Source organism: Streptomyces sp. NPDC031132 (genome assembly GCF_055570595.1).
The window spans coordinates 106,930-152,075 of sequence record NZ_JBVIGX010000016.1; the positions used below are offsets into that span (position 1 = coordinate 106,930).

General features: G+C 70.4%; 30 protein-coding genes and 1 pseudogene. 18 read left to right on the plus strand and 13 right to left on the minus strand.

All coding sequences use genetic code 11. The features are described 5' to 3' along the window. Window positions 1-112: 112 nt before the first annotated feature. A pseudogene (locus ACZ49B_RS23795) lies at window positions 113-1,453 on the plus strand (FAD-dependent oxidoreductase); the annotation flags it as partial. A gap of 140 nt (window positions 1,454-1,593) precedes the next feature. Here the strand turns inward: ACZ49B_RS23795 and hemE are convergent. Further along, the gene (hemE, locus tag ACZ49B_RS23800; protein WP_468309195.1) at window positions 1,594-2,658 is read right to left on the minus strand and encodes a uroporphyrinogen decarboxylase; all 1,065 of its coding nucleotides are present in this window, start codon (window positions 2,656-2,658) and stop codon (window positions 1,594-1,596) included. 91 nt (window positions 2,659-2,749) lie between these two features. Here hemE and ACZ49B_RS23805 point away from each other — a divergent pair, with 91 nt between their 5' ends. The 12 genes from ACZ49B_RS23805 to ACZ49B_RS23860 all read left to right on the plus strand — a co-directional run bounded on the left by ACZ49B_RS23805 (window position 2,750) and on the right by ACZ49B_RS23860 (window position 18,317). After that, window positions 2,750-3,406: a DUF3000 domain-containing protein gene (locus ACZ49B_RS23805; RefSeq protein ID WP_468309197.1), complete on the plus strand. Its 657-nt coding sequence runs from the start codon at window positions 2,750-2,752 to the stop codon at window positions 3,404-3,406. 305 nt (window positions 3,407-3,711) lie between these two features. Beyond that, window positions 3,712-4,374, plus strand: coding sequence for a helix-turn-helix transcriptional regulator (locus ACZ49B_RS23810; protein ID WP_007267191.1), 663 nt, complete (start codon window positions 3,712-3,714; stop codon window positions 4,372-4,374). A 126-nt stretch (window positions 4,375-4,500) separates the two neighbouring features. After that, entirely contained in the window at window positions 4,501-5,772 is a 1,272-nt protein-coding gene (locus tag ACZ49B_RS23815; RefSeq protein ID WP_468309200.1) for an HRDC domain-containing protein, read from the plus strand. A gap of 118 nt (window positions 5,773-5,890) precedes the next feature. Next, window positions 5,891-6,646 (plus strand): ferritin-like domain-containing protein, encoded by a 756-nt coding sequence (locus ACZ49B_RS23820; protein ID WP_468309203.1) that lies wholly within the window; start codon window positions 5,891-5,893, stop codon window positions 6,644-6,646. A gap of 135 nt (window positions 6,647-6,781) precedes the next feature. After that, window positions 6,782-8,008: a thiolase family protein gene (locus tag ACZ49B_RS23825; RefSeq protein ID WP_215011981.1), complete on the plus strand. Its 1,227-nt coding sequence runs from the start codon at window positions 6,782-6,784 to the stop codon at window positions 8,006-8,008. Continuing rightward, on the plus strand, window positions 8,005-10,134 hold the full coding sequence (locus tag ACZ49B_RS23830; RefSeq protein ID WP_468309207.1) for a 3-hydroxyacyl-CoA dehydrogenase NAD-binding domain-containing protein: 2,130 nt from the start codon (window positions 8,005-8,007) through the stop codon (window positions 10,132-10,134). Before ACZ49B_RS23825 ends, ACZ49B_RS23830 begins: the two co-directional genes overlap by 4 nt. Window positions 10,135-10,275: 141 nt before the next feature. Then, window positions 10,276-11,319 carry a phage baseplate protein gene (locus ACZ49B_RS23835; protein ID WP_468309210.1) on the plus strand — a complete coding sequence of 348 codons (1,044 nt, stop codon included), beginning with the start codon at window positions 10,276-10,278 and terminating at the stop codon, window positions 11,317-11,319. A gap of 171 nt (window positions 11,320-11,490) precedes the next feature. Further along, the gene (locus ACZ49B_RS23840; protein WP_468309212.1) at window positions 11,491-13,485 is read left to right on the plus strand and encodes a hypothetical protein; all 1,995 of its coding nucleotides are present in this window, start codon (window positions 11,491-11,493) and stop codon (window positions 13,483-13,485) included. A gap of 93 nt (window positions 13,486-13,578) precedes the next feature. After that, complete coding sequence (locus tag ACZ49B_RS23845; protein ID WP_468309215.1) at window positions 13,579-15,084, plus strand: SDR family NAD(P)-dependent oxidoreductase; 1,506 nt, start codon at window positions 13,579-13,581, stop codon at window positions 15,082-15,084. 2 nt (window positions 15,085-15,086) lie between these two features. Further along, entirely contained in the window at window positions 15,087-15,905 is an 819-nt protein-coding gene (locus ACZ49B_RS23850) for a rhamnogalacturonan acetylesterase (RefSeq protein WP_468309217.1), read from the plus strand. Continuing rightward, window positions 15,902-16,702: an Ig-like domain-containing protein gene (locus ACZ49B_RS23855; protein ID WP_468309220.1), complete on the plus strand. Its 801-nt coding sequence runs from the start codon at window positions 15,902-15,904 to the stop codon at window positions 16,700-16,702. The genes ACZ49B_RS23850 and ACZ49B_RS23855 overlap by 4 nt, the downstream gene beginning before the upstream one ends. A 16-nt stretch (window positions 16,703-16,718) precedes the next feature. Continuing rightward, window positions 16,719-18,317: a glycosyltransferase family 2 protein gene (locus ACZ49B_RS23860; protein ID WP_468309223.1), complete on the plus strand. Its 1,599-nt coding sequence runs from the start codon at window positions 16,719-16,721 to the stop codon at window positions 18,315-18,317. An 84-nt stretch (window positions 18,318-18,401) separates the two neighbouring features. On the opposite strand, the gene ACZ49B_RS23865 is transcribed toward ACZ49B_RS23860, so the two are convergent. Continuing rightward, window positions 18,402-19,454, minus strand: a complete 1,053-nt coding sequence (locus tag ACZ49B_RS23865; protein WP_468309226.1) for a PLL family lectin — start codon at window positions 19,452-19,454, stop codon at window positions 18,402-18,404. A 221-nt stretch (window positions 19,455-19,675) separates the two neighbouring features. On the opposite strand from ACZ49B_RS23865, the gene ACZ49B_RS23870 reads away from it, so the two are divergent. Continuing rightward, complete coding sequence (locus ACZ49B_RS23870) at window positions 19,676-20,743, plus strand: LCP family protein (RefSeq protein WP_468309228.1); 1,068 nt, start codon at window positions 19,676-19,678, stop codon at window positions 20,741-20,743. A gap of 64 nt (window positions 20,744-20,807) precedes the next feature. On the opposite strand, the gene ACZ49B_RS23875 is transcribed toward ACZ49B_RS23870, so the two are convergent. From ACZ49B_RS23875 to ACZ49B_RS23900, 6 genes are all read right to left on the minus strand, one after another. After that, a complete protein-coding gene (locus ACZ49B_RS23875; RefSeq protein WP_468309280.1) occupies window positions 20,808-22,292 on the minus strand; it encodes an amino acid permease in 1,485 nt (494 codons plus the stop codon). A gap of 132 nt (window positions 22,293-22,424) precedes the next feature. Next, window positions 22,425-24,341, minus strand: coding sequence for a 1-deoxy-D-xylulose-5-phosphate synthase (dxs, locus tag ACZ49B_RS23880; protein WP_468309231.1), 1,917 nt, complete (start codon window positions 24,339-24,341; stop codon window positions 22,425-22,427). 265 nt (window positions 24,342-24,606) lie between these two features. Next, window positions 24,607-25,866 carry a sugar ABC transporter permease gene (locus ACZ49B_RS23885; RefSeq protein WP_468309283.1) on the minus strand — a complete coding sequence of 420 codons (1,260 nt, stop codon included), beginning with the start codon at window positions 25,864-25,866 and terminating at the stop codon, window positions 24,607-24,609. Between the two features lie 29 nt (window positions 25,867-25,895). After that, window positions 25,896-26,684: an ATP-binding cassette domain-containing protein gene (locus tag ACZ49B_RS23890; protein ID WP_266662634.1), complete on the minus strand. Its 789-nt coding sequence runs from the start codon at window positions 26,682-26,684 to the stop codon at window positions 25,896-25,898. 280 nt (window positions 26,685-26,964) lie between these two features. Further along, a complete protein-coding gene (locus tag ACZ49B_RS23895) occupies window positions 26,965-28,080 on the minus strand; it encodes an ABC transporter substrate-binding protein (RefSeq protein ID WP_468309234.1) in 1,116 nt (371 codons plus the stop codon). A 117-nt stretch (window positions 28,081-28,197) separates the two neighbouring features. Then, window positions 28,198-29,400: an ROK family transcriptional regulator gene (locus ACZ49B_RS23900; RefSeq protein ID WP_365954130.1), complete on the minus strand. Its 1,203-nt coding sequence runs from the start codon at window positions 29,398-29,400 to the stop codon at window positions 28,198-28,200. Between the two features lie 606 nt (window positions 29,401-30,006). On the opposite strand from ACZ49B_RS23900, the gene mgtA reads away from it, so the two are divergent. Further along, window positions 30,007-32,754: a magnesium-translocating P-type ATPase gene (mgtA, locus tag ACZ49B_RS23905; protein WP_468309237.1), complete on the plus strand. Its 2,748-nt coding sequence runs from the start codon at window positions 30,007-30,009 to the stop codon at window positions 32,752-32,754. A gap of 78 nt (window positions 32,755-32,832) precedes the next feature. Here the strand turns inward: mgtA and ACZ49B_RS23910 are convergent, their stop codons facing one another. From ACZ49B_RS23910 to ACZ49B_RS23930, 5 genes are all read right to left on the minus strand, one after another. After that, window positions 32,833-33,771, minus strand: a complete 939-nt coding sequence (locus tag ACZ49B_RS23910) for a carbohydrate ABC transporter permease (RefSeq protein WP_468309240.1) — start codon at window positions 33,769-33,771, stop codon at window positions 32,833-32,835. Between the two features lie 13 nt (window positions 33,772-33,784). Continuing rightward, window positions 33,785-34,729 carry a carbohydrate ABC transporter permease gene (locus tag ACZ49B_RS23915; RefSeq protein ID WP_468309243.1) on the minus strand — a complete coding sequence of 315 codons (945 nt, stop codon included), beginning with the start codon at window positions 34,727-34,729 and terminating at the stop codon, window positions 33,785-33,787. Between the two features lie 22 nt (window positions 34,730-34,751). Beyond that, window positions 34,752-36,179 carry an N-acetylglucosamine/diacetylchitobiose ABC transporter substrate-binding protein gene (ngcE, locus tag ACZ49B_RS23920; RefSeq protein ID WP_468309246.1) on the minus strand — a complete coding sequence of 476 codons (1,428 nt, stop codon included), beginning with the start codon at window positions 36,177-36,179 and terminating at the stop codon, window positions 34,752-34,754. A gap of 304 nt (window positions 36,180-36,483) precedes the next feature. Next, entirely contained in the window at window positions 36,484-39,198 is a 2,715-nt protein-coding gene (gene acnA / locus ACZ49B_RS23925) for an aconitate hydratase AcnA (RefSeq protein WP_468309249.1), read from the minus strand. 199 nt (window positions 39,199-39,397) lie between these two features. Further along, on the minus strand, window positions 39,398-40,426 hold the full coding sequence (locus tag ACZ49B_RS23930) for a LacI family DNA-binding transcriptional regulator (protein WP_468309251.1): 1,029 nt from the start codon (window positions 40,424-40,426) through the stop codon (window positions 39,398-39,400). A 104-nt stretch (window positions 40,427-40,530) separates the two neighbouring features. Between ACZ49B_RS23930 and ACZ49B_RS23935 the strand changes: the two genes are divergently transcribed. The 3 genes from ACZ49B_RS23935 to ACZ49B_RS23945 all read left to right on the plus strand — a co-directional run bounded on the left by ACZ49B_RS23935 (window position 40,531) and on the right by ACZ49B_RS23945 (window position 45,021). Further along, entirely contained in the window at window positions 40,531-42,453 is a 1,923-nt protein-coding gene (locus ACZ49B_RS23935; RefSeq protein WP_468309253.1) for an amidohydrolase, read from the plus strand. A gap of 153 nt (window positions 42,454-42,606) precedes the next feature. Further along, entirely contained in the window at window positions 42,607-44,136 is a 1,530-nt protein-coding gene (locus ACZ49B_RS23940; RefSeq protein ID WP_468309255.1) for a helix-turn-helix domain-containing protein, read from the plus strand. Window positions 44,137-44,343: 207 nt separating this feature from the next. Continuing rightward, a complete protein-coding gene (locus ACZ49B_RS23945; RefSeq protein ID WP_468309258.1) occupies window positions 44,344-45,021 on the plus strand; it encodes a hypothetical protein in 678 nt (225 codons plus the stop codon). Window positions 45,022-45,146: the final 125 nt, after the last annotated feature.

Sequence of the window (45,146 nt, forward strand, 5' to 3'; positions counted from 1 at the left end):
CGTGCAGGGCGATGGGAGGCACAGGCGAGTAGAGGGACTACGACCCCCCCCCCCCCCCCCCACCCCCCCCGCCCCCCCCCCCCCCCCCCCCCCCCCCCCCCCCCCCCCCCCCCAGGCCCGGCGGCTCAAGGGCCCGGCGGAGTTGGAGATCGTGGCCTTCGAGCGCGGGCACTTCACTTCGTACTCGGCGTGCGGGATCCCGTACTGGATCGGCGGCCAGGTCGCCGGACCGGACGAGCTGATCGCCCGTACGCCCGAGGAACACCGGGCCCGGGACATCGACCTGCGCATGCGCACGGAGGTGGTGGAGCTCGACCTGGCCGGGAGCCGGGTCCGTGCCCGGGATCTGGACTCCGGATCCGAATCCTGGACGGGCTACGACAAGCTCGTCCTGGCCACGGGGGCCCGGCCGATCCGGCCCCGGCTGCCCGGGATCGGCGCGCACGGCGTGCACGGCGTCCAGACCCTGGACGACGGCCGGCGCCTGATGGCTTCTCTGGAATTCACCGAAGGGCCGGAGCGTACGGAGGGCCGCAGGGCGGTCGTCGTCGGCGCGGGCTACATCGGCGTGGAGATGGCGGAGGCGCTGGTCGCGCGGGGGTACGAGGTCACGGTCCTGCACCGCGGGCAGCAGCCGATGGCGACCCTGGACCCGGACATGGGCGCTCTGGTGCACGCCGCGATGAACCGGATGGGGATCCGTACGGTCTCCGGGGCCGAGGTGACGAAGATCCTCACGGACGACCAGGGCGCGGTCCGCGCGGTGGCCACGGCGGCGGGGGACGAGTATCCGGCGGACGTGGTCGTCCTCGGCATCGGCGTGGAGCCCCGTACGGCGTTGGCCCGCGCGGCGGGGCTGCCGCTGGGCGAGTCCGGCGGCGTCCTGACGGACCTGTCGATGCGGGTCCGGGGCCACGAGAACATCTGGTCGGGCGGCGACTGCGTGGAGGTCCTGGACCTGGTGGCGGGCCGGATGCGGCACATCCCGCTGGGCACGCACGCCAACAAGCACGGCCAGGTGATCGGTTCGGGCGTGGGCGGCGGCTACGCCACGTTCCCGGGGGTGGTGGGCACGGCGGTGAGCAAGGTCTGCGACCTGGAGATCGCCCGTACGGGCCTGCGCGAGAAGGACGCCCTGGCGGCGGGCCTGCGGTTCGTCACGGCGACGATCAGCTCGACGACGACGGCGGGCTACTACCCGACGGCCGCGGACATGACGGTGAAGATGCTGGCGGAACGCCGCACGGGCCGGCTGCTCGGCGTCCAGATCGTCGGCGGCGCGGGCTCGGCGAAGCGGGTGGACATCGCGGCGGTGGCCTTGACGGCCGGCATGACGGTGGAACAGGTCGTGTCCCTGGACCTGGGCTACGCCCCGCCGTTCTCCCCGGTCTGGGACCCGGTCCTGGTGGCCGCCCGCAAGGCGGTGGGCGCAGTCCGCGCAGCCACCGGCTGACCGGGCCCTGCGGGGTCTGTCCCCGGCCCGCCCCTCCACCGTCATCCGGGGCTCCGCGCCGGACCCTGCGCCTCGAACGCCGGCGGGGCTGGATCTTCCGGCCCGCCCGGCGCTCGAGGACGGGGTCCGGAAGAGACGGCCTAGCGCTGGGTGCGGGTGTGGACGTAGTCCACCAGGCGGGTCAGGGCGTCGGGAGGCGTGGTGGGGAGGACGCCGTGGCCCAGGTTGAAGACGTGGCCCTCCAGGCCCGACGCCGCCGCGAGGACCTCGTCCGTCTTCGCCCGCACGGCCTCCTCGGTGGAGAAGAGCACCGCCGGGTCCAGGTTGCCCTGGAGCGCCTTGCCGGGGCCCACGCGGCGGGCCGCCTCGTCGAGCGCGACCCGGTAGTCGACGCCCACGACGTCCGCACCGGCCTCGCCCATCAGGCCGAGCAGCTCGCCCGTGCCCACGCCGAAGTGGATGCGCGGGACCCCGTAGGAGGCGACGGACTCCAGGACCTTGGCCGACGCCGGCATCACCGAGCGGCGGTAGTCCGCCGGGGCGAGCGCGCCGACCCAGGAGTCGAAGAGCTGGACCGCGGAGGCGCCGGCCTCGATCTGGACCTTGAGGAAGGCCGAGGTGATGTCCGCGAGGCGGTCCAGCAGGTCGGCCCAGAGCTCCGGGTCGCCGTACATCAGCGCCTTGGTGTGCTCGTGGTTCTTCGACGGGCCGCCCTCGACCAGGTAGCTCGCGAGGGTGAAAGGCGCACCGGCGAAACCGATCAACGGCGTGGCGCCGAGTTCACCCGTGAGCATGCCGATCGCCTCGGTGACGTACGAGACGTCCTCCGGGGTGAGGTCGCGCAGCTGTGCGAGGTCCTCGCGGCGGCGGATCGGCTGGGCGACGACCGGGCCGACGCCCGGCTTGATGTCCAGGTCGACGCCGATGGCCTTGAGCGGGACCACGATGTCGGAGAAGAAGATCGCCGCGTCGACGTTGTGGCGGCGGACCGGCTGGAGCGTGATCTCCGTGACCAGGTCGGGCCGCATGCACGACTCCAGCATCTGGGTCCCCTCGCGCACCTTGCGGTACTCGGGGAGCGAGCGCCCGGCCTGCCGCATGAACCACACCGGGGTGTGCGGCACCGGCTCCCGCCGGCACGCCTTCAGGAAGGCGGAATCGTACGTCTGACTCGGCTGGCCCTTGGGGCGGTCGTTGGCGCTCACGCGCCAAATCTTCGCACGTATGAAGAAGTGCCCGGCCCGGTGCGGGTGTCCCTGCGCCGCACGGACGCTCGTTCCGCCTAGTCTTCCCCGCATGGCTGCGGCTCAGGGACGATTTTCAGATGGCGCTGACGGTGTGGACAGCGCGAAGGAGAGCTCCGTCCCGCTCCCGTTCCGACGCGCGGTCGAGGGCTTGAAGAAGGCGCGCCTGCGTCCGGGGATCGAGATCGACCCCACCAGACCGCCCCAGCGCCTGGCCCCGCACGCCTATGCCCTGGAGGCCGCGGTCGTGGACGGCGAGGACGACCTGGCCGACGGCCGGCTCATCCTGCTCCACGATCCGTCCGGGCACGACGCCTGGCACGGGACCTTCCGGCTGGTGACGCTCGTACGCGCCGAGCTCGAGCCCGAGATGGCCGCCGACCCCCTCCTGCCCGAGGTGTGCTGGTCCTGGCTGACGGGGGCGCTGGAGGCGCGCGGCCTGGCGTACGGGGAGGCGAGCGGGACCGTCACCATGGCGAGCTCGCACTACTTCGGCGGGCTCGCGGAGCGGCGGCCGGCCACGCAGATCGAGATCAGAGCCTCGTGGACCCCGCGCGAGGGCGTGGGCGGGGTGCCGGACACCTCGGCGCACCTGTCGGCGTGGTGCGAGCTGCTGTGCCAGATCGCGGGGCTCCCGCCGGTCGGGCCGACGGACTCGGGGACGGGTGTGGTCTCCCTGCCACAGCGACGCGGTCCGCACCACCCGTAGCCGCACGGCCGTACGGCGGCACCCGGGCGGCCCAACGGTCCGCACGTCGTCCGAATGCACCGCGCCCCGTAGAACGGCCGATCGAGCGTCGGCGGCGGGGTGTCGGAACCGGGCGCCCGTTGTGGGCTTCTGATCACCCGATGATCGATCGTGCGTCCGAATTGCCCGAATTGTTACTCACCAAATCGTGATCATTTCCTAAAGCCGGGCGGGTGACGTGCCGAAGGAGTCAGTGACCATCCGCACGGTTCGCACCGGCTTCCTTCCCCGAGCCGGCCGTCCCGCCACTCCCCCAGGAGGCCTAGGTGTCCGTTCTTCTCGAGCAGCCCGCAAGCCTGGTCGCCTACCGCCCGAACAAGCCGACGGCCATGGTCGTCGTGGCCGACCCGCGCGTGCGTTCCACCGTGACCCGCCATCTGTGGGCCCTCGGAGTCCGTGACGTGATCGAGGCGTCGTCCATCGCGGAGGCCCGCCCCCGCGTCGGCAGCCCGCGCGACATCTGCGTGGCCGACGTACACCTGCCCGACGGTTCCGGTCTCACCCTGCTCTCCGAGACGCGGGCCGCCGGCTGGCCGAACGGCCTGGCCCTGTCCGCCGCCGACGACATCGGCGCCGTACGCAACGCCCTCGCGGGCGGAGTGAAGGGCTACGTCGTCACCGGCACGCGGACCAACATCGGGCTTCCCACCCGGCCCGGCGCCGCCCCCATCGGCGCTGCCGCCGCCCGTATGCACCGCCGCCCCCCGGGTGCCCCGAGCCACCCGGGCGGCTACCGCGAGCTCTCCGGCCGCGAGGTCGAGGTCCTGCGCCTCGTCGCGGAGGGCCAGTCCAACAAGGCCATCGGCGTCTCGATGGGCCTGTCCGCCCTGACCGTCAAGTCCCACCTCGCACGGATCGCCCGCAAGCTGGGCACCGGCGACCGGGCCGGGATGGTCGCCGTCGCCCTGCGGACCGGGATCATCCACTGACACCGGCCCGGCGACTCCCGGGGAAACTCCCGGGGGAAGCCGGGGAAACACCCGAGCCTCCACCTCGCGCCCGTCGACGGAACGTTCCGGCGACGGGCGCGCCGCATCCGCGGATACCCTTGAGCGGTGACCGACGCCCAAGAGACCGCAGCAGACCTGCGCACCACCACCGGGGGCGGCCCCCCGGACGACGTCGAAAAGGCGCCGATTCCGTTGCTCGAGCCCCGTGAGGGGATCCCTCCGGTGGTCGCCGACGAGGACGCACTCGCCCGGGTGGTCGCGGCCTTCGCCGCGGGCACCGGGCCCGTGGCCGTCGACGCCGAGCGCGCCTCCGGATACCGCTACGGCCAGCGCGCCTATCTGGTGCAGCTGCGCCGCGAGGGCGCAGGATCCGCGCTGATCGACCCGGTCGGCTGCCCCGACCTGTCCGCACTGGGCGAGGCCCTGTCCGGCACCGAGTGGATCCTGCACGCCGCCACCCAGGACCTGCCGTGCCTGCGCGAAATAGGCATGGTTCCCACCTCCCTTTTCGACACCGAGCTCGCCGGCCGCCTCGCCGGCTTCCCGCGGGTCGGGCTGGGCGCGATGGTCGAGAGCGTGCTCGGCTACGCGCTGGAGAAGGGCCACTCCGCCGTCGACTGGTCCACCCGCCCGCTCCCGGAGCCGTGGCTGCGCTACGCCGCGCTCGACGTGGAGCTGCTGGTGGACCTGCGGGACGCGCTGGAGAAGGAACTGGACCGGCAGGGCAAGCTGGAATGGGCCCGGCAGGAGTTCGACGCCATCGCCGCCGCCCCGCCCGCGCCGCCGCGCAAGGATCCGTGGCGCCGTACGTCCGGCATGCACAAGGTGCGCCGCCGCCGGCAGATGGCCGTCGTACGGGAGCTGTGGGAGTCCCGGGACCGGATCGCGCAGCGGCGTGACGTGTCGCCCGGCAAGGTGCTGGGGGATGGCGCGATCGTCGAGGCCGCGCTCGCGCTGCCGGCGAACGTGCAGGCGCTGTCGGCCCTGCCCGGGTACGGGCAGCGGATGGGCCGGCGCCAGCTGGAGCAGTGGATGGCCGCCGTGGACCGGGCGAAGGCCCTGCCCGAGAACGCGCTGCCGCAGCCGGGGGCGACCCCGGCGGGTCCGCCGCCGCCGCGTTCGTGGGCGGACAAGGATCCGGCGGCCGCGGCGCGGCTGGCGGCGGCACGGACCGCCGTCTCGGCGCTCGCGGAGGGGCTGAACCTGCCCCAGGAGAACCTGATCACCCCGGACACGGTCCGCCGGCTGTGCTGGGAGCCGCCGCAGCGGCTGGAGCCGGAGGCGGTGGCGCAGACCCTCGCGGGCTACGGCGCCCGCCCGTGGCAGATCGAGCAGGTGACGCCGGCGCTGGTCACGGCCCTGGCCGCGACCGCCTGACGCGGCACCACATCACGGAGAGCCCCCGGCCGTTGGCCGGGGGCTCTTTCCGTCCCGGTTACGCAACAGGGTCGCCCGATCGCTTTTGAACATGCTCAAACACGGCTAGCTTTTGAACATGCTCAACAGGGGATACGACACATGGGTACGCGACTTCGAGGCCGAGCGGGAGCGCCGCGCGGCGATCGGGGATCCGGGGTGGGAGCGGGGAGCCACCCTCGATCCGGCGCTCGTAGGGAGCCTGCAGCGGTTCCAGGTGGGTGAGGACGGGGACGGCTCGGCCCTCATCGGCAAGGCGGACCGGGCCGGGGACCCGGTCTACGCGCGGGCCGTGAGGCTCTTCGTGGCGGAGGAGCAGAACCACGCGCGGATGCTGGCGCTGCTCCTGGCGGCGGGCGGGGCCGGGACCCTGGCCGGGCACTGGAGCGACGCGGTGTTCGTACGGCTGCGGCGGCTGCTGGGGCTGCGGGTGGAACTGCTGGTGCTGATGGTGGCGGAGGCGGTGGCCCTGCAGTACTACCGGGCGGTGCGGGACGGAGCCCCGGATCCGCTGGTCGCGGAGGTGGCGGGGCGGATCCTGGCGGACGAGGAACGCCACGTCCCCTTCCACTGCCGGCGCCTGCGGGAGGCCCTGGCACCCCTGCCGGCACCGGCCCGCCGGGCGGCGACGCTGGCCTGGCAGGGGCTGCTCGCGGGGGCGGGCGCGGTCGTCGCGGTGGACCACGGCCCGGCGCTGCGCCACCTCGGCGTCGGGCGCCGCCGTTTCACGGCGGACGTGCTCCGCTCCTCCGGCCCCCTGGCCAGGGCCATGCACGCCGAACCCGCCGCGGCCGCCACCCCCGCACCTGCACCCGCCGGCCCCGCCGGAGTGTGACGTTCGCCGCTCCTCCCGGAGGGGGTGTCCACGCCGGTTACCGGCAAGTAGCATGACCGGGTGAGCGGGCGCTCAGCCACCGGCCGACCGCGCCCCCGCGCAGCAGTGCACACCCGCACCTGGAGGAGAGCCAACGTGCCTCGTACCGTCAGGGACGTCGTCTTCGTCGACGGCGTCCGCACCCCGTTCGGCAAGGCGGGCCCGAAGGGCATCTACCACGAGACCCGCGCCGACGACCTCGTCGTGAAGGCGATCCGGGAGCTGCTGCGCCGCAACCCGGACCTGGACCCCAAGAAGATCGACGAGGTCGCCATCGCCGCGACCACGCAGATCGGTGACCAGGGCCTGACGCTGGGCCGTACCGCCGGCATCCTCGCGGGCCTCCCGCAGTCCGTCCCGGGCTACTCCATCGACCGCATGTGCGCCGGCGCGCTGACCGCCGTCACCGCCGTCGCGGGCGGCGTGGCCTTCGGTGCGTACGACGTCGCCCTCGCCGGCGGTGTCGAGCACATGGGCCGCCACCCCATGGGCGAGGGCGTCGACCCGAACCCGCGCTTCGTCTCCGAGAAGCTGGTCGACGAGTCCGCCCTGTTCATGGGCATGACCGCCGAGAACCTGCACGACCGGTACCCGACGATCACCAAGCTCCGCGCCGACGAGTACGCCGTGCGCTCGCAGGAGAAGGCCGCCAAGGCGTACGCCGACGGCAAGATCCAGCAGGACCTGGTCCCGATCTCGGTGCGCAACACCAACGAGGCGGCCGGTGAGACGGGCTGGGGCCTGGTCACCACCGACGAGCCGATGCGCCCGGGCACCACGCTGGAGAACCTGGCCGGCCTGAAGACCCCGTTCCGTACGCACGGCCGGGTCACCGCGGGCAACGCCGCCGGTCTCAACGACGGTGCCACCGCCGCGATCATCGCATCCGAGGACTTCGCCCGGGAGAACAACCTCCCGGTCAAGATGCGCCTCGTCTCGTACTCCTTCGCGGGTGTCGAGCCGGAGGTCATGGGCTACGGCCCGATCCCGGCCACCGAGAAGGCCCTCGCCCAGGCCGGCCTGTCCATCGAGGACATAGGCCTGTTCGAGGTCAACGAGGCCTTCGCGGTCCAGGTCCTCGCGTTCCTGGAGCACTACGGCATCGCCGACGACGACGCCCGCGTGAACCAGTACGGCGGCGCCATCGCGTTCGGCCACCCGCTGGCCTCCTCCGGCGTCCGCCTGATGACGCAGCTGGCCCGCCAGTTCGAGGAGCAGCCGCACGTCCGCTACGGCCTGACCACCATGTGCGTCGGCTTCGGCATGGGCGCCACGGTCATCTGGGAGAACCCGAACTTCAACGCCGAGGGAGACTCCAAGTGAGCACCACCGCTGAGCTCCTGAAGGGCGCGGCCGAGCTGTTCCCGGACGAGGTCGTCACGTCCGCGCACGTCCGCCACCTGGACCTGCCGTTCGGCGCCGGGCGCTTCGCGCTCATCACGCTGGACAACGGCTTCGACCACACCAAGCCGACCACCTTCGGCCCGCAGTCCCTCGCCAACCTGAACGCGGCGATCGACCAGGTCGAGCAGGAGGCCCTCGCGGGCTCCATCGTCGGCGCGGGCATCACCGGCAAGCCGTTCATCTTCGCGGTCGGCGCCGACCTCAAGGGCGTCGAGCTGCTGAAGCAGCACGACGAGGCGCTCGCCATCGGCAAGGGCGGCCACGACGTCTTCAAGCGTCTGTCCGCGCTGGCCGTCCCGACCTTCGCGTACTACAACGGCGCGGCGATGGGCGGCGGTGTCGAGGTCGGTCTGCACTGCACCTACCGCACCGTCTCGAAGGCCATCCCGGCCTTCTCGCTGCCCGAGGTCTTCCTCGGCCTGGTTCCCGGCTGGGGCGGCTGCGCCATCCTGCCGAACCTGATCGGCGCCGAGCGCGCGGTCTCGGTGATCATCGAGAACTCGCTCAACCAGAACAAGCAGCTGCGCGGCAAGCAGGTCTTCGACCTGGGCATCGCGGACGCACTGTTCGAGGGCGCGGACTTCCTGGAGCAGTCGCTCCTGTGGACCGCGAACGTCCTGAACGGCACCACCGAGGTCGTCCGCGACGAGATCGACCGCGGCGAGGCCTGGGACGCGGCCGTCGCCAAGGGCCGCTTCATCGCGGACTCCAAGGTGCACGGCGCCGCTCCCGCCGCCTACCGCGCGCTGGACATCATCGCCGCCGCCAAGTCGGGCGACCTGCAGGCCGGCTTCGACGCCGAGGACACGGCCCTGGCCGACCTCATCATGGGCGGCGAGCTGCGCTCGGGCATCTACGCCTTCAACCTGGTCCAGAAGCGCGCCAAGCGCCCGGCCGGTGCCCCGGACAAGTCCCTGGCCCGTCCGGTCACCAAGGTCGGCGTCGTCGGCGCGGGCCTGATGGCCTCGCAGCTGGCGCTGCTCTTCCTGCGCCGCCTCGAGGTGCCGGTGGTCCTCACCGACATCGACCAGGAGCGCGTGGACAAGGGTGTGGGCTACGTCCACGCCGAGATCCAGAAGCTGCTCGGCAAGGGCCGCATCAACCAGGACAAGGCCAACCGCCTGACCGCCCTGGTGACCGGCGTCCTGGACAAGGCCGAGGGCTTCGCGGACGCGGACTTCATCATCGAGGCCGTGTTCGAGGAGATGTCCGTCAAGCAGAAGGTGTTCGCGGAGGTCGAGGCGGTCGCCCCGGCGCACGCGATCCTCGCCACCAACACCTCCTCCCTGTCGGTGTCGGAGATGGCCTCCAAGCTCCGGCACCCGGAGCGCGTGGTCGGCTTCCACTTCTTCAACCCGGTCGCGATCCTCCCGCTGCTGGAGATCGTCCGCGGTGAGCAGACCGACGACGCCTCGCTGGCCACGGCCTTCGGTGTCGCCAAGAAGCTGAAGAAGACCGCGGTCCTCACCAAGGACGCCCCGGCGTTCGTCGTGAACCGCATCCTGACCCGCTTCATGGGCGAGATCCAGAACGTCATCGACGAGGGCACCCCGGTCGTCACGGCGGAGAAGGCCATCGAGCCGCTCGGCCTGCCGATGTCCCCGCTGGTGCTGCTGGAGCTCGTCGGACCGGCGATCGGTCTGCACGTCTCCGAGACCCTGAACCGCGCCTTCCCGGAGCGCTTCACCGTCTCGCCGAACCTCGCGGCGGTCGTCAAGGCCGGCAAGCGCGGCTTCTACGTCTACGATTCCGGCAAGCCGGAGCTGGACCCCGAGGTCGCCGCCCTCCTGGTGCAGGGCGACTCCGTCCTGACGGAGGAGCAGGTCCGCGACCGCGTCCTGGACGCGGTGGCGCAGGAGATCGGCCTGATGCTGGAGGAGGGTGTCGTGGCCGAGGCCCAGGACATCGACCTCTGCCTCATCACGGGCGCCGGCTGGCCCTTCCACCTGGGCGGCATCACGCCGTACCTGGACCGCGAGGGTGTCTCGGAGCGCGTGAACGGCAAGAAGTTCCTCGCCCCGGGTCTGGCGAGCATCCCGGCCTGAGGCCCGTACGCCCGTACGCCGGGCGGTGCGTGAGCAGCGCGGACGCCCGTCCCCCTCGTGGGGGCGGGCGTCCGCCGTCATGTGGGGGCCGGGCGGGGCCCGGCGCGGAACGCGCCCGTCCGAGCTGGCAGAATACGGTCCATGGCGGATGGCAAGACACCTTTCAGCCGCCGGACCCTGCTGTTCGCGGGCGGCGCGGTGGCCGCCGGCCTCACCACGAGCGGTCTGTCCTGGGCGCTGCGCGCCGGGGCCGGCGGCGAGCAGGACGATTCCCGGCCGGGGGCCGGTGAGTTCGACATGCGGACCGGTGCGCAGCTGCTCGCCCCGACTGCGCTGTTCAATACGACGGGTCCGCAGTCGTTCGCCTTCGACGACACGAACGGCCAGGTCTACACCCTGCAGACCGTCCAGGCCGGTATCCGCCTCGACGACGAGGAGGACGCGGTCGACGCCGGCGGCCGGAAGACCTCCGGCGACATGTGCCTGACGCGGCTGAGCAGTTCCGGGGAAACCCTCGGGCACATGTATCTGCGCGGCTTCGGCCACGGAATTTCCTGCGGCGTCGAGCCGACGGGCCAGCGCACCTACATATGGGTGGAGGGCAGGGCCGACGCCGAGAGCGGTTACGGCCGCACGGTGGTCCGGGTGCCGTTCAAGGACGGTTCGGTCCTCGACAGTTCCGACGAGTCCGTCCACCATTTCGATCCGGTCCCCGGATCCACCGACGTCTCCCCCGCCCTCGACCTGTCCGGCGAGCGGGTCCTGGTGAGCCACGAGGAAGAGGGCGTGCACCGGTTCTCGGTGTACGGGATGGCGGATTTCCTGGCCGGGCGTTTCACCCCCGCGCAGGTCATCAAGGCCGGGGTGCAGGTCAAGGAAGAGGAGTGGTTCCAGGGCTGCGCGCTGTACGGAGACTTCGTCTATGTGCTGACGGGCAACCCGTATACCGGACAGAACGGGGACAATCCGCGGAAGTCCGGCGGAAATACATTTGTCTCTGCAATTGACGTCCGCACCGGCAAGGCACAAGGGCGTCACCGCGTGACCGTGGCACCGGATCTGACCTACCGGGAGCCCGAGGGAATCGCGGTCAGCCTGGCCGGCGGACGGCCGGCATTGTGCGTCGGATTTTCCGTGAAGGCGACGGACCGGCGCGAGCTGGCGCTGTATCGCTACACCCTCTGAAGGCCCTTGCAAGAGGGATTCAAAGAGGGACTGATGTCACACGTCTTTGTGAAGAAGCCCTAAATCATTGGGCTGTGGTTCACCAGGCGTTCTAGAGCCGTCCATGAGGCTGCTTATACTACTGCGACACTTCACGGGATCCTTATACCTCCACAGGGGAGGCACCGCACCATGGGCTCCAAGCGGCTGCGAGCCGTGTTCGGCGTTCTGATCACGGCTGGGCTCATCCTCAGCTTCGTCGGGATGCTGGTCGCCGTCGCCTTCGTCTCGCTCCCCCTGTTCGCGGGCTGCGCCGCGCTCAGTTACATCGCCGACCTGATGCTCCACAACACCGAGTCGCCGACGCTGGAGAAGCTGCGCGACTCGCGCTTCGGCCTCACCATGCGCTTCCTGATCCGGCAGTTCCTGCTGCTGGGCCTCTGCGGGGCCATCGCCGACATCGAGTCGTTCGTGGCGCAGATGACGACCATCGGCCTGCTCCTCCTGTTCATCCTGCAGCTCGCGTACGGCGCGCTCCTCAAGCACGTCCGCAAGATGCGCAACGAACTTCCGTTCACCACGCGCGGGCTGGACCTGGAGGCGCTCGGCATCCGCCGCATGCCGCACCCGTTCCTGATGAACAAGCACGTCCGCAAGACGCTGCACCTGGACATCCCGCTGGTGGCCGGCTCGCTCGCCACCATCGCGACGGACGACTGGCGCTTCGTCACGTACGGCATGATCACGACGGTCTTCCTCGCCTACTTCTCGCTGCTGGTGTTGGTGCCCGACGCGCGCAACGCGCTCAAGCTGCCCACCACCGACGAGGCCATCGAGGAGCTCAACCACCAGCTCGCCGAATACCGCCCCCAGGTCGCGCTCTACTTCACCTTCGCCGCCGTCTCCAAAGACTTCATGTACCAGGTGAACATGTGGCTGGAGTCGCTGGAGGCGCTGGAACTGCGGCCCATCATCGTGCTGCGCGAGCGGGCCACCCTGCGCTACCTGGACGCCACCTCCGTTCCCGTCATCTGCATTCCGAAGGCGGACAATCTCGCACGTATCGAGATGCACGAACTCCGTGTCGCCCTTTACCCCGGCAACGCGGGCAAGAACGTGCACATGCTCCAGCGCGCCGAGGTCAAGCACGTCTTCATCGGGCACGGCGACAGCGACAAGCTCGCGAGCAGCAACCGGGTCAGCAAGGTCTTCGACGAGATCTGGGTGGCCGGCCGGGCCGGCCGCGACCGCTACGAGCGCATCAAGCACGCCGTGTCGCACCACCAGATCGTCGAGGTCGGCCGCCCCCAGCTGATGCCCCTGCACCGCTGGACCGGCCGGGTCGCGGGCCCCGTGCCCACCGTCATCTACGCCCCCACGTGGGAGGGCTGGACCGACGACGCCTGCTACACCTCGGTCATCCCGGCCGGCGAGAAGCTGATCAAGGCGCTGCTCGACTACGAGCGCGACATCCGCATCATCTACAAGCCGCACCCGCTCACCGGCTCGCGCTCCGCCGAGGCCGCCGCCGCCCACCGCCGCGTCATCGCCCTCCTCGAGGAGGACAACGCCCGGCGCTTCGGCCGCAACCTCACCGACTCCAAGGCCGCCGCCAAGAAGCTCGCCCGGATCGACCAGCGCATCGCCGACCTCTCCGAGCGTGGCGTCCGCTCCAAGTACCCGGACCTCACCGAGGAGGAGCGGACCGCGCGCATCCGGCGCAGCCGCAACCAGGCCGGCGCCCTGTACTGGAGCGCCGTCCCCGACGCCGCGCACCACGTGGTGACCGAGCGGATCCCGGCCCTGTACGACTGCTTCAACCAGTCCGACCTGCTCATCGGCGACATGTCCAGCGTGGTATCCGACTTCGTCGCGACCCTGAAGCCGTACGCGATCTTCAACCTCGACGGCCTGCCGGACGACCAGTTCCGCAACGAGCAGCGGACGGCGTACGCCTCCTACCTGCTGGACGGGGACTGCAACGGTCTCGCCGAGGCCATCGAGGCCACGCTGAACCCGCGCGAGGACGTCATGGCCCCGTACCGCGAGCAGCTCAAGGAGTACCTCCTCGGCGAGGAGTACCCGCCGTCGATCGTCCGCTTCAACGCGGCCGCCAACAACCTCTACCGGCGGGGGCTGCGCGACTTCCCCATCGAATACCCGGAGCAGGCCCCCTACCCCGTGTAGGCGCGCCGGCCCGGGTGCCCGAGTCGCACCGCCCGTCCACCCACCGCCCCTCCCGACCGCCGTGCCGCACCCTCAGATCAGGAAGAAGGAGTCTTGACCTCCAGGCCCGTCCCCCACCGCACCGTCGCCGTCGTTCTCGCCGGGGGCACAGGCCAGCGCATCGGTCTCGAGATACCGAAGCAGCTGCTCAAGATCGCCGGCAAGCCGATCCTCGAGCACACGCTCCACGTCTTCGAGAACGCACCGGACGTCGACGAGGTGATCCTCCTCATGACGCCCGCGTACGTGGAGGACGCCCGCCGCATCGTCGAGCGGGCCCGGCTGGGCAAGGTCACCCAGGTCCTGGCCGGCGGCTCGACCCGCAGCGAGACCACCCGGATCGCCATCGCCGCCGCGGCCGCCGGGCTCGGCGAGGGGGAGGACTGCAACCTCCTCTTCCACGACGCGGTGCGCCCGCTGCTCTCGCAGCGCGTGGTGCGCGAATGCGTCGAGTCCCTCGAGCGCTACCAGGCCGTCGACGTCGCCATCCCGTCCTCCGACACCGTCATCGTGACCCGCACCCACGGCGACGACGGCGAGTTCATCACCGAGGTCCCCGACCGCTCCCGGCTGCGCCGCGGCCAGACCCCGCAGGGCTTCCGGCTCTCCACGATCCGCGCCGCGTACGAGCGGGCGGCCGCGGACCCCTTCTTCCAGGCCACCGACGACTGCTCCGTCGTCGTGAAGTACCTGCCCGACGTCCCGGTCCACGTGGTCACCGGCGACGACTACAACATGAAGGTCACCCAGCCCGTCGACGTCTTCATCGCCGACAAGCTGTTCCAGCTCGCCTCCCACGCCGCCCCCGCCCAGGCCGGCGAGGCCGCGTACCGCGAGCAGCTGGCCGGCAAGACGATGGTGGTGTTCGGCGGCTCGTACGGCATCGGCGCCGACATCTCCCGCATCGCGGAGGGCTTCGGCGCCCGCGTCTTCGCCCTGGGTCGCTCCACCACCGGCACGCACGTCGAGAACCTCGACCACGTCGAGGAGGCCCTGGCCAAGGCCTACGCCGAGACCGGCCGCATCGACTACGTCGTCAACACCGCGGGCGTGCTGCGCGTCGGCCGCCTCGACGCGACCGACAACGACACGATCCGCGAAGCGCTCGAGGTCAACTACCTCGCGCCCGTCAACATCGCCCGGACCTCGTACAAGTACCTGAGCGAGACCCGGGGCCAGCTGCTGCTCTTCACCTCCAGCAGCTACACCCGCGGCCGCGCCGAGTACAGCCTGTACTCCTCGACCAAGGCCGCCATGGTCAACCTGACCCAGGCGCTGGCCGACGAGTGGGCCGAGGACGGCATCCGCGTCAACTGCGTGAACCCGGAGCGCACCGCCACCCCGATGCGCACCAAGGCGTTCGGCCAGGAGCCCTCGGGCTCGCTGCTCACGTCCGAGTCGGTCGCCCTGAGCTCCCTGGACGTCCTGCTGTCCGAGATGACCGGCCACGTGATCGACGTGCGCAAGCAGGACCCGACGACGACTCCGGCGCAGCGTTCCGGCTTCGAGGCGGCGCTGGCGTCCGTACTGATCCAGACCACGGAGGACCAGGGGGTCTAGGCGTGACGTACACACCCGGACAGCAGCAGCCGCCGCGGAGGATCTTCGTGGCCGGCGACTCCGAGGCGGTCGCCCGGCCGTTCAGCTATCTGCCGATGGTGGGTTGGGCCCAGGCCCTGCCCCTCTTCCTCACCGATGCGGTCGAGGTCGTCAACTGCGCCCGCGCCCGGGCGAGCTCGAAGAGCTTCCGCGAGCGCGGCCGGCTCCAGTGGATCCTCGACAACCTGGAGCCCGGCGACTACCTGTTGTTCGGCTTCGGCCAGATCGACTGGAAGACGGACCCCGGCCTGCACACCAAGCCGTTCTCCACCTTCCAGGAGAACATGGCCGCCTTCGTGCACGGCGCGCGCGAGCGCCAGGCCCACCCGGTGATCCTGCTGCCGTACGAACGGCGCCGCATGGACGCACACGGCAACGTCGCCCGCTTCCTGGGCGACTACCCGCTCGCGGCCCGGCAGCTGGCCGAGGACGAGCACGTCCCGGTCGTCGACCTGTACGGCCAGAGCGTGCAGTGGTGGGAGGAGCTCGGGCCGGAGCAGTCCAAGCTCGTCTTCACCTATCTGCGGCCGGGCGAGCCGCTCCTGGAGAACGTCCAGGACGGGGACAACGTGCACCTGCGCGCGGAGGGCGCGATCGAGTGCGCCCGGTTCGTCGCCCGCAGCCTCGCCGAGCAGGGCGTCATCCCCTCCCCGTGGGTCCGCGACCTCGACCGCCGCCGCTTCTCGTACGAGGAGATGGGCTGGCTGGACGAGGAGACGTTCTCGCACCGTACGAAGTCCCGGGTGTCCGAGCCCGCGGCACGCAAGGAGTCCAGCGCGTGAACCTCCTCCGCCGCGGGCAGGCCGTCGGCGACAACCCGTCACTGGGCGCCGTGTACGCGGCCCTGTACAGCTCCGCCGACCCGCGCCGCGGGGTCTCCCCGGGCGAGACCGTCCAGTTCGGCCTGTCCGTCGCACCCGACCAGGGCGCTTCGCGGGGCTGCGCGTACCTGGCGGAGGAGCCGCTGACCGCCGTCGGCGAGATCGTCGGCGTGCAGGGGCTGGAGTACTTCCCCCGCCAGCGCTGGTTCCGGGCCCGCGCCGACGCCGGGGAGCAGACGACGGGGGTCCTGCACCTGCGGGTCGCCGACGCGACCACGGCACGCAGCATCCGGCCCCGGATCCTCGTGGGCGTCCCGGACGCCTCGGGCCGCAAGCTCGTTCGGACGGGGAAGCTCGCCGCCGAGCCCCTGCCGCTGCGGCCGGCCACCGCCCGCGGCCTGCGGATCGCGACCGGACCGGACCGGCCGGGCACCGTCAACGTGCTCTCGGCGGCCCCGGCGGGCAGCACGGCCATCTCCGTGACGCAGCCGCGGGGCGGCCGGGCGCAGCTGTCTCAGGACGGCTGGGTCACGTACGCGCCCGCCCCCGGTTTCACCGGCTACGACCGTTTCGAGTACACGGTGGGCACGGCCGCGGCCGCCAAGCTGACCTCGCACGTGAACGTCTTCGTGGGCTCCCTGGAGCACATCCCGGGCGCCTTCCCGCAGCATCCTTCGGACAGCGCCCCGCGACCTTGGCAATGGCCCGAACTCACCGGGGAGATGCCGTGGCCCCGCCCCGCCGCTCCGCAGAACTGACGAGGATCCCGACACCATGAACACCGCCGCCGTCGGCCCCACCGACGTCAAGGACGTGACGGTCGCCGTCCGGGTCTGCAATCAGGCCGCCGCGCTCGACGCCTGCCTGGCTTCCGTCTTCGTGCAGTCCATCGGCACGGAGCGACTGGAGATCATCGGCGTCGACGACGGCTCGACCGACGAGAGCGGCTCCGTGCTCGCGCGCGCGGCGCACCAGTACCCCGCCTTCGTCCGCGTGGGGCAGGTGTCGCACGGGCTGAGTCCGGCGGCCGCCCGCAACTGGGCGCTGAGCCAGGTGCGCGGACGGTACGTCATCTTCCTGGAGGCCACGGACCGGCTGGCGCCCGACGCGCTGGAGCGGATGGTCACGGCGGCCGACACGAACGAGGCCGACGTCGTGCTCGGCAAGCTGGAGAGCTCGGGCCGGCACGCGGTCGCGACGTCGATGTTCCGCAAGAACCAGGCCTACACCGACGCCTACGCCTCGCGCGTCTACTGGTCGCTGACGCCGGACAAGCTGTTCCGCACCGGCATGCTGCAGCGCCGCGGGCTGGCCTTCCCCACCGACATGGTGATCGGCGACGACCAGGCCTTCACGGCCGGCGCCTTCATCGGTGCGGACAACGTCTCGGTCGTCGGCGACGCGACCTGCGTGGTCAAGGGCCCCTCGCCGGCGGAGCGGGTGACGCTGGCGGACCGGGTCGCCCTGGTCTCCCGGATGCTGGCCCTGGTCGCCTCCCAGCTGCCGGAGGGGCCGCGCCGGGACAAGCTCCAGTCCCGCCACCTGGAGGTGGAGCTCGGCAAGGCGACCGCGGCCGCGCTGCTGTCCGCCACCGATGCGGCGGAGCGGGACCAGGCACTGTGGGCCGCTGCCGAGGTGCTGCGCACCCAGGCGTCCCCGGGGGCGCTGGCGCTGCTGCCCCGCATGGTGGCCGTACGGTTCGCGCTGCTGGCGCAGGGCCGCTTCGCCGAGGCGCAGCAGATGGCCGCGTTCGAGGCGGACAAGGAGCGTCCGGCCGTCCGCAAGACGGTGGAGAACGGCCGGGTGTACACGACGCTGCCGTTCTTCCGCGATCCGCAGGTCGCCCTGCCGGACGAGCTGTTCGACATCACCGGTGACATGACGGTCACCCACCAGTTGGAGAAGGCCCGCTGGGACGGTCCGATGCTGCTGCTGGAGGGCTTCGCGTTCTTCGAGCAGCTGTCGACGAAGGACCGTGCCACCCGGGTGGTGCTGCGCGAGCGGACGAGCGGTGCGACGGAGAGCTGTCAGGTCACGGCCCGCCGGGACGACGCGCTGACCAACGCCAAGGGCAGGCCCCGGGCGATGGGCCGTTTCTCCTGCCGGGTCAACCTGGCGCAGACCTCGAGCGGCTGGCCGCTCCCGCCGGGCACCTGGGACCTCCACCTCGCGGTCGGCTTCGAGGGCGTGACCCAGGAGGTGCGGCTCGGCACGCGGCGCGCCGAGGAGCTCGACACGACGGCCCGGATGCCGGTGCGGATCGCGGCCGCGCCCGGTGCGCAGGGCCTGGAGCTGGCGGCCACGCCGTACTACACGGAGTCCGGCGGTCTCAGCATCGAGGTGTCGCAGCGGACCCCGCTGCCGCGGGCCTGACGAGGGGCCTCGGGGCGGCCGGGCCGCTCGGCGCGGCCTGCGCGCCCGGCACGGCGGCTGTGCCGCCCGGCGCCGCCGTGCGCCTCAGGCCGCGTCCCAGGGGCCGAAGACCAGCCCCTGCTGGGTGGTGTCCTGTCGGGTGCAGATCAGTGCGCCGTCCGCGTCGAACGCGGCCACGACGATGCGGCCCGCCGCGTCGACCGCCACCTGGGGGGCGTACGCGCCGTGGCCGCCGAGGGAGGCCCACCAGGTGCCGTAGCCCTCGTTCTCGGTGACGTAGGCGGTGAGTTCGATGTCGCCCTCGGCGCCGGTCTGCGCGAGCACCGTGCAGTCGTAGCCGCCGATGACGGCCCGGACCACGGCGGGCGCGCCCCTGCCGCCGGCGCCGCCGAGGGCCATCAGGCCGCCGCCCTGTGCGCCCTGCTGCCCGGCCCGCCAGGCGACCAGCGAACCGTCGCCCGGGTAGCGCCAGAAGTACGTCACCCTGCGCGGGCCCGTCTCGCACAGGACCGGGGTGCCGGGGACGACCGGAGTGGGGATGCGGTCGGCGAGCTGGAAGCGGCCCTGGCCGACGCCCACCCAGCGGTCGGCTCCGGCCCGGCCGAGGGCGAGCAGCTCGAGCGGCCCGCCCGCCGACATGAGCGGGGCCACGTCGCCGGCGTACGGCTCCGGCGCCACCTGCTTCCAGCCGCCCCACGCACCCTCGGCGTTGCGGCTGCGCCGCAGGACGCCGCCGTGGCGCAGGGAGACGAGGACGTGCGTGGAGCCCGAGCGCTGGTTGACGGCGATGCGGGGCGGGCCGGCCAGCCGGTCGTCGGCGGGGCCGCCGCGCAGGCCGGGGGTGCCGAGGCTGTGCCAGTCGATCATGCCGCGGCCCGGCTGGAACTGGGTGGAGACGATGACTTCGGGCCGCTCCGAACCGTCCTCGGCGGCCCGCAGGGCGACGAAGTGCACGTAGCCCTCGCGGCTCTGCGCCATCGAGACGGTGCCCAGCCAGCCCGGTACCTCGAACGCGTCGGGGCCGCTCCAGCCGGTGCGGGGGGCCGCGGCCTCGGTCCAGCGCAGCAGGCCGTGCGGGGTGCAGGCGTACGCCGTCAGGCGGCCGTCGCCGCCCTTGAACAGCCAGTTTCCGGCCACCGACGGCGACCGGCGAGAACCTGGTGCGCCCGGGGCCGCATCCTGCGCCGTGCGGTCGGAAGTGGCGCCCCGGCTACCGCTTTTGCCTCGGATCACGCCACTGTCCACCCTTCTGCCGAGTATGTCCTGCTCAAGCGGCGGGGCTCTTCACCAGAAAGAACCAGCCACTCGAAAGTGTGTCTTATGATGCACCCCATCGATAATAGAAGGGCTCTGCCTCCATGACCGACCGGCCCTCGGCCACCACTCCCCCGTCCCGGCGCAGGCCGCGGCGCGGCGGCAGGCGACGTGCCCTGCGAATCGTGCTGCTGACGGTGGCCGTGCTCATCCTCGCGGCAGGCGGCGCGGGCTGGTGGGCCTACAGCCATCTCAACGGCAACATCGACAGCGTCGACCTGGACCAGGCGATCGGCGACAACCGCCCGAAGAAGGTCGTCGCGGGCGCGCAGAACGTCCTCGTACTCGGCTCCGACTCGCGCGCCGGGGCCAACGCGGACCTCGACCACGGCGATGTGAGCGGCGCCCGTTCGGACACCGCCATGCTGGTGCACATACCCGAGGGCCGGTCCAAGGCCACCGCGGTGAGCATCCCGCGCGACACCCTGATCAGCCGGCCCGAGTGCAAGGACGCCGACGGCAAGACCGTCAAGGCCGCGAACCGGGTCATGTTCAACTCGGTCTACTCGCTGGCCGGACCGGCCTGCGTGGTCAAGACCGTGGAGCAGATGTCCGGGATCCGCGTGGACCACTTCGTCGAGGTCGACTTCGCCGGGTTCAAGGGCCTGGTGGACGCGCTCGGCGGGGTCACCGTCACCCTGGACAAGCCGATGAGCGGGGCCAAGGGCGGGCTCAAGCTCGACGCCGGCACGCACCGGCTGAACGGCGCCGACTCGCTGAAGTTCGTCCGGACCCGCTACGGCTACGGCGACGGCAGCGACCTCGGGCGCATAGGCCTCCAGCAGCAGTTCATGATGGCGATGCTGTCGGAGATCAAGAAGCAGGACGCGCTCGGCAACCCGGCGCGGCTCTACAAGCTCGCCGACGCCGGCACCAAGTCGCTGACCACCGACTCCGACCTGGCCTCTCTCACCTCCCTGGCCGACTTCGCCCAGAGCATGAAGGGCGTGGACCCGGACACCATGGAGACGATCATGCTTCCGGTCGCCTACGACAAGGTGGACCCGAACCGCGTGGTCGTCGCGGAGCCGCAGGCGGGCCAGTTGTGGGAGGCCCTGCGCACCGACCAGAAGATTCCGGCGGAGGCGAAGAAGTCCCCCGCCAAGGGCTGACGGCCCGGACCACGGAAGCCGGCCGTACGGGTGACCCGTACGGCCGGCTTCCGGCTTTCCTCCGCTAGAACTTCGCGTCGGCGCCGACCTTTCCGAGGCGGCTGTGCGAGCGTCCGTAGGCGAAGTAGACGACGATGCCGATCGCCATCCAGATGCCGAAGCGGATCCAGGTCTCGGCCGGCAGGTTGAGCATCAGCCAGAGCGAGGCCGCGATCGACAGGATCGGGATCACCGGCACCCACGGGGTACGGAACGCCCGGTGCAGGTCGGGACGGGTCTTGCGCAGGATGATCACGCCGAGCGCGACGAGCACGAAGGCGAACAGGGTGCCGATGTTCACCAGTTCCGCGAGCTTCTCCAGGCTGGTGAAGCCCGCGACGATGGCGATGATTCCGCCGAGCAGGAGGGTCGCCCGGTAGGGGGTCCGGTACTTGGGGTGGGTGACGGAGAAGACGCGCGGCAGCAGTCCGTCACGGCTCATCGCGAAGAACACGCGGGTCTGGCCGAGCAGCAGGATCATGCTCACGGTGATCAGGCCGACGGCCGCCCCGAGACTGATGGCACCGGAGAAGAAGGGCTGGTTCACCGACTTGAAGGCTTCGGCCAGCGGCGCGGTCGGCGACATCTCCGAGTACTTCTGCATGCCGGTGACCACCAGCGTCACGGCGACGTAGAGCACGGTGCAGACCAGCAGCGAGCCGAGGATGCCGCGCGGCATGTCCCGCTGGGGGTTCTTGGTCTCCTCGGCGGCCGTGGCCACGACGTCGAAGCCGATGAAGGCGAAGAAGATGAGGGAGGCCGCCGTGAAGATGCCCATGACACCGAAATTGGTGGGCGCGTAGCCGAAGAGCAGCTGGACCAGCGGCGCGTGCAGGCTGCCGCCCGCCTCCTGAGGCTCGGCCGGAGGGATGAACGGCGAGTAGTTGTCGGCCTTGATGAAGAACAGGCCCGCGACGATGACCAGCAGGACCACGGTGACCTTGATGGCGACCACGATCGCCGTGATCCGCGCCGAGAGCTTCGTCCCGACGACCAGGATGGCGGTCAGCGCCAGGATCAGCAGGAAGGCCAGCAGGTCGAAGGTTCCTCCCGCGTCCGGTCCGGCCAGCGCGGTGGGCAGGTCCCAGCCCAGGTTGGTGTGCATCAGATGGCGCACGTAGCCGGACCATCCGACCGCCACGACGGCGGTGCCGAGCGCGAACTCCAGCACCAGGTCCCAGCCGATGATCCAGGCGGGCAGCTCACCGATCGAGGCGTACGAGAAGGTGTACGCGGATCCCGCCACCGGCACGGTGGACGCGAACTCGGCGTAGCAGAGCGCCGCGAGAGCGCAGACGACGCCCGCCGCCACGAAGGCGAGGGCGGTGGCGGGACCGGCGTTGTTCCGGGCAGCGATGCCCGTGAGGACGAAGATGCCGGTGCCGATGATGACACCCACACCGAAAACCGTCAGGTCCCAGGCGGAGAGCGACTTCCGGAGCGCGTGTTCCGGCTCCTCCGTGTCACGGATGGACTGCTCCACCGTCTTGGTGCGGAAGGGGCTGTTCATATCCCTACTCACCGACGCACCTCCGAAACAGGTGTCGACGCACGCGAACGGGCCGGGAGGCCCACCCCTTCCAGGGTGATCTCCCGGCCCGTGACGTGCAACCGCGCGGCGATCTAGTGGCCGGTACCCGTCCTAGTCGACGGCGGCGGCCGGCTCGCTGTCGAACCGCCCGTCGAGCTTGGCGACCAGGCCGGTGACCTGCCGGGCGATGTCCGGCGCGGTCAGGCCGATCTCGGCCATGATCTCCTTGCGGAGGGCGTGGTCGAGGAAGCGCTGCGGGATGCCGAAGTCGCGCAGCGGCACGTCAACACCCGCGTCGCGCAGGGCCTGCGCGACGGCGGAGCCCACACCGCCGGTGCGGCCGTTGTCCTCGACGGTGACGACCACGCGGTGCCGGTCCGCGAGCGGGGCCAGGGCCTCGTCCACGGGCTTGACCCAGCGGGGGTCGACGACGGTCGTGGAGATGCCCTGCTTGTCGAGGAGGTCGGCGATCTCCAGGCACATCGGGGCGAGTGCGCCGACCGAGACGAGCAGTACGTCCGGACGGGTGACTTCGGGGGCCGGGGAACGCAGGACGTCCATGCCGCCGATGCGGCCGACGGCCGGGACGGCCGGGCCGACGACGCCCTTGGAGTAGCGCACGACGGTCGGGGCGTCCTTGACCTCGACGGCCTCGCGGAGCTGGGCGCGCAGCTGCTCGGCGTCGCGCGGCGCGGCGAGCCGCAGGCCGGGTACGACCTGGAGGATGGACATGTCCCACATGCCGTTGTGGGAGGCGCCGTCGTCACCGGTCACGCCGGCCCGGTCCAGGACGAAGGTGACCCCGCACTTGTGCAGGGCCACGTCCATCAGGACCTGGTCGAAGGCGCGGTTGAGGAAGGTCGCGTACACCGCGAAGACCGGGTGGACCCCGCCGGTGGCCAGGCCCGCCGCCGAAGTGGCGCCGTGCTGCTCGGCGATGCCCACGTCGTAGATGCGGTCCGGGAAGGCCTCGGCGAACTTGTTGAGGCCGACCGGGTGGAGCATGGCGGCGGTGATGCCGACGATGTCCGCGCGCTCGTGGCCGAGCTTGACCATCTCGTCGGCGAAGACGGAGGTCCAGCTGGCGGCCGCGGTCTTGACCGGCAGTCCGGTGTCCGGGTGGATCACGCCGACCGCGTGGAAGCGGTCCGCCTCGTGCTCCAGGGCCGGGGTGTAGCCGCGGCCCTTCTGGGTGAGGCAGTGCACGATGACCGGGCCGCTGAAGCGCTTGGCGCGCTGCAGGGCGGACTCCAGGGCCTCGATGTCGTGGCCGTCGATGGGCCCGATGTACTTGAGCCCGAGGTCCTCGAACATGCCCTGCGGGGCGATGAAGTCCTTGAGGCCCTTCTTGGCGCCGTGCAGGGTCTCGAAGAGCGGCTTCCCGACGACCGGGGTGCGCTCCAGGAGCTCCTTGCCGCGGGCCAGGAAGCGCTCGTAGCCGTCCGTGGTGCGCAGGGTGGCCAGGTGGTTGGCGAGGCCGCCGATGGTGGGGCCGTACGAGCGCTCGTTGTCGTTGACGACGATGACCAGCGGACGGTCCTTGGCGGCGGCGATGTTGTTCAGCGCCTCCCAGGCCATGCCACCGGTCAGCGCGCCGTCGCCGATGACGGCGGCGACGTGGTGGTCCTCCCGGCCGAGCACCTCGTTGGCCTTGGCGAGGCCGTCGGCCCAGCCCAGCACGGTGGAGGCGTGGGAGTTCTCGATCACGTCGTGGTCGGACTCGGCGCGCGAGGGGTAGCCGGACAGGCCGCCCTTGGTGCGCAGGCCGGCGAAGTCCTGGCGGCCCGTGAGCAGCTTGTGGACGTAGGCCTGGTGGCCGGTGTCGAAGAGGACCTTGTCCTTGGGCGAGTCGAAGACCCGGTGCAGAGCGATCGTCAGTTCGACCACCCCGAGGTTGGGGCCGAGGTGCCCGCCGGTCTTGGAGACGGCGTCGACGAGGAAGGACCTGATCTCGGCGGCGAGCTGGTCGAGCTCCTCCTGGCTGAGCCGGTCCAGATCGCGCGGTCCCTTGATGCGGGTCAGCAGCACCCGTGCCTCCTTGCAGTTGCTTGCTGGTCTGTCGAGTCTAATGTTCCGTCGGCGACCGCGGTCATCGGGCTGCCGCACGCGGGTCACAGCTTTGTCATCGCTGTACACATCCCTGTGCAGATCACCCCGATGTCACACCTCACATTCGGGCGTATACCCACACAGGCGTACGCACAGATGTACGTACGGACGTACGCACGGATGCCCGGTGCCACACGGGGTGGCACCGGGCACTGTGACCGGTCTTACCGCGCCGGGCGCGGTGTCAGGCGCGTCCGGCCGTCTTCTGGGTCTTGCGGGTGACCGAGTCGATCACCACGGTGGCCAGCAGCACCGCACCGGTGATCATGTACTGGATCGGCGTGGCGATTCCCTCGAGAGCCAGACCGTACTGGATCGAGGTGATGACCATGACGCCGAGGAGGGCGTTCCAGGTGCGGCCCCGGCCGCCGAAGAGGCTGGTGCCGCCGATCACGGCCGCCGCGATCACGTTCATCAGCAGGTCGCCGGCACCGGCGCTCTGGTTGGCTGCCGCGATCTTGGAGGCCCAGAAGAGCCCGCCGACGGCGGCGAAGGTGCCCGAGATGGCGAAGACCGCGATGCGGATCCCGGTGACGTTGATGCCCGCGCGCCGGGAGGCCTCGACGCTGCCGCCGAGGGCGAAGATGTTCCGGCCGAACGAGGTACGGCGCAGGAGGAAGTCCGTGCCGACCAGCACCAGCACGAAGAGCACCACCGCGAGCGGGAGGCCCTTGTACTGGTTGAACACCGCGGCGGGGCCGAAGGTGAACAGCGCCAGCAGGCCGGTGCGCAGCGCGATCTCGCTCATCGGGCGGGACGGGACACCCGCGGCCGCGCGGCGGCGGCTGTCGAAGAACGAGGCCAGGAAGTACCCGATCACGGCGATGGCGGCGAGGCCGTAGCCCGCGGCCACGTCCGTGAAGAAGTACGTGGTGAGCTGGCCCACGACCCCGTCGGAGTCGAGGTTGATCGTGCCGTTGCTGCCGAGGATCTGCAGCATCGCACCGGACCAGAAGAGCAGGCCCGAAAGGGTGACCGCGAAGGCCGGTGCGCCGATCCTGGCGAAGAAGAAGCCGTGGATCGAGCCGATCAGGGCGCCGCCCGCGATGGCCACCAGGATCGCCAGCCACTCGTTGACGCCGTTGGTGACGGCGAGGACCGCGACGATCGCGCCCGAGACACCGCTGACCGAGCCGACGGAGAGGTCGATCTCGCCCAGCAGGAGCACGAAGATGATGCCGACGGCCATCATGCCGGTGGCGACCATCGTGATCGCGATGTTGGTGAGGTTCTCCGGGGACAGGAAGTTCTCGTTCAGTCCCTGGAAGATGCCCCAGATGACGATCAGGCCGATGACGACCGGGAGGGAGCCCAGGTCGCCGGCCTTCATCTTGCGGCCGAACTCGCTCAGGTAGCCGGCCAGGCCCTGCTCGCGCACGAGCAGGCGCGGGTCCACCGCGGGAATCGAGTCCGCCGGGGCGGCGGGGTTGGCGAGCTGGGCCACCTCTTCCGCATGGGTGTGGTGTTCGGTGCTCACTTGCGGGCCTCCCCGGTACGGGCCGCCCGGCGGGTCACGGCGTTGTCCGTGGCTCCGGTGATGGCGGAGATGATCTCTTCCTGCGACGTGTCCTTGACGGTGAAGACGCCGTTGTTGCGACCCAGCCGCAGGACCGCCACCTTGTCGGCGACGGCCTTCACGTCGGCCATGTTGTGGCTGATGAGGATGACGGCGTGGCCGCGCTCGCGCAGCCGCTCCACCAGGTCGAGGACCTGTGCGGTCTGCTCGACGCCGAGGGCGGCCGTGGGCTCGTCGAGGATGACGAGCTGGGGCTCGCCGAGCATCGAACGGGCGATCGCCACGGTCTGGCGCTGGCCGCCGGAGAGCGAGGCGATGGGGATGCGGACACTGGGGATCCGGATGGACAGGGTGGTCAGGAGCTCGCGGGCGCGCCGCTCCATCTCCACCTCGTCCAGTACTCCGCGGCGCTTGAGCTCGCGGCCCAGGAAGAGGTTGCCGACGACGTCGATGTTGTCGCACAGCGCGAGGTCCTGGTAGACCGTCGCGATGCCCAGGTTCTGGGCGTCGTGGGGCTTGGTGATCGAGACCGGCTTGCCCTGCCACTCGATGACTCCGTCATCGATGGGGTGGACGCCGGCGATCGTCTTGACGAGCGTGGACTTGCCGGCGCCGTTGTCGCCGACCAGGGCGACCACCTCGCCGGAGTGGATCTCGAGCTCTACGTCGGTGAGCGCCTGGACGGCACCGAACCGCTTCGAGACCCCTCGCAACGCCAGCACGGGCGCAGCGGACACATGAACCATCTCCTTCGCCGCCTGACCGGCGGGGATGTCGTGCAAGAAAGTGCAGGAGCGGGGTGGATTGAGGAATCGTTTCTGCCCGGCGCCCCGCGGGTGGCGGGGGAAGAGGGGCGGGGCGCCGGGCAGGCGCGGGGGTCCTGGTGGACCGGAGGCCGCGGGGGCGGGCCTCCGGCCGGCAGGACGCTGGGGCCTCGGCAGGCCCGGGGGGACCTGCCTGCGGCCGGGACCGACCCGCTTCGGGGCCGGGATGGCCTACACGGGGCCTACGCGAGGCCCCGTCGGCCTACTTCAGGCCGAGGGTGGTGCAGGCGGCCGCGTACTTGTCGGTGCAGATCTCGTCGGCCGTGTAGACACCGTCCTTGATGACAGTGTCCTTGATGTTGTTCTTGGTCAGCGAGACGACGGGGACCAGGACCGAGGGGATGCCCTTGTCGGTCGGGCTGTCGACCTTGGAGGTGGTGACGGCGTCGAGCTTCTCGCCCTTGGCGAGCGCGACGGCCATCTTCGCGGCGGCCTCGGCCTCGGGGGCGTACGGCTTGTAGACGCTCATGAACTGCTCGCCCGCGACGATCCGCTGCACACCGGCGAGTTCCGCGTCCTGGCCGGTGACCGGGGGCAGCGGGTCCATGCCGGCCGCCTTGAGGGCGGTGATGATGCCGCCGGCCATGCCGTCGTTGGCCGAGTAGACGCCGACGATCTTGTCCTTGCCGATCGCGGAGATCGCGCCCGCCATGTTGGTGTTGGCGTTCTCCGGCTTCCACTCCTTGGTGTCGTACTCCTTGCCGATGGTCACCTTGCCATCGAGGACGGAGTGCGCACCCTTCTTGAAGAGGGCGGCGTTCGGGTCGGTGACCGACCCGTTCATCATGACGATCTCACCGGCCTTGGCCTTGTCGCCCAGGGCCTCGAGCAGGGCCTTGCCCTGGACCTTGCCGACCTCTTCGTTGTCGAAGGAGGTGTAGGCGTCGATCGGGCCTTCGGCGAGGCGGTCGTAGGCCACGACCGGGATGCCCTTCTCCTTGGCCTTCTTCACCGAGCCGGCGATGGCCTTGGAGTCCACGGCATCGATGACCAGGACGTTCACCTTGTTGGTGATCATCGTGTCGACCTGCGAGTTCTGCGTGGTCGCGTCCTGCTTGGCGTTGGCGTAGACCACTTCGGCCTTGCCGTCGGTGAGTTCGGCGACCTTCTTCTCGAAGAGCGGCTTGTCGAACTTCTCGTAGCGCGCGGTCTGGTTCTCCGGCAGGAGCAGACCGATCTTGATCGCGCCACCCGCGGCGGCGGAGCCGGACTCCTTCGGCTTCTCACCGGCTTCCTTGGCGCTGCCACAGGCGGCAAGGGAAGCGGCCATCGCGGTGGCGGCGACGGCTACGGCGGCTCTACGCATACGCGTGTTCATTTCTTGAACCTCCCTGACGAGGCCGCAACATTGCGGCCGAGGTGGACGTGAGTCAACCTCGGCCGCAGTTTGTCGTCAAGGAGTGAATCCTTAACGAGATGACAACGGTGCCATCCGTTATCTAACTGAAGGCAAGAGCTTGAGGGTCGGCGAACCGGCCAGAAGAGTCGAATCGCCCATCTCGCTCAGCACCAGGGCCAGTGCGCCCAGCACCTCCGCGCGACTGCCCAACGACCCGGTGAGCACGGACAGTTGACGTGCCGCGCTGGGGATCGCGTACCGCCCCACCGACTCGCGTATGGGGGCCAGGATCAGTTCACCGGCCTCCGCCAGCGAACCGCCGAGCACCACGCGGCTCGGATTCAGAACGTTGCACAGGTTCGCGACACCACTACCCACATGGCGGCCCACGTCGGCGATGACCCGGCGGCAGCCCGGGTCACCCTCCCGGGCCAGTTCGACCACCCGCTCCATCGTGAGCTCGGGCCCGTGCGTGCTCTGCAGCAGCGGCAGGACGTACCGGGCCGCGGCGAAGGTCTCCAGGCAGCCGCGGTTGCCGCAGCGGCAGACCGGGCCGGACTCGTCGAGGGTGATGTGCCCGATCTCGCCGGCGGTGCCGCCGGGCCCCCGGTAGATCTGCCCGTTGATCACCAGGCCGGCGCCGACACCGCTGGCGACCTTGATGTACGCGAGGTCCTTGACCCCGCGGCCGCTCCCCCACACCAGCTCCCCGAGCGCTCCGAGGTTGGCGTCGTTGTCCACGTACACGGGCACGCCGAGGCGCTGCGAGAGCTCCTGGCGCGGGTTGATCCCGGCCCAGCCCGGCAGGATCGCGGTGGAGCCGAGGGTCCCGGACTCCACGTCGATGGGGCCGGGGACGCCGAGCCCCACTCCGATGACCTTGTCCAGGCCCACCCCGATGCCCGCGATCAACTCTCCGACCAGGGCTTCCGCCCGGTCGAAGCCGTCCGCCCAGGAGGCGTCCACGTCCAGTGGGGCGGACTCCTCGGCCAGGACCTGGTGGGCGAGGTTGCCGACCGCCACCCGCAGGTGGGTGTGGCCGAAGTCCACGCCGATCACGATGCCCGCGTCACCGCTGAGCGAGACGCTGCGCGCCCGCCGGCCGCCGGCCGAGGTGTCCGTGACCTCGACGGTCCCACCGTCCTTCAGCTCGCGGACGATGTTGGAGACCGTGGCCGCCGACAGTCCGGTGGACCGGGCGATCTCCGCCTGGGTCAGCGAACCCGCGAGCCGCACCGCCCGCACGACCCGTTCGAGATTCGCGCGGTGCAGTGAAGACTGCGATCCGGGAGTCTGCACGACTCATCCACTCCTGCCCATAAGCGACGGCCGACCGTCGCCCCCCGAGCCGGCATCGCGGCTTGGTGCTCCGAGACCCCGGCGTCTCTCCAACTTGTGAACCTTAAGTCGAGCCTTTGGCCCTCCAGACGTCAAGAGGCCGACACAGAACGAATCGGCCACTACCGGTCATAAGTATGAAAGACATCCCTCTAGATCGTGCTACGGTCGCTGAGGCGCCGGTCCTCTGCGGCCATTCCGGCCGGATCGGGCGCCCTGTACTGACGGCGCTACGCAAGGAGGTGTTCGGGATGAGTCCCGATCGAAGTCTTTGCAGCGCTCTCGTCGGCTGACCTTGATCAGCTGATCCTTCCCTGAGTGCGCACGGCCGCGGTACACCGCGGCGCGGCTGCGGCACGCACCGCTGCCTCCGTGCGGTTCTGCATTCCCTTCCTTCTTCTCCCCTCCCTTTCCTTCCGCATGTACCGGCCCTTGCGCCGGACGTGCGTCATCCATGCCCATCGGCGTGCCCGTCGGCGCTTCGCGCCGCCCTGCGCCGACCCGTGATCACTCCACGTGACCGCGCGGCTTCGCGCTGCCCGGACGCAGTGGAGGGAGGTATTCGTCATGACCATGCTCACCCCCCGTACCCCGACCAAGCTCGCACCGCCGGGCAAGGGCCGTCGCGAGCGCAAGGCCGCCGAGCTGGAGTCCCGTACCCGGCTCGCCGGCGAGCGGCTCGCCGCATTCAGCGCCCGCCCCGGCGCCCAGGTCCTGCAGGACCTCTCCGCCACCCGCAACGGCCTCACGCACGCCGAGGCGGCGCTGCGCCTGGAACGGCACGGCGCCAACGTCGTCGCCCACGAGCGCGCCCCGCGCTGGTGGGTCCAGCTCGCGAAGGCGTTCTGGAACCCCTTCATCGCCGTCCTGGTCTTCCTGGCCGCCGTCATGTGGTGGCAGGACCCGGCCGATCCGGGCGTCGTCATCCTCTCCGTGATGGTGGGGATCAGCGGGCTGCTGCGCTTCTGGCAGGAGTTCCGCTCCGGCCGCGCCGCGGACGCACTGAAGAAGCTCGTCACCACCACCTGCGCGGTACAGCGCCGGGCCGGCAGCGGCGCGGGGCCCACCACCCTCGAGCTGCCCATGGACCAGGTGGTCCCGGGCGACGTGGTGAAGCTGGCCGCCGGTGACCTGATCCCGGCCGACCTGCGGCTGATCACCTCCAAGGACCTGATGGTCGGCCAGGCCGCGCTGTCCGGCGAGTCCCTGCCGGTGGCCAAGGCCGACGCTCCCCCTCGCTCCGTCGGGGGGACCCCCGGCCTCGAGGACCTCGGGCAGTTCGAGACCACCGACCCCGTCGAGGCGGACAACCTGGTCCTCATGGGGACGTCGGTCACCTCCGGCACCGCCACCGGCGTGGTCGTCGCCACCGGCGCCGACACCTACTTCGGCTCGATGGCCGGCTCGCTGGTCGGCGAGCGCCCGCAGACCAACTTCGACAACGGCGTGCGCAAGGTCAGCTTCCTGCTGATCCGCTTCATGCTGGTCATGGTCCCGGTCGTGTTCGCGATCAACGGCCTCACCAAGGGCGACTGGGACGAGGCCTTCCTCTTCGGCATCGCCGTCGCGGTCGGCCTGACCCCCGAGATGCTGCCCATGGTCGTCTCCGCCAACCTGGCGCGCGGCGCGGTCGCCATGTCCAAGCGCAAGGTCGTCGTCAAGCGCCTCAACGCGATCCAGAACCTCGGCGCGATGGACGTGCTCTGCACGGACAAGACCGGCACCCTCACCGAGGACCGCATCGTCCTGGACCGCTACCTGGACGTGCACGGCAACGAGGACAACGAGGTCCTGGAGTACGGCTACCTCAACTCCCACTTCCAGACCGGACTGAAGAACCTGATGGACCAGGCGGTCATCAGCCGGGTCGACGAGGCCGAGGAGGTTGTCGTCGACGCACGGTTCTCGATGGTCGACGAGATCCCCTTCGACTTCGCCCGCCGGCGGATGTCCGTGGTGCTGGGCCGCAACAGCGTCCTCGGCGACCTCGGCCGCCCCGAGCACGTGATGATCACTAAGGGTGCGGTGGAGGAGGTCCTGGACCTCTGCACCCACATGACGGACCGCGGCCGGAAGGTCGAACTCACCGAACAGCTGCGCCGGCACGTCACCCGCATCGCCGAGCACAACAACCGCCAGGGCCTGCGCGTCCTCGCCGTCGCCACCCGCACGATGAGCAGCCCGCGCGACACGTACGGCGTCGCTGACGAGGAGCAGCTGACCCTGGTCGGCTTCCTCGCCTTCCTCGACCCGCCGAAGGCCGACGCCGCCCGGGCCCTGCAGGGCCTGGCCGACAAGGGCATCGCGGTCAAGGTCGTCACCGGCGACAACGACCTCGTCGCCGCCCGGGTCTGCACCGACGTCGGCATCGACGTCGGGCACGTGGTGCTCGGCACCGAGATCGACGCGCTCGACGACGCGGCACTGCGCGCGCTGGCCGCCCGTACGACGGTCTTCGCCAAGGTCAACCCGGTTCAGAAGGCCCGGATCGTGCGGGCCCTGCAGGCCGACGGCCACACCGTCGGCTTCCTCGGGGACGGCATCAACGACGCCGCCGCGCTGCGCGACGCCGATGTCGGCATCTCCGTCGACACCGCGGTCGACATCGCGAAGGAGTCGGCCGACATCATCCTGCTGGAGAAGGACCTGACCGTCCTGGAGCAGGGCGTGATCCAGGGCCGGACCACCTTCGGCAACACGATCAAGTACGTCAAGATGACGGCGTCGTCGAACTTCGGCAACGTCTTCTCGGTCCTGGTGGCGAGCGCGTTCATCCCGTTCCAGCCGATGCTCGCGATCATGCTGCTGGTGCAGAACCTGGTCTACGACATCGCGCAGCTGGCGACGCCGTGGGACCGGATGGACGAGGAGTACCTGCGCAAGCCCCGCAACTGGGACGCCAAGGGCATCGGCCGGTTCATGGTCTGCATCGGCCCGATCAGCTCGATCTTCGACATCGCGATGTTCGTGATCATGTGGAACGTGTTCGGGGCCGACAGCGAGGCGCACCAGGCGCTCTTCCAGTCCGGCTGGTTCATCGAGGGCCTCCTCTCGCAGACCCTGATCGTGCACATGATCCGTACGCGGAAGATCCCCTTCATCCAGTCCCGGGCGTCCTGGCCGGTGATGGTGATGACCGTCCTCGCGGTGCTGACCGGGCTGTACCTGCCCTTCTCGCCGCTGGCCGGGTCGCTGGGCTTCGTGCCCCTGCCGGCGGGCTACTTCCCGTGGCTGGTCGGCGTACTGCTGGCGTACTGCACGCTCACGCAGCTGCTGAAGACCCTGTACATCCGCAGGTTCGGCACCTGGCTGTAAGGCCGGGCACCCGGCCGCCGCCCTGTGGTGTCCGGCGGCCGGGGGCGATCGGCGTCGCCCCCGGCCGCCGCCGCCCCGCTACTTGAGGGTGGCGGAGGTCAGGCCGGCCTGGATCTGGCGCTGGAAGGACAGGTAGACCACCAGCATCGGGATCATCGCGATGGTCACGCCGGCGAACAGCACCGGCAGGTCCGTCTCGTACCCCATCTGGTACTGCAGCTGGATCAGGCCCTGCGTGAGCATGTAGCGCTCGGGGTCCGATCCGGTCTGCGGCTGCATCAGCACGGAGGGCAGGATGTACTGGTTCCACTGGCCCAGGACATTGAATATCCCGACGCTGATCAGGCCCGGCTTGGCCATCGGCAGCATCACCTGGAAGAAGATCCGGGTGTCGGAGGCCCCGTCGATCACCGCCGCCTCGTGCACGGCCGTCGGCAGCGTGCGGAAGAACGAGTGCATGAAGAAGACGGTGAACGGCATCGAGTACGCCACGTACACCAGGATCAGACCCTGGTACGTGTTGAGCATGTCCAGGCGCTTGACCATGAAGAACAGCGGGACGAGAGCCAGGAAGACGGGGAACATCGCCCCGCTGACGAAGAAGTAGTAGAAGAGCCGGTTCCCCGGGAAGGGGTAGCGGGCCAGCACGTACGCGGCCATCGAGCCGAGCAGCATGGTCAGCGGCACCGAGAACGCCATCACGATCAGCGTGTGGGCGAAGTAGTCGCCGATGCCCTTGTCCCAGGCCCGGGAGAAGGCGTCGAAGTGCCAGTTGGAGGGCCAGCTGAGGGCCGATCCGCCGATCTGGGCGTCGGTCTTGAACGATCCGAGCGCCAGCCAGATCAGGGGCAGGACGATCAGTATCGCCCAGACGGCGAGGAACCCGTGCGAGAAGACGTTCAGCACCATGCCGTCGGAGCCGGTGTTCCCGCCCTCCTTGGATCGGCGGCCGCTGCCGCCGGACCGCTCGGCCGAGGCCTCGCCCGGCGCCTTGATCACTGTGGATTCTGCAGTCATCGGGGAACTCCTCTCAGAACTCGATGCGTTCGCGGCGGGTGGCGCGCAGCGTGACGACGGAGAGGATCATGGTCAGGACGAGCATGACCACGCCCATGGCGCAGGCGTAGCCGCTCTTGCCGAAGTACAGGAAGTTGCGCATCAGCACCGTGGCCATGACCTCGCTGTGGTGGTCGGGTCCGCCGCCGAACTGGCCGGACGTCATGGTCGACACCAGGACGAACATGTCCATCGCGGCGATGCCCAGGTAGACCGCCGAGGTCTGCACGGAGTCCCAGAGCAGGGGCAGCGTGACCTTGAGGAAGGTCTGGGCGCGCCCGGCGCCGTCGAGCAGGGCGGCCTCGTAGATGTCCTTGGGTACGGACTGCATGGCGGCCGAGAAGAGGACCAGGTAGAAGCCGACTCCGTGCCAGACCACCACCAGGAGCAGGCACCACAGGACGAGGTTCGGCTGGTTGAGCCATTCGACGGGGTGGGCCGGGTCGACCAGGCCCAGCTTGGTGAGGAATCCGTTGAGCAGGCCGCCCTCGTCGCTGCGGTACACGGCGCCGAAGAGCACGGCGAGGATGGCCAGCGACAGGACCTGCGGGAAGAAGTAGACGATCTTGTAGACGGAGGAGCCGCGGACGCCCCGCACCCCGCCCGCACCGCTGCGCCCTCCCGCGTTCACCATGAAGGCGAAGAAGAGGGCCAGCAGGATGGTGATGGTCGGGACGAACACCAGGAGCAGCAGGTTGTGCCACAGGGCGCCGCGGAAGACCTCGTCCTTCATCAGCGCGGCGTAGTTGTCCAGGCCGACGAAGTCGAACGTGGGCGACTGTCCGGACCAGTTGGTGAAGGAGTAGCCGAACGTCTGAACGTACGGCCAGATGACGAAAGTCAGGTACAGCGCGAGCGGCAGGAAGAGGAAGCCGGCGATGAAGCCGACCCTTCCCTTGCCCTGGGCTACTTGGCTCATGGTGTCCGTCCCTTGGACGATGTCAGCTGCGGCGGTTGTTCTTGGCGTTCGGGTCCTTGGCAGCCTTGTCTACCGCAGCCTGGGCCCGCTTGATCCATTCCTTTGGCTGGATCCGCTTGGCCATCAGCTCATTGGACGCGTTCTGGATCTCGGTGTCCATCTCGCTGTACCAGTCGGGGTACAGGTAGTTGAAGGTGTTCGAGCCGGCCGTCTTGACGGCGGCGACCGCCGAGGCCGTGCCGGGGCGCAGCTTGACGTTCGGGTCGACGCCGTCCTTGACGACGGTGAGGGAGTTGGCCTGCTGGGCGAAGAGGGTCGACCACTCGCGGGACAGCATCGAGCGGAGGAACTCCAGGCCGCCGGGCTTGTTGGCGGCCTTCTCCGGGACGATGAAGGGCTCGCCCGCGCCGGCCCTGATGGCTTCGAAGGGCAGCTTGCTGTCGGCCAGCGTCGGCACCGGGAGGAACTTCATGTCGAAGTCGTCCGGGGTCTGCTTGAGCTGCTCGTTCTCCAGCCAGGAGCCGGAGGGGATGAAGGCGGCCTTGTACTGGTTCCACGCGGTCTGGGACTCCGTGTGGGTGAGGCCGTTGGTGCCGGCCATCAGCAGGTCCTTCTCGACGACCTCGTACACCGCCTCGACGGCGGCGAGGGCGGCGGGGTTGCCCTCGAAGGCGTTCGGCTCGAGGTTGTCGATCGCCTTCATGGCCTCCAGACCGCCCTTCTTGGCGATCAGGTCCATGATGACGACGTTGATGTAGTACGGGTACTTGCCCTGGTGGGCGAGTCCGCCGATGCCGGCGGCCTTGGCCTTGGTGCAGATGTCGAGGAACTCGTCCCAGGTCTTCGGCTCGGCCCAGCCCTTCTCCTTGAAGAGCTTGCCCGAGTACCAGAAGCCGAACACCGTGTAGACGTAGTAGAGCGCGACGAACTTGCCGCCCTGGGTGCCCTGTTCGACGGTGCCGGGGATGAGCATGTCCCGGACCTTCTTGGCCGGGTCGTCGAGCGAGGGCGCGTCGAGCACCTGGGTGAGCTCGGCGAGCTGGCCGCCCTTGGCGAGGACGTCGATCTTGATCTGCTGGGCGCCGGAGTCGTCGATGACGTCCGGCGGGTTGCCGCCGTTGAAGCGGGGCTGGAGCTTGGCGGCGATCTCCTGGGTGCCCAGGTGGGAGCTGGTGGTGCCCCACTTCTTGTCGAAGGCGGCCTCCCAGGCCTTCGCGTAGTCGTCGCCGAACCCGCCCTTGAAGACGACGACGTCCAGCTTGCCGCCCTTGGCCACGCCGAAGGGGTTCTCCTTGGTCACCGCAGCCTTGTCCGGCCCCTTCGTGGACGTGTCCTCACCCCCGGAGGCGCAGGCGGACAGGAAGCTCATCGTGGGCACCGAGATCAGTCCCAGCGCCACGGAGCGCTTGATCAGGTCACGGCGGCCGATGCCCTCACCAGTGGATCCCATGCTCATGTCCTCGCCTTCGTCAGAAGTGTGAAGGAGGCCGGAAATCGCGACGGTCACCGTGCATACGGACATCACCGCAGGTCCCCGCCATCCCCCGGTCCGGGGCCGCTCGTAACGCGGTGATCCGGACGGGCACAGGTATAGTCCACTTCCTCTCGTGTGAGCAAGATCATGCACACGGTTGTCCGTCAGCTTTTCCGAGTTGAGACCTCCCCGAAACCTGGCCCGGGCCGGGAAAAGCGGAAGGGCCGTACCCCCTTAACGGGGATACGGCCCTTTGGTGCCGCTGGTGCGACTAAGGTGCTCAGCCGCGGATGAGGTTGCGGAGCACGTACTGCATGATGCCGCCGTTGCGGTAGTAGTCCGCCTCACCCGGGGTGTCGATGCGGACGACCGCGTCGAACTCCACACCGGTGTCGGTGGTGACCTTGACCGTGCGCGGGGTGGTGCCGTTGTTCAGCTCCTCCACACCGGTGAAGGAGAAGGTCTCCTCGCCGGTGAGGCCCAGCGCGGCCGCCGAGGCGCCCTCCGGGAACTGCAGGGGCAGGACGCCCATGCCGATCAGGTTCGAGCGGTGGATGCGCTCGTAGGACTCGGCGATGACGGCCTTGACGCCGAGCAGCGCGGTGCCCTTGGCCGCCCAGTCGCGGGACGAGCCCGAGCCGTACTCCTTGCCCGCCAGGATGACGAGCGGGATGCCGGCGGCCTGGTAGTTCTGCGAGGCGTCGTAGATGAACGCGACCGGCGCGCCCTCGACCGTGAAGTCGCGGGTGAAGCCGCCCTCGGTGCCCGGCGCGATCTGGTTGCGCAGGCGGATGTTGGCGAACGTACCGCGGATCATGACCTCGTGGTTGCCTCGGCGGGAACCGTACGAGTTGAAGTCGCGGCGCTCGACGCCGTGCTCGGTGAGGTACTTGCCGGCCGGGGTGTCGGCCTTGATCGCACCGGCCGGGGAGATGTGGTCGGTGGTGACCGAGTCGCCCAGCTTCGCCAGCACGCGCGCGCCGGCGATGTCGGAGACCGGGGTGGTCTCCATCGTCATGCCCTCGAAGTAAGGGGGCTTGCGCACGTAGGTGGACTGCGGGTCCCACTCGAAGGTGTTGCCCGTCGGGATCGACAGCGCCTGCCACTGGGCGTCGCCCGCGAAGACGTCCTGGTAGGACTTGCTGAACATGTCCTCGCCGATGGCGTTCGCCACGACGTCGTTGACCTCGGCCTCGGACGGCCAGATGTCCTGCAGGAAGACCGGCTTGCCCTCGGTGTCGATGCCGATGGCGTCCTTGGTGATGTCCACCTTCATGGAGCCCGCGATGGCGTACGCGACGACCAGCGGCGGGGAGGCCAGGTAGTTCATCTTGACGTCGGGGTTGATCCGGCCCTCGAAGTTGCGGTTGCCGGAGAGCACCGAGGTGACCGCGAGGTCGTGCTCGTTGATCGCCTTCGAGATCTCCTCGTCCAGCGGACCGGAGTTGCCGATGCAGGTGGTGCAGCCGTACCCGACGAGGTTGAAGCCCATCTTGTCCAGGTACGGGGTCAGGCCGGCCTTGTCGAAGTAGTCCGTGACGACCTTCGAGCCCGGGGCCAGGGTGGTCTTGACCCACGGCTTGCGGGCCAGGCCCTTCTCGACCGCCTTCTTGGCCACGAGCGCCGCGGCGACCATGACGTAGGGGTTCGAGGTGTTGGTGCAGGAGGTGATCGCGGCGACGGTGACGGCGCCGTGGTCGATCTCGAAGGAGGTGCCGTCGGCCAGGGTGACCAGCGTCGGGCGGGTCGGCACGCCGTTGGCGGCGGCCGGGGCGTCGGACGCCGGGAAGGACTCCTTGCCGGCCTCCTCGTCGTCGCTGACGTAGTTGCGTACGTCCACCGCGAACTGCTCGGCGGCGTTGGCCAGGACGATGCGGTCCTGCGGGCGCTTCGGGCCGGCGATGGAGGGGACGACCGTGGAGAGGTCGAGCTCCAGCTTCTCGGAGAAGTCCGGCTCGGCGGCCGGGTCCAGCCACAGGCCCTGCTCCTTGGCGTACGCCTCGACGAGCGCGACCTGCTGGGCGTCGCGGCCGGTCAGGCGCAGGTACTTCAGGGTCTCGTCGTCGATCGGGAAGATCGCGGCGGTGGAGCCGAACTCCGGCGACATGTTGCCGATGGTGGCGCGGTTCGCGAGGGAGGTGGCGGCGACGCCCTCACCGTAGAACTCGACGAACTTGCCGACGACACCGTGCTTGCGCAGCATCTCGGTGATGGTCAGCACCAGGTCGGTGGCGGTGGTGCCGGTGGGCAGCTCGCCGGTCAGCTTGAAGCCCACGACGCGCGGGATCAGCATGGAGACCGGCTGGCCGAGCATCGCGGCCTCGGCCTCGATGCCGCCGACGCCCCAGCCCAGCACGCCCAGGCCGTTGACCATGGTGGTGTGCGAGTCGGTGCCGACGAGGGTGTCGGGGTACGCCTGGCCGTTGCGGACCATGACCGTACGGGCCAGGTGCTCGATGTTGACCTGGTGGACGATGCCGGTGCCCGGGGGGACGACCTTGAAGTCGTCGAAGGCGGTCTGGCCCCAGCGCAGGAACTGGTAGCGCTCCTTGTTGCGGCCGTACTCCAGCTCGACGTTCTGCGCGAAGGCGTCCTTCGTGCCGAACTTGTCGGCGATGACCGAGTGGTCGATGACCATCTCGGCGGGCGAGAGCGGGTTGATCTTCGCCGGGTCGCCGCCGAGGGCCTTCACGGCCTCACGCATGGTGGCGAGGTCGACGACGCAGGGGACGCCGGTGAAGTCCTGCATGATCACGCGGGCCGGCGTGAACTGGATCTCCTCGCTGGGCTGGGCCTGCGAGTCCCAGTTGCCGAGCGACCGGATGTGGTCGGCGGTGATGTTCGCGCCGTCCTCGGTGCGGAGCAGGTTCTCCAGCAGCACCTTCAGGCTGTAGGGAAGGCGGGCAGAGCCCTCAACCTTGTCCAGCCGGAAGATCTCGTACGACTCGTCGCCCACCTGCAGCGTGCTGCGGGCGTCGAAGCTGTTCGCCGACACGACAGTCTCCTTCATGCATGAAATTCGCGCGTTTTACCGCAATCCTGCCGCCACGCCCTGTGGCCAATCCGCTAAGGTAAGGCTAAGTTAGGTAATCCTTACCAGCAGGGGCGGCTGCGGTACGCCTTCGGCAGATATCTCGATGTCGAGATAACTCTAGTGCATTGCCGCCCCCTGGTCATGCACGGCATGGGCCAGATCACAGTGGAGGCGTGCCCGGAGCCGCAGGGGAAGACGTACGGGAAGACGTACGTACGGTCAGCGCGGCCGGGACGGTCAGCTGGCCGGGCGGCGCGCCCTGCGGGGACTCCAGCAGGGCGACCAGCGCGGCGACGGCGCTCTCGCCGATCACCTCCGGCCTCAGCGTCACGGTGCTCACCGCCGGATCTCCAGCCGCGTACGAGGGATCCTCGCTCGCGCAGACCAGACGCAGCTCGTCCGGTATCCGCAGCCCGTGCCGGGCCGCGGCGGCCAGCACCTGGCGGCCGCCGGGGTCGTACACGCAGTACACGGCGTCGGGGCGCAGGCGCCCGTGCGCGGCGAACGCGGCGTCGAAGGCGTGCCCGGGGGTGTCCTCGGGGTCGAAGGGGACCACCAGCGCGTCCGCCCCGCGCTCGGCGCACCAGCGGGTGTAGGCCGAGGTGACGGCCTCGGTGTAGTACTCCCGGCCGTACGCGGAGTGCAGCGCGATCCGCCGGGCTCCGGAGGCGGCGAGGTGGTCGAGGACCTCGCGGGTGGTGGCCTCGTGGTCGTTGTCCACCCACACGTCCGCGGGCCGCGGGTCTGGCGGCCGGCCGTCGAAGACCACCGGCAGGCCGCGGGCGCGCAGCGCGCGGAGCACCGGGTCGCCGGCCGGGCTGTCGAGCAGGAGCATCCCGTCGACGGCGAGGGTGTGCCAGAGCGGCTCGGCGCCCCGGTCGGCGGGCAGCACGGTGAGGGCGTAGCCGCGGGCGTGGGCGGCCGCGGTGGCGGCGGTCAGCAGGCGCGAGAAGTACGCGATCTCGACGAAGTTCCAGGCGGAGCCGGCGTACGTGGTGACGGCGAGGCCGAGCGTACGGGTGCGGGGGCCGCGGCCGGCGCTGTAGCCGAGGGCGGCCGCCACCTCGCGGACGCGGCGGCGGGTGGACTCGCCGACGCGGCCGGTGCCGCCCAGCGCGTGCGAGACGGTCGCGGTGGAGACCTCCGCGGCGCGCGCGATGTCGGCGATGGTCGGTCCGGGCCCGGGCACGGGGTCATCGTACGGACGGCGGTGCGGATTTCGTCGGTGGCGGCGGGTTCTGGTTAAGGGGTTAATCAAACAGTGTCCTGGCCACACCAACGTTTGGAGCGGCCATGACCTCTCTTTCTGCTTCGTCCTCTCCCGTCTCCCGGCGGGGCCTTCTCGGGGCCGTCGCCGCGGCGGGCGCGGCCGGGCTGCTGGGCGCGGGGCCCGCGGCCGCGGCCGCCTCCTCCGGCTCCGGCTCCGGCTCCGGGTCGCGCGGTTCGGCCGCCCTGGTGATCCACAACGCCCGGGTGTTCACCGGGACCGGCGGCGGGGCGCCGGTGGAGGCCGTCGCGGTCGGCCGGGACGGGAAGATCCTGGCCACCGGGAGCGGTTCGGCGGTGCGCCGGCACATCGGGCGGGACACCGAGGTCCTCGACGCGCGCGGGAACACCGTGATGAGCGGCATCCACGACGGGCACGTGCACCCGCTGGGCGCCGGCGACCGCTCCTTGCGGCCGTCGCTGGAGGGGGCGGAGACCACCCTGCCCGAGCTCAAGGAGCTGCTGGCCGCCTTCCTCGCCGACACCGGGGGCGCGGGCGCGGAGCCGGACGCCTGGCTGGTGGTGGAGGACTGGAACCCGGTCGGGCTGCTGCCGACGGGGAGCGTGCCGCACCACTCGATGCTGGACGCGCTGGCGACCCGCAGACCCGTCGCGCTGGTCGGCGGCGACGGGCACAACCTCTGGGTGAACCGGCGGGCCCTGGAGATCGCCGGGGTCACGGCGGCCACCCCGGACCCGGTCGGCGGCCGGATCGTGAAGGGCCCGGACGGGCAGCCCACGGGCGTCCTGAAGGACGACGCCCAGGACCTGGTGAAGCGGCACATCCCGGAGCCCTCGCCGGCCGAACTGGTCGCGGCTTGCGCGAAGGTGCTGGAGCTGGCGGCCGCGTCCGGGGTCACCACGATGATGGACGCCCTGGTGGGGCGGCACGAGCTGGAGCTCTACCAGGCCCTGTCGGCGGCGGGGAAGCTGCCGCAGCGGATCGTCCCGGCGATCCGGCTGGACGCCGAGCAGACCAAGGACCCGGCGGCCTCGCTGGCGTACGCGCACGGGCTGCGAAAGGAGTTCGAGGGGGTACGGGGCCTGCGGTTCGGGATGGTCAAGGTGTTCCTGGACGGGGTCATCGAGTACCCGGCGCAGACGGCCGCACTGTTGGAGCCGTACCTGGACGGGAACGGAAAGCCGACGGCGAACCGGGGCGAGCTGTACACCTCGGCGGCGGACTACGGCCGGCTGACGGCGGCGTTCAACAAGGCGGGCTGGCAGCTGCACGCCCACGGACTCGGAGACCGGGCGGTACGGACCGCTTTGGACGGATACGCGTACGCCCGCCGGGTGACCGGGCTGCGGGACGCGCGCAATGCCGTGGCGCATCTGCAGATCGTGGACCCGGCGGACCTGCGGCGCTTCGCGCAGCTGGGTGTCGCGGCCTGCATGCAGCTCCAGTGGGCCGCCGAGGACACCTGGACGATGGAGGCGCTGCTTCCGTACATCGGGCCGGAGCGCCACCGGTGGATGTACCCGGCACGCAGCCTGGAGCGGGCGGGGGCCCGGCTGACCGGCGGCTCGGACTGGCCGGTGGACGCGCTCCAGGTGTGGAACCAGCTGCGGACCGCGATCGACCGGCAGGGCGCATACGGCACGGGCGAGCTGCACCGGGAGTTGGAGGGGCTGGGCCGGACCTCGGTGCTGCGGATGCACACGTCGGGGACGGCGTGGCAGCTGAGGCAGGAGGGGCTGACGGGGACGGTGGAGCAGGGCAAGGCGGCGGACCTGGTGGTGCTGGACCGGGATGTGACCCGCTGTCCGGTGGCCGACATCAGCGGGACCGGCGTACGCATGACCCTGGTCGGCGGCCGGGTGGTCCACGACGCGGACTCGGCGGCGGGCCGCGCCGCGGCAGCCCGGGCGGCCCGGGCGGGATCCGGTCCGCGCCCGGCCTCGTACGCGGCGGTGCACGGCGGCCGGCACCACGCGTGCGGCCACTAGTCGACATAATGAGCTGGATGTCCGTAATCGGAGTGATGTCATGGATGCACCGGGGAGCGGGTGAAAGCGACACTCGGTGCATCTGACGGTCGGTAACACCCGTCTGCCACACCCGAAACAGGAGGCATCTCATATCTGAGATACGGTGCATCCATGGCAGACGACTACCTCGTACGCATCGGCAAGCTCATCCGTGACGCCCGTCAGCACCGGGGCTGGACACAGAGTCAGCTCGCGGACGCACTCGGCACCAGCCAGAGCGCCGTGAACCGGATCGAGCGCGGCAACCAGAACATCAGCCTTGAGATGATCGCCCGAATCGGTGAAGCCCTCGACAGCGAGATCGTCTCCCTGGGCTACGCCGGCCCGATGCATCTGCGGGTCGTCGGCGGCCGCCGGCTGTCCGGCGCCATCGACGTCAAGACGAGCAAGAACGCGTGCGTGGCGCTGCTGTGCGCCTCGCTGCTCAACAAGGGCCGTACGGTCCTGCGGCGGGTCGCCCGCATCGAGGAGGTCTACCGGCTCCTCGAGGTCCTGAACTCCATCGGTGTCCGCACCCGCTGGATCAACGAGGGCGTGGACCTGGAGATCGTCCCGCCGGTCCGCCTCGACATGGACGCCATGGACGCGGACGCGGCCCGCCGCACCCGGAGCATCATCATGTTCCTGGGCCCGCTGCTGCACCGGATGGACCAGTTCCGCCTGCCGTACGCCGGCGGCTGCGACCTCGGCACCCGCACCATCGAGCCGCACATGATCGCCCTGCGCCGCTTCGGCCTGGACATCACCGCGACCGAGGGCATCTACCACGCGAAGGTCGAGGCGGGGGTCTCCCCGGGCCGTCCGATCGTGCTGACCGAACGCGGGGACACGGTCACCGAGAACGCGCTGCTGGCCGCCGCCCGGCACGACGGGGTCACGGTCATCCGCAACGCCTCCTCCAACTACATGGTCCAGGACCTGTGCTTCTTCCTGGAAGCGCTCGGCGTCGAGGTCGAGGGCATCGGCACGACCACCCTCACGGTCCACGGCATCCCGAACATCGACGTGGACGTGGACTACTCCCCCTCCGAGGACCCGGTCGAGGCGATGAGCCTGGTCGCGGCCGCGGTGGTCACGGAGTCGGAGCTGACGATCCGCCGGGTCCCGATCGAGTTCATGGAGATCGAGCTCGCGGTGCTGGAGGAGATGGGCCTCGACCACGACCGCTCGGCGGAGTACACGGCGGACAACAACCGCACCCGCCTGGTCGACCTGACGGTCCGCCCCTCGAAGCTCGAGGCCCCGATCGACAAGATCCACCCGATGCCGTTCCCCGGGCTGAACATCGACAACGTCCCGTTCTTCGCGGCCATCGCGGCCGCCGCCCAGGGCCAGACCCTGATCCACGACTGGGTGTACGACAACCGGGCGATCTACCTGACGGACCTGAACCGCCTCGGCGGCCGCCTCCAACTCCTGGACCCCCACCGCGTCCTGGTCGAGGGCCCGACCCGCTGGCGCGCGGCGGAGATGATGTGCCCGCCGGCCCTGCGCCCGGCGGTGGTCGTCCTCCTGGCCATGATGGCGGCGGAGGGCACCTCGGTCCTGCGCAACGTCTACGTCATCAACCGCGGCTACGAGGAACTGGCGGAACGCCTCAACTCGGTCGGCGCCCAGATCGAAATCTTCCGCGACATCTGATGCGGCGACAGGTCCGGGCCGCCCCCGGTCGGCGCACGCGGGTCCCCCGTGTGGCTTTCCCGGCGGGCGGGGCCGGTGGACGGCCGTGAGGCTGGCTCCGACAACCGTCGCAGGTGACAGGGAGACCAGCATGGAGCAGCTGTCCGGCTCGGCCCGCCGGCCGTCTTGGGGACCACGCGGAAGGCGGCGCTCGCCAGGAGCGGATTGGTGGCCGCGCTCGCGCTGTCGCTGACCGTCGGCGGAACCGTCGGCATGAGCGCGAGCGCGGCAGCCGGCGGGGACAAGGAGAAGGACGAGGCGAGCGTGAGCCGGGAGGCCGTGGTCTTCCACGACCAGCTGCGCAAGCTCTGGGAGGACCACATCACGTGGACCCGGCTGACGATCGTGAGCTTCGCCGCCGACCTGCCGGACCTGGAGCTCACCGAGCAGCGGCTGCTGCGCAATCAGGTCGACCTGGGCAACGCCTTCAAGCCGTACTTCGGCGACGCGGCCGGGAACCAGCTGACCGAGCTCCTGCGGGAGCACATTCTGGGCGCGGTCGCGGTGCTCGAGGCGGCCAAGGCCGGCAACCAGGACCAGCTGGCGGCGGCCGTCGCCGCCTGGTACGAGAACGGGCAGGAGATCGCCGACTTCCTCAGCGCGGCGAACCCGAAGTACTGGCCCCAGGCCGAGATCCGCGCTCTGATGCGCGAGCACCTGGACGCGACGCTCAAGGAGGCGAGCGACCGCCTCGCCGGGAACTTCGCCGCCGACATCGCGGACTACGACGCCGTGCACGACCACATCCTGGTCATGTCCGACTTCCTGTCGTGCGGAGTCATCAAGCGGTTCCCCAAGAAGTTCGGTCTGAGCCAGCACTCCAGGGCGACCGCGCTCTGCCCCTGACCCCGCCTGCCCCTGACCCCGTCCCCCGGGCCCGGGGGGGGGGGGGGGGGGGGGGGGGGGGGGGGGGGGGGGGGGGGGGGGGGGGGGGGGGGGGGGGGGGGGGGGGGGGGGGGGGGGGGGGGGGG

Bases quoted from the DNA above. Each gene is read 5' to 3' on its own strand.
- ACZ49B_RS23875 (WP_468309280.1), bottom strand. From the start codon at position 22,292: ATGAACAGCCCCTTCCGCACCAAGACGGTGGAGCAGTCCATCCGTGAC.
- ngcE (WP_468309246.1), bottom strand. From the start codon at position 36,179: ATGGGATCCACTGGTGAGGGCATCGGCCGCCGTGACCTGATCAAGCGC.
- ACZ49B_RS23870 (WP_468309228.1), top strand. From the start codon at position 19,676: ATGACCGACCGGCCCTCGGCCACCACTCCCCCGTCCCGGCGCAGGCCG.
- ACZ49B_RS23820 (WP_468309203.1), top strand. From the start codon at position 5,891: ATGCTCAACAGGGGATACGACACATGGGTACGCGACTTCGAGGCCGAG.
- ACZ49B_RS23805 (WP_468309197.1), top strand. From the start codon at position 2,750: ATGGCTGCGGCTCAGGGACGATTTTCAGATGGCGCTGACGGTGTGGAC.
- mgtA (WP_468309237.1), top strand. From the start codon at position 30,007: ATGACCATGCTCACCCCCCGTACCCCGACCAAGCTCGCACCGCCGGGC.
- ACZ49B_RS23890 (WP_266662634.1), bottom strand. From the start codon at position 26,684: ATGGTTCATGTGTCCGCTGCGCCCGTGCTGGCGTTGCGAGGGGTCTCG.
- ACZ49B_RS23915 (WP_468309243.1), bottom strand. From the start codon at position 34,729: ATGAGCCAAGTAGCCCAGGGCAAGGGAAGGGTCGGCTTCATCGCCGGC.
- ACZ49B_RS23940 (WP_468309255.1), top strand. From the start codon at position 42,607: ATGGCAGACGACTACCTCGTACGCATCGGCAAGCTCATCCGTGACGCC.
- ACZ49B_RS23935 (WP_468309253.1), top strand. From the start codon at position 40,531: ATGACCTCTCTTTCTGCTTCGTCCTCTCCCGTCTCCCGGCGGGGCCTT.
- ACZ49B_RS23895 (WP_468309234.1), bottom strand. From the start codon at position 28,080: ATGAACACGCGTATGCGTAGAGCCGCCGTAGCCGTCGCCGCCACCGCG.
- ACZ49B_RS23835 (WP_468309210.1), top strand. From the start codon at position 10,276: ATGGCGGATGGCAAGACACCTTTCAGCCGCCGGACCCTGCTGTTCGCG.
- ACZ49B_RS23910 (WP_468309240.1), bottom strand. From the start codon at position 33,771: ATGACTGCAGAATCCACAGTGATCAAGGCGCCGGGCGAGGCCTCGGCC.
- ACZ49B_RS23840 (WP_468309212.1), top strand. From the start codon at position 11,491: ATGGGCTCCAAGCGGCTGCGAGCCGTGTTCGGCGTTCTGATCACGGCT.
- ACZ49B_RS23860 (WP_468309223.1), top strand. From the start codon at position 16,719: ATGAACACCGCCGCCGTCGGCCCCACCGACGTCAAGGACGTGACGGTC.